Origin of the sequence: Nocardioides sp. T5 (assembly GCF_048161455.1) — a bacterium.
Taxonomy (GTDB): Bacteria; Actinomycetota; Actinomycetes; order Propionibacteriales; family Nocardioidaceae; genus Nocardioides.
The window spans coordinates 1,679,734-1,734,616 of record NZ_CP182415.1 but is presented as its reverse complement, the minus strand read 5'-3'; the positions used below and the strand labels follow the sequence as shown (position 1 = coordinate 1,734,616).

58 protein-coding genes, 1 other RNA gene and 1 pseudogene (2 of these 60 running past the window's edge) are annotated in these 54,883 nt (G+C 72.9%); 33 read left to right on the top strand and 27 right to left on the bottom strand.

From position 1 onward, the window contains the following. The 3 genes from ACNKF0_RS08500 to ACNKF0_RS08490 form a co-directional block, all read left to right on the top strand. A protein-coding gene (locus ACNKF0_RS08500; RefSeq protein WP_416957444.1) for a peptide chain release factor 3 crosses the window boundary here: on the top strand, window positions 1-787 show its 3' portion. Its footprint begins 779 nt before the window's first position; the window shows 787 of its 1,566 coding nt (coding positions 780-1,566); its start codon lies beyond the left edge, outside the window; the stop codon is at window positions 785-787. 37 nt (window positions 788-824) lie between these two features. Then, window positions 825-2,285 (top strand): protein adenylyltransferase SelO, encoded by a 1,461-nt coding sequence (locus ACNKF0_RS08495; protein WP_416957442.1) that lies wholly within the window; start codon window positions 825-827, stop codon window positions 2,283-2,285. 72 nt (window positions 2,286-2,357) lie between these two features. Beyond that, complete coding sequence (locus tag ACNKF0_RS08490) at window positions 2,358-2,660, top strand: helix-turn-helix domain-containing protein (protein WP_416957440.1); 303 nt, start codon at window positions 2,358-2,360, stop codon at window positions 2,658-2,660. A gap of 10 nt (window positions 2,661-2,670) precedes the next feature. Here the strand turns inward: ACNKF0_RS08490 and ACNKF0_RS08485 are convergent, their stop codons facing one another. Both ACNKF0_RS08485 and ACNKF0_RS08480 read right to left on the bottom strand, forming a co-directional pair. Continuing rightward, window positions 2,671-3,273 (bottom strand): ClpP family protease, encoded by a 603-nt coding sequence (locus tag ACNKF0_RS08485; protein WP_416958461.1) that lies wholly within the window; start codon window positions 3,271-3,273, stop codon window positions 2,671-2,673. Window positions 3,274-3,299: 26 nt separating this feature from the next. Next, window positions 3,300-3,914 carry a ClpP family protease gene (locus ACNKF0_RS08480; protein WP_416957438.1) on the bottom strand — a complete coding sequence of 205 codons (615 nt, stop codon included), beginning with the start codon at window positions 3,912-3,914 and terminating at the stop codon, window positions 3,300-3,302. 162 nt (window positions 3,915-4,076) lie between these two features. Between ACNKF0_RS08480 and ACNKF0_RS08475 the strand changes: the two genes are divergently transcribed. Next, entirely contained in the window at window positions 4,077-4,706 is a 630-nt protein-coding gene (locus ACNKF0_RS08475; RefSeq protein ID WP_416957436.1) for a hypothetical protein, read from the top strand. 15 nt (window positions 4,707-4,721) lie between these two features. On the opposite strand, the gene ACNKF0_RS08470 is transcribed toward ACNKF0_RS08475, so the two are convergent. Further along, window positions 4,722-5,090 carry a DUF3253 domain-containing protein gene (locus ACNKF0_RS08470; RefSeq protein WP_416957434.1) on the bottom strand — a complete coding sequence of 123 codons (369 nt, stop codon included), beginning with the start codon at window positions 5,088-5,090 and terminating at the stop codon, window positions 4,722-4,724. A gap of 149 nt (window positions 5,091-5,239) precedes the next feature. Between ACNKF0_RS08470 and ACNKF0_RS08465 the strand changes: the two genes are divergently transcribed. From ACNKF0_RS08465 to ACNKF0_RS08455, 3 genes are all read left to right on the top strand, one after another. Further along, window positions 5,240-6,217 carry a zinc-binding dehydrogenase gene (locus ACNKF0_RS08465; RefSeq protein ID WP_416957432.1) on the top strand — a complete coding sequence of 326 codons (978 nt, stop codon included), beginning with the start codon at window positions 5,240-5,242 and terminating at the stop codon, window positions 6,215-6,217. 83 nt (window positions 6,218-6,300) lie between these two features. Beyond that, on the top strand, window positions 6,301-6,978 hold the full coding sequence (locus ACNKF0_RS08460) for a hypothetical protein (RefSeq protein ID WP_416957430.1): 678 nt from the start codon (window positions 6,301-6,303) through the stop codon (window positions 6,976-6,978). Then, window positions 6,965-7,594, top strand: a complete 630-nt coding sequence (locus tag ACNKF0_RS08455) for a hypothetical protein (RefSeq protein ID WP_416957429.1) — start codon at window positions 6,965-6,967, stop codon at window positions 7,592-7,594. Before ACNKF0_RS08460 ends, ACNKF0_RS08455 begins: the two co-directional genes overlap by 14 nt. Before the next feature lie 273 nt (window positions 7,595-7,867). On the opposite strand, the gene ACNKF0_RS08450 is transcribed toward ACNKF0_RS08455, so the two are convergent. After that, the gene (locus ACNKF0_RS08450; protein ID WP_416957427.1) at window positions 7,868-9,328 is read right to left on the bottom strand and encodes a DUF222 domain-containing protein; all 1,461 of its coding nucleotides are present in this window, start codon (window positions 9,326-9,328) and stop codon (window positions 7,868-7,870) included. A gap of 348 nt (window positions 9,329-9,676) precedes the next feature. Between ACNKF0_RS08450 and ACNKF0_RS08445 the strand changes: the two genes are divergently transcribed. The 3 genes from ACNKF0_RS08445 to ACNKF0_RS08435 are packed head-to-tail and all read left to right on the top strand — an operon-like array spanning window position 9,677 to window position 12,782. Continuing rightward, window positions 9,677-10,765: an acyl-CoA dehydrogenase gene (locus tag ACNKF0_RS08445; RefSeq protein ID WP_416957425.1), complete on the top strand. Its 1,089-nt coding sequence runs from the start codon at window positions 9,677-9,679 to the stop codon at window positions 10,763-10,765. Continuing rightward, window positions 10,762-12,087, top strand: coding sequence for a PIG-L family deacetylase (locus tag ACNKF0_RS08440; protein WP_416957423.1), 1,326 nt, complete (start codon window positions 10,762-10,764; stop codon window positions 12,085-12,087). Before ACNKF0_RS08445 ends, ACNKF0_RS08440 begins: the two co-directional genes overlap by 4 nt. Continuing rightward, window positions 12,084-12,782 (top strand): glycosyltransferase, encoded by a 699-nt coding sequence (locus ACNKF0_RS08435; RefSeq protein WP_416957421.1) that lies wholly within the window; start codon window positions 12,084-12,086, stop codon window positions 12,780-12,782. The genes ACNKF0_RS08440 and ACNKF0_RS08435 overlap by 4 nt, the downstream gene beginning before the upstream one ends. Window positions 12,783-12,800: 18 nt before the next feature. Here the strand turns inward: ACNKF0_RS08435 and ACNKF0_RS08430 are convergent, their stop codons facing one another. Beyond that, a complete protein-coding gene (locus ACNKF0_RS08430; RefSeq protein WP_416957419.1) occupies window positions 12,801-13,124 on the bottom strand; it encodes a putative quinol monooxygenase in 324 nt (107 codons plus the stop codon). Between the two features lie 77 nt (window positions 13,125-13,201). Between ACNKF0_RS08430 and ACNKF0_RS08425 the strand changes: the two genes are divergently transcribed. Continuing rightward, on the top strand, window positions 13,202-14,194 hold the full coding sequence (locus ACNKF0_RS08425) for a 5'-3' exonuclease (RefSeq protein ID WP_416957417.1): 993 nt from the start codon (window positions 13,202-13,204) through the stop codon (window positions 14,192-14,194). Here ACNKF0_RS08425 and ACNKF0_RS08420 read toward each other — a convergent pair. Beyond that, the gene (locus tag ACNKF0_RS08420; protein ID WP_299931707.1) at window positions 14,186-14,473 is read right to left on the bottom strand and encodes a MerR family transcriptional regulator; all 288 of its coding nucleotides are present in this window, start codon (window positions 14,471-14,473) and stop codon (window positions 14,186-14,188) included. The two genes, ACNKF0_RS08425 and ACNKF0_RS08420, sit on opposite strands and share 9 nt — an antisense overlap. Before the next feature lie 142 nt (window positions 14,474-14,615). Here ACNKF0_RS08420 and ACNKF0_RS08415 point away from each other — a divergent pair, with 142 nt between their 5' ends. Next, a complete protein-coding gene (locus ACNKF0_RS08415; RefSeq protein ID WP_416957415.1) occupies window positions 14,616-15,050 on the top strand; it encodes an Hsp20/alpha crystallin family protein in 435 nt (144 codons plus the stop codon). Window positions 15,051-15,125: 75 nt separating this feature from the next. On the opposite strand, the gene ACNKF0_RS08410 is transcribed toward ACNKF0_RS08415, so the two are convergent. Beyond that, complete coding sequence (locus ACNKF0_RS08410) at window positions 15,126-15,788, bottom strand: GOLPH3/VPS74 family protein (protein ID WP_416957412.1); 663 nt, start codon at window positions 15,786-15,788, stop codon at window positions 15,126-15,128. A 9-nt stretch (window positions 15,789-15,797) separates the two neighbouring features. Continuing rightward, window positions 15,798-16,412 (bottom strand): hypothetical protein, encoded by a 615-nt coding sequence (locus ACNKF0_RS08405; RefSeq protein ID WP_416957410.1) that lies wholly within the window; start codon window positions 16,410-16,412, stop codon window positions 15,798-15,800. A 153-nt stretch (window positions 16,413-16,565) separates the two neighbouring features. Here ACNKF0_RS08405 and ACNKF0_RS08400 point away from each other — a divergent pair, with 153 nt between their 5' ends. The 9 genes from ACNKF0_RS08400 (at window position 16,566) to ACNKF0_RS08360 (ending at window position 24,905) form a co-directional block, all read left to right on the top strand. Continuing rightward, window positions 16,566-17,864: an endonuclease/exonuclease/phosphatase family protein gene (locus ACNKF0_RS08400; protein WP_416957408.1), complete on the top strand. Its 1,299-nt coding sequence runs from the start codon at window positions 16,566-16,568 to the stop codon at window positions 17,862-17,864. Window positions 17,865-17,993: 129 nt separating this feature from the next. Continuing rightward, window positions 17,994-20,054, top strand: coding sequence for a PhoX family protein (locus ACNKF0_RS08395; RefSeq protein WP_416957406.1), 2,061 nt, complete (start codon window positions 17,994-17,996; stop codon window positions 20,052-20,054). Window positions 20,055-20,072: 18 nt separating this feature from the next. Next, window positions 20,073-20,873, top strand: coding sequence for a ceramidase domain-containing protein (locus ACNKF0_RS08390; RefSeq protein WP_416957404.1), 801 nt, complete (start codon window positions 20,073-20,075; stop codon window positions 20,871-20,873). 159 nt (window positions 20,874-21,032) lie between these two features. Continuing rightward, window positions 21,033-21,923 (top strand): ferritin-like domain-containing protein, encoded by an 891-nt coding sequence (locus ACNKF0_RS08385; protein ID WP_299931721.1) that lies wholly within the window; start codon window positions 21,033-21,035, stop codon window positions 21,921-21,923. Then, window positions 21,920-22,096 (top strand): hypothetical protein, encoded by a 177-nt coding sequence (locus ACNKF0_RS08380; RefSeq protein ID WP_416957402.1) that lies wholly within the window; start codon window positions 21,920-21,922, stop codon window positions 22,094-22,096. Before ACNKF0_RS08385 ends, ACNKF0_RS08380 begins: the two co-directional genes overlap by 4 nt. Before the next feature lie 74 nt (window positions 22,097-22,170). Continuing rightward, window positions 22,171-22,509, top strand: a complete 339-nt coding sequence (locus tag ACNKF0_RS08375; protein ID WP_416957399.1) for a twin-arginine translocase TatA/TatE family subunit — start codon at window positions 22,171-22,173, stop codon at window positions 22,507-22,509. Then, window positions 22,506-22,802: a Sec-independent protein translocase subunit TatA gene (tatA, locus tag ACNKF0_RS08370; protein ID WP_299931726.1), complete on the top strand. Its 297-nt coding sequence runs from the start codon at window positions 22,506-22,508 to the stop codon at window positions 22,800-22,802. Before ACNKF0_RS08375 ends, tatA begins: the two co-directional genes overlap by 4 nt. A gap of 11 nt (window positions 22,803-22,813) precedes the next feature. Next, a complete protein-coding gene (tatC, locus tag ACNKF0_RS08365; protein ID WP_416957397.1) occupies window positions 22,814-23,638 on the top strand; it encodes a twin-arginine translocase subunit TatC in 825 nt (274 codons plus the stop codon). A 97-nt stretch (window positions 23,639-23,735) separates the two neighbouring features. Continuing rightward, complete coding sequence (locus tag ACNKF0_RS08360) at window positions 23,736-24,905, top strand: Nramp family divalent metal transporter (RefSeq protein ID WP_416958459.1); 1,170 nt, start codon at window positions 23,736-23,738, stop codon at window positions 24,903-24,905. Window positions 24,906-24,939: 34 nt separating this feature from the next. Here ACNKF0_RS08360 and ctlX read toward each other — a convergent pair whose 3' ends face one another. From ctlX to ACNKF0_RS08335, 5 genes are read right to left on the bottom strand one after another with little or no spacing between them, the layout of a single operon-like run. Beyond that, a complete protein-coding gene (gene ctlX / locus ACNKF0_RS08355) occupies window positions 24,940-25,971 on the bottom strand; it encodes a citrulline utilization hydrolase CtlX (protein ID WP_416957395.1) in 1,032 nt (343 codons plus the stop codon). 31 nt (window positions 25,972-26,002) lie between these two features. Next, complete coding sequence (locus ACNKF0_RS08350) at window positions 26,003-28,342, bottom strand: hypothetical protein (protein WP_416957393.1); 2,340 nt, start codon at window positions 28,340-28,342, stop codon at window positions 26,003-26,005. A gap of 29 nt (window positions 28,343-28,371) precedes the next feature. Next, complete coding sequence (locus ACNKF0_RS08345) at window positions 28,372-29,472, bottom strand: threonine aldolase family protein (RefSeq protein WP_416957390.1); 1,101 nt, start codon at window positions 29,470-29,472, stop codon at window positions 28,372-28,374. Between the two features lie 19 nt (window positions 29,473-29,491). Beyond that, window positions 29,492-29,695 (bottom strand): hypothetical protein, encoded by a 204-nt coding sequence (locus ACNKF0_RS08340; RefSeq protein ID WP_191196112.1) that lies wholly within the window; start codon window positions 29,693-29,695, stop codon window positions 29,492-29,494. Between the two features lie 21 nt (window positions 29,696-29,716). Beyond that, a complete protein-coding gene (locus ACNKF0_RS08335; protein WP_416957388.1) occupies window positions 29,717-30,253 on the bottom strand; it encodes a 2'-5' RNA ligase family protein in 537 nt (178 codons plus the stop codon). A gap of 54 nt (window positions 30,254-30,307) precedes the next feature. Between ACNKF0_RS08335 and cobT the strand changes: the two genes are divergently transcribed. The 3 genes from cobT to cobU are packed head-to-tail and all read left to right on the top strand — an operon-like array spanning window position 30,308 to window position 32,664. Further along, a complete protein-coding gene (gene cobT, locus ACNKF0_RS08330; protein WP_416957386.1) occupies window positions 30,308-31,348 on the top strand; it encodes a nicotinate-nucleotide--dimethylbenzimidazole phosphoribosyltransferase in 1,041 nt (346 codons plus the stop codon). Continuing rightward, window positions 31,345-32,109, top strand: coding sequence for an adenosylcobinamide-GDP ribazoletransferase (locus ACNKF0_RS08325; protein WP_416957384.1), 765 nt, complete (start codon window positions 31,345-31,347; stop codon window positions 32,107-32,109). The genes cobT and ACNKF0_RS08325 overlap by 4 nt, the downstream gene beginning before the upstream one ends. 27 nt (window positions 32,110-32,136) lie before the next feature. Continuing rightward, a complete protein-coding gene (cobU, locus tag ACNKF0_RS08320; protein ID WP_416957382.1) occupies window positions 32,137-32,664 on the top strand; it encodes a bifunctional adenosylcobinamide kinase/adenosylcobinamide-phosphate guanylyltransferase in 528 nt (175 codons plus the stop codon). A gap of 131 nt (window positions 32,665-32,795) precedes the next feature. Here the strand turns inward: cobU and ACNKF0_RS08315 are convergent, their stop codons facing one another. The 9 genes and pseudogenes from ACNKF0_RS08315 to ACNKF0_RS08275 form a co-directional block, all read right to left on the bottom strand. Continuing rightward, on the bottom strand, window positions 32,796-33,113 hold the full coding sequence (locus ACNKF0_RS08315; RefSeq protein WP_416957379.1) for a hypothetical protein: 318 nt from the start codon (window positions 33,111-33,113) through the stop codon (window positions 32,796-32,798). Between the two features lie 60 nt (window positions 33,114-33,173). Beyond that, a complete protein-coding gene (locus ACNKF0_RS08310) occupies window positions 33,174-34,202 on the bottom strand; it encodes a hypothetical protein (RefSeq protein ID WP_416957377.1) in 1,029 nt (342 codons plus the stop codon). A gap of 156 nt (window positions 34,203-34,358) precedes the next feature. Beyond that, complete coding sequence (locus tag ACNKF0_RS08305) at window positions 34,359-35,093, bottom strand: hypothetical protein (RefSeq protein WP_416957375.1); 735 nt, start codon at window positions 35,091-35,093, stop codon at window positions 34,359-34,361. Between the two features lie 13 nt (window positions 35,094-35,106). Next, a complete protein-coding gene (locus tag ACNKF0_RS08300; RefSeq protein ID WP_416957373.1) occupies window positions 35,107-35,754 on the bottom strand; it encodes a SatD family protein in 648 nt (215 codons plus the stop codon). Window positions 35,755-35,797: 43 nt separating this feature from the next. Beyond that, a pseudogene (locus tag ACNKF0_RS08295) lies at window positions 35,798-38,792 on the bottom strand (bifunctional [glutamine synthetase] adenylyltransferase/[glutamine synthetase]-adenylyl-L-tyrosine phosphorylase). Then, window positions 38,789-39,517, bottom strand: coding sequence for a type 1 glutamine amidotransferase (locus ACNKF0_RS08290; RefSeq protein ID WP_416957371.1), 729 nt, complete (start codon window positions 39,515-39,517; stop codon window positions 38,789-38,791). Before ACNKF0_RS08290 ends, ACNKF0_RS08295 begins: the two are co-directional and overlap by 4 nt. 19 nt (window positions 39,518-39,536) lie before the next feature. Next, window positions 39,537-40,883, bottom strand: coding sequence for a glutamine synthetase family protein (locus ACNKF0_RS08285; RefSeq protein ID WP_299931759.1), 1,347 nt, complete (start codon window positions 40,881-40,883; stop codon window positions 39,537-39,539). 79 nt (window positions 40,884-40,962) lie between these two features. Further along, window positions 40,963-41,595 (bottom strand): hypothetical protein, encoded by a 633-nt coding sequence (locus ACNKF0_RS08280; protein ID WP_416957369.1) that lies wholly within the window; start codon window positions 41,593-41,595, stop codon window positions 40,963-40,965. A 73-nt stretch (window positions 41,596-41,668) separates the two neighbouring features. After that, window positions 41,669-42,103: a hypothetical protein gene (locus ACNKF0_RS08275; protein WP_416957367.1), complete on the bottom strand. Its 435-nt coding sequence runs from the start codon at window positions 42,101-42,103 to the stop codon at window positions 41,669-41,671. Window positions 42,104-42,214: 111 nt separating this feature from the next. Here ACNKF0_RS08275 and ACNKF0_RS08270 point away from each other — a divergent pair, with 111 nt between their 5' ends. After that, window positions 42,215-42,916, top strand: a complete 702-nt coding sequence (locus ACNKF0_RS08270; RefSeq protein ID WP_416957365.1) for a response regulator transcription factor — start codon at window positions 42,215-42,217, stop codon at window positions 42,914-42,916. A gap of 1 nt (window position 42,917) precedes the next feature. Further along, window positions 42,918-44,216 (top strand): sensor histidine kinase, encoded by a 1,299-nt coding sequence (locus ACNKF0_RS08265; RefSeq protein ID WP_416957363.1) that lies wholly within the window; start codon window positions 42,918-42,920, stop codon window positions 44,214-44,216. Window positions 44,217-44,251: 35 nt separating this feature from the next. On the opposite strand, the gene ACNKF0_RS08260 is transcribed toward ACNKF0_RS08265, so the two are convergent. The 3 genes from ACNKF0_RS08260 to ACNKF0_RS08250 form a co-directional block, all read right to left on the bottom strand. Next, the gene (locus ACNKF0_RS08260; protein WP_416957361.1) at window positions 44,252-44,629 is read right to left on the bottom strand and encodes a hypothetical protein; all 378 of its coding nucleotides are present in this window, start codon (window positions 44,627-44,629) and stop codon (window positions 44,252-44,254) included. Window positions 44,630-44,670: 41 nt separating this feature from the next. Then, a complete protein-coding gene (locus ACNKF0_RS08255; RefSeq protein ID WP_416957359.1) occupies window positions 44,671-45,057 on the bottom strand; it encodes a hypothetical protein in 387 nt (128 codons plus the stop codon). A gap of 116 nt (window positions 45,058-45,173) precedes the next feature. After that, window positions 45,174-47,216 (bottom strand): NAD(+) synthase, encoded by a 2,043-nt coding sequence (locus ACNKF0_RS08250; protein ID WP_416957357.1) that lies wholly within the window; start codon window positions 47,214-47,216, stop codon window positions 45,174-45,176. Between the two features lie 58 nt (window positions 47,217-47,274). Between ACNKF0_RS08250 and ACNKF0_RS08245 the strand changes: the two genes are divergently transcribed. From ACNKF0_RS08245 to ACNKF0_RS08230, 4 genes are all read left to right on the top strand, one after another. Beyond that, on the top strand, window positions 47,275-48,159 hold the full coding sequence (locus tag ACNKF0_RS08245) for a GNAT family N-acetyltransferase (protein WP_416957355.1): 885 nt from the start codon (window positions 47,275-47,277) through the stop codon (window positions 48,157-48,159). Between the two features lie 48 nt (window positions 48,160-48,207). Then, complete coding sequence (locus ACNKF0_RS08240) at window positions 48,208-49,380, top strand: PQQ-dependent sugar dehydrogenase (protein WP_416957352.1); 1,173 nt, start codon at window positions 48,208-48,210, stop codon at window positions 49,378-49,380. A gap of 99 nt (window positions 49,381-49,479) precedes the next feature. Then, window positions 49,480-50,328, top strand: coding sequence for a 3-methyl-2-oxobutanoate hydroxymethyltransferase (gene panB / locus ACNKF0_RS08235; protein WP_416957350.1), 849 nt, complete (start codon window positions 49,480-49,482; stop codon window positions 50,326-50,328). 82 nt (window positions 50,329-50,410) lie between these two features. Further along, entirely contained in the window at window positions 50,411-50,992 is a 582-nt protein-coding gene (locus tag ACNKF0_RS08230; protein ID WP_416957348.1) for a hypothetical protein, read from the top strand. Here the strand turns inward: ACNKF0_RS08230 and ACNKF0_RS08225 are convergent, their stop codons facing one another. Beyond that, complete coding sequence (locus ACNKF0_RS08225; protein ID WP_299931786.1) at window positions 50,993-51,217, bottom strand: hypothetical protein; 225 nt, start codon at window positions 51,215-51,217, stop codon at window positions 50,993-50,995. Here ACNKF0_RS08225 and map point away from each other — a divergent pair. The 3 genes from map to ACNKF0_RS08210 all read left to right on the top strand — a co-directional run bounded on the left by map (window position 51,216) and on the right by ACNKF0_RS08210 (window position 53,517). Continuing rightward, window positions 51,216-52,088 (top strand): type I methionyl aminopeptidase, encoded by an 873-nt coding sequence (map, locus tag ACNKF0_RS08220; protein ID WP_416957346.1) that lies wholly within the window; start codon window positions 51,216-51,218, stop codon window positions 52,086-52,088. The genes ACNKF0_RS08225 and map overlap by 2 nt on opposite strands. Before the next feature lie 13 nt (window positions 52,089-52,101). Further along, window positions 52,102-52,470: RNase P RNA component class A (rnpB, locus tag ACNKF0_RS08215), an RNA gene on the top strand. A 144-nt stretch (window positions 52,471-52,614) separates the two neighbouring features. Continuing rightward, complete coding sequence (locus tag ACNKF0_RS08210) at window positions 52,615-53,517, top strand: DUF559 domain-containing protein (RefSeq protein WP_416957344.1); 903 nt, start codon at window positions 52,615-52,617, stop codon at window positions 53,515-53,517. Between the two features lie 33 nt (window positions 53,518-53,550). On the opposite strand, the gene ACNKF0_RS08205 is transcribed toward ACNKF0_RS08210, so the two are convergent. Continuing rightward, window positions 53,551-54,883: the 3' portion of an RNB domain-containing ribonuclease gene (locus ACNKF0_RS08205; RefSeq protein ID WP_299931810.1), read on the bottom strand. It continues 119 nt past the right edge of the window; 1,333 of the gene's 1,452 nt are visible here — the last part of the coding sequence; the start codon falls outside the window, past its right edge — the gene reads right to left on this strand; its stop codon occupies window positions 53,551-53,553.

Here is a 54,883-nt window from a genome sequence, read left to right as displayed (position 1 = left end):
CGACCTGCTGCTCGACATCGCCCCGGACCCCAGCGCGACCGAGGGCGTCGACGGCTCTGTGCGGGAGACGTCCGACGACTTCAGCGCGTTCGTCTTCAAGGTGCAGTCGGGGATGAACAACGCCCACCGCGACCGGCTCGCCTACGCCCGGGTCGTGTCGGGGACCTTCGAGCGCGGCATGGTCGTGACCCACGCCGGCAGCGGCCGGCCCTTCGCCACGAAGTTCGCGCAGTCGGTCTTCGGCCGGGACACCGCGGCCGTCGAGAGCGCCGAGCCCGGCGACATCATCGGCTTCGTCAACGCGCAGGCCCTGCGGGTCGGCGACACCGTCTACGTCGGTGACCCCATCGAGTACCCGCCGGTCCCGAGCTTCGCGCCGGAGCACTTCGTCACCGCCAGCGCCGGCGACATCTCCCGCTACAAGCAGTTCCGGCGCGGCATCGAGCAGCTCGACCAGGAGGGCGTGGTGCAGGTGCTGCGCTCCGACCTGCGCGGCGACCAGAACCCGGTCCTTGCCGCCGTCGGCCCGATGCAGTTCGAGGTCGTCGAGGACCGCATGACCAACGAGTTCAACGCGCCCATCCGCTTCTCGCGCCTCGACTACCAGGTCGCCCGCCGCACCGACGCCGACGGCGCAGCCGCGCTCGCCGGCAAGCGCGGTGTCGAGGTGCTCGAGCGCAGCGACGGCACCCGCCTGGCCCTCTTCGTCGACCAGTGGCGCGCCCAGGTCACCACGCGCGACAACCCCGACATCATGCTCGAGGCCCTCCCCGCCGGCGGCGGCTGAGCCGCTGCGTCCCCGACCGCCGCGTATCGTCGACGGAGTGACCTCGGCACCCACCCCGACCCTCACCCTCGGCGGCCGCTTCGCGCGCGAGCTCCCTGAGCTCGCCCTGCCGTGGCAGGCCGTCGACACCCCCGACCCCCGGGTGCTCGTGCTCAACGAGCCCCTGGCCGCCGAGCTCGGCCTCGACCCCGGCTGGCTGCGCGGCGACGGGATCGGGCTGCTCACCGGCACCCGCGTCCCCGACGGTGCGACGCCGGTCGCCCAGGCCTACGCCGGCCACCAGTTCGGCGGGTACTCCCCCCGGCTCGGAGACGGTCGCGCCCTGCTGCTCGGCGAGCTCGTCGACGACTCCGGCCGGGTGCGCGACCTGCACCTCAAGGGCTCGGGTCGTACGCCGTTCTCCCGAGGCGGCGACGGCCTCGCCGCCGTCGGCCCGATGCTCCGCGAGCACATCGTCAGCGAGGCGATGCACGCCCTCGGCATCCCCACCACCCGCAGCCTCGCCGTCGTCGCCACCGGTCGCCCGGTGCAGCGCGAGACGGTGCTGCCCGGCGCCGTGCTGGCGCGGGTGGCCAGCAGCCACCTCCGCGTCGGCACCTTCCAGTACGCCCGGGCCACCGACGACCTCGACCTGCTCCGCCGCCTCGCCGACCACGCGATCGCCCGCCACCACCCGGCCGCCGCCGACGCGCAGCACCCCCACCTCGCGCTGTTCGAGGCGGTCGTCGCCGCCCAGGCCTCGCTGGTCGCGCAGTGGATGCTCGTCGGCTTCGTCCACGGCGTGATGAACACCGACAACATGACCATCTCGGGCGAGACGATCGACTACGGCCCGTGCGCCTTCATGGACGCCTTCGACCCCGCGACGGTCTACAGCTCGATCGACACCGGTGGTCGCTACGCCTACGGCAACCAGCCCGTGGTCGCCGAGTGGAACCTGGCCCGCTTCGCCGAGGCGATCCTCCCTCTGCTGGGCGAGGACCAGGACGCGGCCGTGGCGATCGCGGTGGAGTCGCTCGGGGCCTTCCGCGGCCACTACTCCGCCGCCTGGTCGGCTGGGATGCGCGCCAAGCTCGGCCTCCCCGAGGGACTCGACGAGGAGGTCGCGTCGGCCGTCGTCACCGACCTCGTCGCGCTGGTGCAGGCCGACCACGTCGACCACACGTCGTTCTTCCGCAGCCTCGGTGCTGCCGCGCGCGGCGACGCCGAGCCCGCGCGGGGCATGTTCCTCGACCTGCCCGGCTTCGACGCGTGGACCGCCCGCTGGCTCGCGCTCGACCCCGACGCCGACGTCATGGACCGCGCCAACCCGGTCTACGTCCCCCGCAACCACCTCGTCGAGGAGGCGCTGGCCGCGGCCACCGACGGTGACCTCGCGCCGCTCGACCAGCTGCTCGACGCCGTCTCGGCGCCGTACGACGAGCGGGCGGGGCTGGAGCGCCACGCCGAGCCGGCGCCCGACTCGTTCGCGGGTTACCAGACCTTCTGCGGCACCTGAGCGGGCTCCCGGGTCGTTCTGCCCTGAGCGGAATCGCTCGGTCGCGCGCGGCGCCGGGTCTAGGTTCGACCCATGGGAGAGATCCTGCGGTTCCCCGGTCCTGATCGCCCCACCGCGCCGGCGCCCGAGCCCGAGCCCCTGTGGCGCGAGCTCGTCGGCCGCGAGCTGCACCGCGAGCGCCACCACCGCGGCGAGCGGCTCGTCGACGTGGCGCAGCGGGCGGGCGTCTCCGTGCAGTACCTCTCCGAGGTCGAGCGCGGCCTCAAGGACCCGTCGTCGGAGATGCTGCACGCCATCGCCGGGGCGCTCGACCTGAGCGTACGGCGGCTCGCGGTTCGCGCGGGCCGACCGGACGCCCTCGCCCTCGCCGCCTGACCCGGCTCGGTCAGACCAGCGCCGGTCCCTGCTCGCGCAGGACCGTGTCGACGAGCCCGTAGTCCACGGCGGCCTCGCCGGGCAGGACGAGCGTGCGGTCGGTGTCCTGCCGGATCTGCTCCGGCGTCCGTCCCGTGTGCTGGGCGAGCACCTCCTCGAGCAGCAGCCGCACCCGCGCCACCTCGTCGGCCTCGAGGATCAGGTCGGGGATGGTGCCGCGGCCCTGGGTCGCGGGCTGGTGCAGCACGACGCGTCCGTGCGGCAGGATCGCGCGCCGGCCCGGCGCTCCCCCGGCCAGCAGGACCGCTGCGGTCCACGCGGCCTGCCCAACGCACACGGTCTCGACCGGAGGCTTGACGAACTGCATCGCGTCGTAGACCGCCAGCATCGCGGTGATCGAGCCGCCGGGTGAGTTCAGGTAGAGGCTGATCGGGAGCTCGGGGTTCTCCGAGGCCAGGTGCAGCATCTGGGCGATGACGGCGTTCGCGACACCGTCGTCGATCTCGGTGCCGAGGTAGACGATCCGCTCGGACAGCAGGCGGGAGTAGAGGTCGAGGGTGCGCTCGCCACGCGGCGTCTGCTGGACGACGTACGGGATGGTGTAGCTGCTCATGTCGTAGGCACTCATCTCGTAGGTGCTCATCGGGCACCTGCCAGCCCGACGGGGCGCTGGTGCGCCGGAGTGACGTGGTCGACCGAGCTGATCAGCTGGTCGACGAAGCCGTACGCCAGCGCGTCCGTCGCGCTGAACCAGCGGTCGCGTCGCGAGTCGCGCTCGACGGTCTCGCGGTCCTGGCCGGTGTGCTCGGCGATGAGCCCGAGGACGGTGTCGCGGGTGTGACGGAGGTCGTCGGCCTGGATCTCGATGTCGACCGCGGTGCCGCCGATGCCCGCCGACCCCTGGTGGAGGAGGACCCGGGAGTGCGGGAGGGCGTACCTCTTGCCGGGCGTGCCCGCCGAGAGCAGGAACTGTCCGGCGCTCGCGGCCATGCCCATGGCGAGGGTGCTCACGTCGTTGGGGATCAGCCGCATGACGTCGTGGATGGCCAGCATCGACGACACCGAGCCTCCCGGGGAGTTGATCCAGAGGCTGATGTCGGCGCGCGGGTCCTCGGCGGAGAGCAGCAGCAGCTGGTGCATGAGCCGGTTGCCGTTGCGCTCGCCGAGCTCCTCGCCCAGGACGACGATGCGTTGGTGCATCAGCCGCCGGACGAGCTCGTCCTCGATGCGTTCGGAGGTGGTGTGGGTGGTCATGTCGCCAGCGTGACGCGGTCACGAGCGTGGCCACAGGGCGTTCTGCTGCTGGTGGATCCGCTGGGAGCGGAGCGGGGTCGCGGACCACCTCTTCGGGGGCCGGGGAGGCGTCTGCTGCAATACCTGCATGCACCCACGCTCTCCCTGTCACGGCCGCTCCTGATGGCGTCGGTCGACCACCGCGCGGGGCTCCTCGTCACCGCGGCCCCCGGCACCGGCAGCACCGCCCTCGGCGAGGCCCTGGTCGCGCAGCGGGGAGCGACCGAGGCCGTCGGGTCGGAGCGGGCCCGGGAGGTCGGCGTCGACGCGAAGCACGCGACCGTGCGCCAGCTCGTCGAGGCGGGGGTGGTGGACGCCGGGCACGGGATGCGCGTCGTGACGACGACCCGCAACCCGTTCGACTTCTACGTCGCGGAGCACACCCGCACCCGGACCCGGTGGGTCCACGAGCTGCGCCGTCCCGACTCCTGGGTCCACCGCGTGCCGGGTGCCGTCGACCGGATCGTCGACGCCGTGACCCTGGACTTCGACGAATGGCTCGCGCAGGCCATCGGCGATCCCGTGCGGCCACGACGGATCAACCGCGGCCACGTCACCGAGGCGGACGTCGTGCTGCGCATGGAGCACCTCGAGTCCGACGTGCGCGAGCTGCTCGACCTCGAGCTGGCCGTGCCGGCCACCAACGTCACCGATCGCGAGCGTGCCTACTGGCGCTCCTACTCGGTCGGGAGCCGCCGCCTCGTCGAGACGGCCCACGCCGAGGACCTCGAGCGCTTCGGCTACGCGTTCTGACCCGCCGTCCGGCGCTCAGCGGCGCCGGATCCGGATCGGCCCCTTGGCGGTCGACGGGTCGACGACGTGGCCGCCCTGGGTGATCTCGACCTCGCCGCGGTCCACCAGCCGTCGGGCTGCGCGCCGGGCCGGCTCCATCAGATCGCGCCACGAGTCGTCGTCGCCGACCGCCCGCGCGGCGTCGGAGGGGCAGATCGTCGACGTACGGGCCCGCTGGGCGAGCAGGTCGAGGATGGTGTCCTCCAACCGGCGGTCGACGTCCGACACGCCCCGCTTGCGGCAGGCGGTCGAGCAGTAGCGCACCTGGTCCCAGTCGCGCTCCCACTTCTTGCGCCACTCGATGGTGCGACCGCACGCCTGGCAGGTCTTCGGCTCCGGAGGCATGCGGCCCAGTGTGCCGCGCACCGCCAGCGCCGCCTCCTCACACCGGCCCTGTGACGTCGCCCTCAGGAGCACGGTCCGCGGCATAGGCGGACCGGGTCGTCGGTTGTGCCAGGCGTACGTCCCACGAAGTCACAGCGAAAGGCAGTCCCATGCGCGCACTCGTCCAGCCCAGGTTCGGCGACCCGGCCGAGGTCCTCTCGGTCCAGGAGGTGCCGGACCCGGAGCCCGGGCCGGGCCAGGCGCTCGTGCGGGTGCTGCTCTCGCCGATCCACAACCACGACCTCTGGACCGCCCGCGGCAGCTACGGCTTCAAGCCCGAGATGCCGGCCCGTGCCGGCACCGAGGCGGTCGGTGTGGTCGAGGCGCTCGGTGAGGGCGTCGAGGGCCTCGAGGTCGGCCAGCGGGTCGCCACCGGCGGCAGCTTCGGCGCCTGGGCCGAGCTGATCGTCGCCCCCGCCGCCGGGCTGGTCCCGGTGCCGGACACGATGAGCGACGAGGCTGCCTCCCAGCTCGTGTCGATGCCGTTCAGCGCCATCGCGCTGCTCGACTTCCTCGAGGTGTCCGAGGGCGACTGGATCGTGCAGAACGCCGCCAACGGCGCCGTCGGTCGCCTCGTGGCCCAGCTGGCCGAGGCCCGTGGCGTCCACGTGCTCGGGCTCGTCCGCCGCGCCGACGGCGTCGCCGAGCTGCGCGACCAGGGCATCGAGCGCGTCGTCGCGACCGACGACGACGGCTGGCGTGACCGTGTGCGCGAGATCGTGGGCGACGCCCCGATCGTCGCCGGTGTCGACTCCGTCGGGGGGTCCTCCGCAGGGGACGTCGTGTCGCTGCTCGCCGAGGACGGTGTGCTCGTGGTGTTCGGCGCCATGGCCTCGCCCACGATGGAGATCGGGTCGGGCGACGTGATCTTCAAGCAGGTCGTCATCAAGGGCTTCTGGGGCAGCAAGGTCTTCGCTGCGATGTCGCGCGAGAAGCGCGGTGCGCTGATGGGCGAGCTGGTCACCGGCCTCGGCTCCGGCGCGCTGACGCTCCCGGTCGAGAAGGTCTACTCCCTCGAGGAGATCGCCGACGCCGCGCGCGCCAACGGCGAGCCCGGTCGCCGCGGCAAGATCCTGCTGCGCCCGTGACGCTCCGACGCTGATGCCGGGCACCGGCGGTCGCGGCCCCTAGGCTGGGGCCGCCGGTCGACGGCACCTACGAGGGGGAACCGATGCGTCGAGCTCTGGGCGGGTCGCTCGCAGCCGCTGCACTGCTGATGACCGCCTGCGGGACCGACGCCTCCCCCACCTCGGCGAGCGACATGTCCACGTCCGCGTCGTCGCCCGAGCCCTCGGAGGCGCCCGCCGAGACCCCGTCCGAGTCGTCGTCCTGGTCCTCGTCGCCGTCCCCCTCCGAGGCCCCGTCCGAGTCCCCGTCCGCTGGGTCGGGTGATCCGTCGCTGCCCGCGCCCGAGGGACCGCCGTTCCCGGAGTCGACGGAGCCGCAGACGGCTGAGCCGTCGGGCGACTGGGACCTGCAGCTGGTCGACGTACGTGTCGGCGAGCACGAGGGGTTCGACCGCGTCGTGCTCGAGCTCAGCGGCACCGCGACCCCCGGCTGGGGCGTGTCGTGGGGCGACAAGGCCGTCGCCGAGGGCAGCGGCGAGGTCGTGCCGGTCGAGGGTGACCACGTGCTCACGATCAGCGCGTCCGGCACCGCGATGCCCGAGCCCGGGTCCTACGAGGTGCCACAGACCCTCGGACCCGCCGGCGACATCACCGCGGTCCGCGTCAACGGCTGGTTCGAGGGCTACACCCAGGTGTTCGCCGGCCTCGAGGGCGACGTACGACCGTTCCGGGTCTTCATCCTCACCGACCCGCCGCGCCTCGTCGTCGATGTCGCGGACTGACGGGCTCCTCCCGGCCGCCCTCGTGGCCGCTTTCGTGGCCCTCGCCGGGTGCTCGACGGACCCGCCGGAACGCACGGTCGTCACGCGGAGCTCCACCTCCGACGCGTCCGGTGACGTCCTGGTCGGCGGTCACAGCACGGACCCGGAAGCCGTCGCCCCGGCGCCCCGCAACGCGATCACCGACATCGTTCGCACGACGGTCGACCACGGCGCGGACGAGGTCACCGTCACGGCCGAGTTCCGCGACCTGCGCCCCCGTCAGTACCTCGACCTGACGGCCGACGTCACGACGGACCGCACCGGGTCGCGCCTGCCGACCCAGGCGACTGCTCTCGCCTACCGCGGCGAGACCGCCGTCGACGTCTACGACGCTGGCGGCTCGCGCTGCGCCGGGGCCGCGGTCGACGTGGACTTCGACACGAACACGCTGACCATGACCCTGCCCCGCAGCTGTCTCGGCGATCCGCAGTGGATCGAGGCCGAGGTGGACGCGGCGACCATGCGCTACGACGCCGCGCCCGACGACCCGTTCGGTGACGCCGTGTGGGAGGACCACGCCTACGGGACCGGTCGCGCCGGCTGGGACGCCACCGTCCCGCGGCTCCACCACCCGTAGGCGCTGCCCGGTCTGGTCGGGGACGTCGGTCATAACCTGCGGAGAAGCTGCCGGCAGTACGTCAGTGCCGCCCTTGGCGCTTTCGGAGCCGCGCTTGGAGCCGCCCTCGGAGTCGTCCTAGGCGCGCTCAGCACTGAACATCTCCCTCGGCGTTGGACTGCGCCGGACCGCGCGAGACCACTGACCCTTCCCAGGGGGACGCAGCCGTCGATCCGCTTGTTCGGACGCGCCTGTGGCCCCGCTACCTGGTGGGTGGCGGGGTGTGGGGCGGGGTCATGGTCGGCGGGGTTCCGGGATGCGCACGACGTCCGGCCGTTCTGGTGGTCGGGCGTCGTCGATCGCCGTCGTGCCGTCACGGTCGCGGCGATAGCGGTATCCGTGCGGGGAGGTCCACTCGTAGATGCCAGGTGCGACCATCTCGTAGCGCCAGGCGGAGTGGGTCTTCAAGCGGTGGTGGGACCGGCACAGGGCGGCGAGGTTGTCGGTCTGTGTCGGCCCGGGCTGGGGTCTGCCCTCGGCTTCGGCGTCGGGGTCGTGGGGGATGACGTGGTCGACATCGCAGCGTCGGGCCGGGCGGGTGCACCAAGGGAACACGCAGGTCTTGTCTCTCAGGACGACCTGCTCGCGGATCCGGTCGGGGATCTCGTAGGCGTCAGTCTTCAGCTGGGTGTTGAGGTCGATGATCGGCTTGATGGTCACCTTGGTGCGGGAATCGGCACACCAGGCCTTGACCTGGTCGAGCAGGACGAGGCGTTGACGCTCCTCGAGGCGTCCGGTGGGCCCGAACACGGTCTGCTCGCCGACCGTTGAGTCGTCGAACGGGACGTCGAAGTGGGCATCGAAGTGGACGTGGAGGACGACCTCGCGTGCGACAGGCAGGCCGTCCTCTGTCTTCGCGACGGTGCCTGCGCCTGTGGTGTGGAGGTCGAGCGCGGTCTGCGTTCTGGCGAGATCACCCAGCGCCTTCGCGCGGCGCACGTTGAGCGACTCGGTCGACCCGAGCGCGGCCTGGGTGGCGGCACCCTGGGCCACGGCGCGGTCGAGGTCGATCGCGTCGGCCATGTCGATCTCGGCCTCGACGCGCATGGTGCCGGCGAAGTGGACCTCTTGGGTGTCGATGGTGACGTGGCGCGGGTCGACGTGCAGGTAGCCGTCCTCGGGATCCGCAGCCGGGTCAGGCTCGGCGAGGTCGAAGCGCTTGATCGCCTCCGCCACCAGCCGGTCCAGCTGCGCGGGGCCGACCTTCCCGGCCACCGCAGCGACCTGGCTGTCGACGAACGCGGCTGCTTCGCGAGTCAACGCGGGTGAGCAGTGGATGGTCGTCTCCGCGACCGAGCGGGCCTTCCACGCCGGGACCCGGCCGGCGTGGACCAGGGCCCACAACCGCGGCAGCCGGTGCCGCAGCTCCAGGGACTGGCCGACGAGCTTCTTCGCCGCGACCGTCGACACACCCAGCACACCACCGAGCTCCGCGACACAGAACTCCGCCACCAGCGGGCACCCCTCACCGGCGATAGGCTCCTCGTGCTCCTGACCGGCAGACGGCACCGAGAACGTGGCGGCGTCGTGGATCGACTCCGGCGGGTGCAGGTCCGCCCACTGCGCAGCCAGCACGAGCTGGTCAGCCGCGGCCTGGTTCTCGACCTCGCGCGCCGAGCGGATCGAAGCGAGCAGGCCGGAGGCGGTGAGGTCCTCGACCCCACCTGCCAGTCGGTCCGCCAGCGCTTCGCTCATGTGTTCGATTGTATCCGTCGGGTCCGACATCGGCCACGGCTGTGGACGGTTCCTGGCCAGCCTTTCTCGTCGAGTTTCGGGGCAACCATCGGGGGTGAGCCGGCAACGGCTGGGGCGGTCTCGTGACGCTCGCTGGCGACCTCCTCGACCAACGGAGCTGGCGGGTTTCGTGACGCAACTTCGTCGCTCCTCAACCAGCAGAACCCAGTCTCGTGACGGGACTCCATCCCTCCCCGACGAGCGCGCCGCCACACAGCACCAGCCCTTGGGAGGTCCCGCCCGAGGCACGGTCGCTCCTAACGTCCGGGTGGGTGCGGCCGCGCCCGGCGCCGCGAACCGAGGGGACCCATGACGAAGGACCACCTGAGCGACCCCCGGGCGGCCGAGGTGCGGCCCGTCGAGGTGGGACGGACCTCCAGCGACCAGCGGCGCGAGCTCCTCGAGCTGGGCCAGCACGCGCACGCGGCAGCCGGCGACGTACGAGCTGCGCTCGCCCTCGCCCGGGACCACGGTGCGCGGCTCCCCCGGCCCGGCGACGGCGGCACGGCGCTGTTGTGGTCCGCCCTGGCCACCGTCGCGGCGGTCGACCTCACAGTGGCGCGGGTGCTGGAGCCGCACCTGGACGCCCACGCCATCCTCGCCCAGGCCGAAGAACAGGCCGAGGAACAAGCCGGAGCACAGGCCGGTGACGGGACGTGGGGCGTGTTCGCCGCCGAAGGACCGGGCGAGCCGTTGCGGGCGACGCCGCGCGGCGAGTCGTACGTCCTCGACGGGCGCAAGCACTGGTGCTCGCTGGGCGGCGTCCTCGACCACGCCCTCATCAGCGCCCGGGTGGGTGACGAACGGCAGCTCTTCGCCGTCGACCTCGACCACCCCGGCGTCACGCCCGTGGCCGGGACCTGGGTGGCGCGCGGGCTCACCGCCGTCGACTCGGGCCCCCTCGACCTCGACGGGGTGGAGGCCCGCCCGGTCGGAGCGCCGGGGTGGTACCTCGACCGGCCCGGCTTCGCCTGGGGCGCGATCGGCGTGGCCGCCGTGTGGTTCGGCGGCGCGGTGGGTGTCGCTCGCCGGATGGCGCGGGTGTCCGGTTCGCGTGAGCCCGACCAGGTCGCGCTGATGCACCTCGGCGCCGTCGACGCCCGGTTGCACGGCGCCCGGGCCGCGCTCGAGCAGGCAGCCGGCGCACTCGATGCCGGCGACCTGACCGGACCGGACGGCTGGCGGGCCGCCCTGCGGGTGCGCGAGGTCGTCGCCACCGCGAGCGAGGACGTCCTGCGGCGGGCCGCGCACGGGCTGGGCCCAGGCCCCCTGGCCACCGAGGAGACGCACGCACGCCGGGTCGCCGACCTCGAGCTCTACCTGCGCCAGTGGCACGCCGAGCGCGACCAGGCCTCCCTCGGCCGGCTGCTCCTGGACGACCCGGCGTCGAGCTGGTGACGACCCCCGACTTCCGGCACGACCGCGCGGGTACGCCGGCCACTGAGTGGTCGTCGACGCTGGCCGGCCTGCCGACCGTCGAGCTGCCTGCATCCCGCAGCCGGCTCGTCGTCGTGGGGGCGCACCCCGACGACGAGACCCTGGGCGCGGGCGGCCTCCTCCACACCGCAGCCCGGTCGGGCCGACAGGTCGAGGTCGTGACGGCGACGGCGGGCGAGGGCTCGCACCCGCACTCGCCCACCCACTCCCCCGCCCGGCTCGCGGAGGTGCGTCGGGCCGAGCTGCAGCGGGCGACCTCGCTCCTCGCCCCGGACGCACGCGTCCGGTGCCTCGACCTGCCGGACGGCTCCGTGGCCGAGCACGAGGAGGAGCTGGTCGCGGCGCTCGTCGAGACGATCGGCACCGGCGGCCGCGACGTCCTGCTCTGCGCGCCGTGGCGGCACGACGGCCACCCCGACCACGAGGCCGTCGGGCGGGCAGCCGCGGTCGCCGCACATCGCACCGACGCGCTGCTCTGGGAGTACCCCGTCTGGCTGTGGCACTGGGGTCGCCCGGGCGACCTCCCCGAGGACCACGCAGCGCGCCTGGGCCTGGGCGCAGAGGTCGTGGCGGCCAAGCGTGCCGCCGTGGACGCGCACGCGAGCCAGGTCCGGCCCCTCTCGGCCGCGCCCGGTGACGAGGTGCTCCTCGGCCCCGACCTGCTGGCGCACTTCGACCGCGATCTCGAGGTCGTCCTGGTCGGCGGACCCGAGGCCGACGACGAGTCCCTCGACCGGGTCCACCTGGAGCGGCCCGACCCCTGGGACGTGGACTCCTTCTACGAACGCCGCAAGCGCGCCGTCACGCTGGCCAGCCTCCCGCGTGAGCACTACCGGGCCGCACTGGAGGTGGGCTGCTCGGTCGGGGCACTCGCCGTCGACCTCGCGACCCGCTGCGACCGCCTGCTCGCGATCGACAGCAGCCCCGCGGCCCTCGACCTCGCCCGACGGCGTACGACGGACACCGCAGGCCTCGAGCTCCGGCTCGCGCGCGTGCCGGGCGAGTGGCCGCACGACCGCTACGACCTCGTGTCGGTGTCCGAGGTCGGCTACTTCCTCAGCCCGGCGCGCCTCGCCGAGCTCGTCCGGCTCTGCCTCGACTCCCTGGCCGACGACGGGCACCTGCTCCTGTGCCACTGGCGCCACCAGCCGGTCGGGTGGCCGCTGGCAGGGCCGGCGGTCCACGACGTCTTCGTCGACGCCTTCCTCGCCGCCGGGGGTCGCGTCCTGGTCGACCACCAGGAGCCGGACTTCCTGCTCCACGTGCTGGGACGGTCGTCGTGACGCGCCCCGACGCCGTGGCTGTCGTCGTGCCCGCCCGGGACGAGGAGGACCTCCTGCCCGGCTGCCTCGACGCGGTCGCGGCCGCCGTCGACGCCCTGCGGGCCACCCACCCCCTCGTCCACACGCAGGTCCTGGTGGTGCTCGACGCCTGTCGCGACGGCTCGGCGCAGGTCGTGCACGACCGCGACGACGTCGTTGCGCTGACCACCCTCGCCGGGTGTGTGGGCGTGGCCCGGTCCGAGGGCGTCGAGGCCGCCGCGGCGTGGGCGGCGGACGTCGGCGCCCGGTCGGTGTGGGTGGCGAGCACCGACGCCGACAGCGTCGTCCCGGCACACTGGCTCACCGCGCACCTCAGCTGGGCGGCCGACGGCTTGGGCCTCGTGGTCGGCACCGTCGAGCCCCGACCCGGCGACCTGTCCCCGGCTGCCCTGTCAGCCTGGCACCAGCGCCACACGACCGCGGACGGCCACGACCACGTGCACGGCGCCAACCTCGGCTTCACCCTGGCCGCCTACCGGTCGGCCGGCGGGTTCCCCCGCCTGCCGACGCACGAGGACGTGGGCCTCGTGACCGCGATGCGGCAGGCCGGGGTGCCGTCCCTCGCGACCGGCTCCGTGCCCGTGGTGACGTCGGGGCGTCGGGCCGGCCGCGCCCCGGGCGGCTTCGCCGACTACCTCGACGGCCTCGGGGCCTGACGCCGGAACGCCGACCGGTCAGCCGACCTTCATCTCCCCGAGCTCGTTCCAGCCGTCCTGGTCGACCTCGGTGCTGACGATGTCGGGGGTGCGGGCGAGGTACTGCGGGAGCTCGGCCTGCGCCGCGCGGAAGTGGTCGGACGAGACGTGGGCCCCACCGGCCTCGCCGTCGCGGAACGCCTCGACGAGGACGTACACCTGGGGGTCGTCCAGGCTCCGCGACCACTCGAACCACAGGCAGCCCGCCTCCGCGCGGGTGGCCTCGGTGAAGGCGCGCGAGAGCTGCGGCCAGTCCTCGGCGTGCTCGGGCAGGACGTGGAACTTGGCGGTGATGAAGATCAAGACGTCTCCTCGACTCGTGCGGACTCGGCTCACTGCGCTCGACCCTACGAGCCTCCCCTAGGCTGTCGGCGATCGCCATGACCCCCACCACCCGCGCCCGCCGGCTGCTGCTCGTCGTCGACGCGCCGTCGCTGCTGCACCGCAACCACCACGCGCGGTCGCACACCGGGCTCCGCGACCGGCAGGGGCGCCCGATCTGGGCGCTGCACGGGATGCTGCGCCAGATCCTGGAGTCCATCGACTCCTTCGCCCCCGACGCGATCGTCTTCGGGCTCGACGACCGGACCGGGTCGGTGCGGCGCGACCTCTACCCCGACTACAAGGCCGGGCGGGCGGAGAAGGACCCCGACCTCGTCGACCAGCTCGACCGGGCCGGCGCACTGCTCGAGGCGCTCGGACTGGCGACCCTCACGCCCCCGGGACTGGAGGCCGACGACGTCAACGCCTCGGGGGCGACGTGGGCCGAGGCCCACGACTGGAACTGCGTGATCATCACCTCCGACCGCGACGCCTTCGCCCACATCAGCCACCACACGCAGGTGCTCCGGCTCATCGACGGCGGCATCCACGGCTCGCCCATGCTCAACCCGGCCCGCCTGTTCAACATGTACGGCGTCCGGCCCGCCAACTACCTGGCCTTCGCGGCGCTCCGCGGCGACAGCAGCGACAACCTGCCCGGCGTGCAGGGCATCGGCGAGAAGACCGCGGCGATCCTCCTCGACGTCGCGGGCTCGATGGAGGCCGCGTGGGCCGACATCGACCACGAGGAGGGGCGCAACCTCCTCGCCGCCCTCGACGACTGGTCGGCCGAGACCGGTGGGCGTCGCGTCGGCGCCACCGTCGTACGACGCCTCGCGGCACCGGGCGCGCGCGAGCGCTACGAGTTCAACGTGCAGATGATGTCCGGGAAGGACGACCTCGACCTCGGCCTGACCCCCGACGTGCCCGGCTCGCGCGGGCTCCTGCCGCTCGACCTCGACCGCGTCACCCAGGTGGTCGGCTTCCTCGACAACGACTTCACCACCGACTTCGCCGTGCGGGTGCTCACCAGCAGGCCGGCGTCAGGCTGAGGCGCCGTCTCCCTCACCGAGCCGCGCACGCAGCTCGTCCACCTCGGCCTCGAGCTCGAGGACGCGGGCGATGCCGACCAGGTTGAGCCCGTCGGCCAGCAGGTCACGGATGCGCTCGAGCCGGACGACGTCGTCGTTGCTGTAGAGCCGGGTGCCGCCTGCGGTCCGGTCGGGCGTCAGGAGCCCGCGACGCTCGTAGACCCGGAGGTTCTGGATCTCCATGGACACCATCGAGGCCGCCACGGAGATCGCGTAGACGCCGTCGTCGCTGTCCGTCACGGGCACCTCCTGGGTCTCACGAAATTCACGCCGGGACGACTTGATCCTGCCTGACTGGATGAGTATAAAAAACCTGTAACCATCAATACAGGTCGTGGACCTCACGGTTCGGAGGTCCACCCGGCAGATCCAGGAGGAGACGATGTTGCTTCGAACCACCGACCCGTTCCGTGACCTCGACCGGATCGCCCAGCAGCTCATGGGCACGACCAACCGTCCCGCGGTCATGCCGATGGACGCGTGGCGCGAGGGTGACCGCTTCGTGATCGAGTTCGACCTGCCCGGCGTCAACACCGACAGCATCGACCTCGACGTCGAGCGCAACGTCCTCACCGTGCGCGCCGAGCGGGTGGCCCGCAACGGCGACTGGGAGCCGCTCGCCTCCGAGCGCCCGCGCGGGGCCTTCAGCCGCCAGCTCGTGCTCGGCGACAACCTCGACCTCGACCGCATCGAGGCGGCGTACGCCGACGGGGTGCTGCGGCTCGTCGTCCCGGTCGCGGAGAAGGCCAAGCCCCGCAAGATCGAGATCTCGCAGTCGGGTTCGGGCCGCGGCGAGCGCGCCGAGCTGACTGCCTGATCCCTGCCTGATCCCCCCGGTCGGCGCCGGCCGCAGCCCTTGCGCAGTGTGCCGCGGCCGCGCCGACCTGCGGGGTCAGTTGCTGCCCGACACCACGATCGGGACGATCACCGCGGTCATCATGGCCGTGTTCATCGCGGCGACCGCCTTCGCCACCGCGTCGCCGGTCTCGGCGTCCGCCGAGACCTCCTCGATGCGCTGCTTCAGCTCCTTCTTGCCGAGGGTGCCCTTCTCCTCCTCGAGCACCTTCGGTGCGATCTCGAGTCCCTGGAGGATGGCGAGCAGGCTGGCGTCTGCGGACGTCGGCGTACCGCCGAGCAGGACCGTCCGCAGCCGCTCGCGGACGCGTCGCTCCGGCTCGGGGTCGACGACGGGATAGCGCTCGGGCACCAGGCCCAGAGCACGCTTCTCCTCGACCCGGATGACGCCGGCCGCGGCGAGCGCCTCGGCAACCTCCTTCTCGCGACTGACCTTGCCGTCGGTCACCAGCGACGACAGCTTCTTGCCGTCGCGCTGCTCGAGCCGCGCCATCGCGGCGTCGAGGGCCGGGTGCCCGACCGGACCCGGCACGAGCACGGTCATGCGGGGGTCCTTGTCGTCGCTGAGGGTGATGCGTTCGGCGACGACGAGGTCGGTGATGACCGCGGCGGCGAGGCCGTAGCCCCGCTGGGCCATGGCGCTCTCGGGCTTGCCGTCGTCGCGGCGGAGCAGCAGGAACAGCTCTTCGGAGATCAGCATGCCCTCAGGCTAGGTCGGGCTGACCCGCTGCGGATCCCTCTCCTGGTGGAGGTCCAGCGACATCAGGCGCGCGGCGAGGTCCACCGCAGGACCGAGGAGCAGGATCACCGCGAGGGTGCCGACGCCCACGGTCGCGCCCAGCAGCCAGCCGCCGAGCGCTCCCCCGCCCTGGACCACGCTGTAGCTCCACCGGAACGGCACCGGCGGGTCCCACGCGAGCGCCGCCGCCTCGGCCGGCCCGGCGCCGGTGTGGCTGCCGAGGTAGAGCGCGATGCCCACGGCCAGCACGGGGAACGCCGCCACCAGCAGGGCGACCTGCCACCCCAGCGCGTCCGGCGTGTCGAGGACGTCGAGCACCACGGACACCGTCACGCCGACGAGGACGACCTGCACCACCGTGCCGATGCCCGGATAGACCTTCCGCAGCGCCGCCAGGGCCACCAGCACGACGCCGACGACGAGGTTGACGACCCAGAAGTCGACCCCGGTCGTGAGGGTCAGGCCGTTGACGAACGTCGAGTAGCCGTCCGAGCCGAGGTCGGCCGCCAGCAGCAGTGCGACGCCGGTGCCCAGGACGAGGCATCCGACGAGGAGCATGGCCGTACGCCGGGGGCTGGGGATCACGGCGACAGCATCTCAGGCGCCCCTGCCCGCCTCCTCGGCGTCCGTCCCGGTGAACACCCGGCGACCGCCCGCCGAACCCGTCCGGACCGGCCTTCCACACCGGGCGGACACCGTCGTACGTTGGCGATCCCCCCACGTCGGAAGGCAGCACCCATGCGCTCTCGTCCCACCCGCCTCGCCCTCGCCACCGTCGCGACCCTCGCCGTCGCCGGCCTCGGCGCGCCCGCCCTGACCTCCCCCGCAGCCGCGGGAGCCGGCCATGCCCACCCGGGCAAGACCGGCAAGCCCAGCGAGGTCCGCTTCGCCACCTTCAACGCCTCCCTCAACCGCGGGGCGGAGGGTCAGCTCGTGGCGGACCTCTCCACTCCCGGCAACGCCCAGGCCGCCGGTGCCGCGGAGACGATCCAGCGCGCCGACGCTGACGTCGTCCTGGTCAACGAGTTCGACTACGCCGAGGACGGCGAGGCAGCCGAGCTGTTCCGCGACAACTACCTCGCCGTCGGGCAGAACGGCGCCGCACCGGTCGACTACCCCTACTACTACGTCGCCCCGTCCAACACCGGCGTGCCGAGCGGGTTCGACCTCAACAACAACGGCGTCGTCGGCGAGCCCGGCACCCAGGCCGGCGGCGACGACTCCCTCGGGTTCGGCCTCTTCCCGGGCCAGTACGGCATGGTCGTCTACTCGAAGTACCCCATCGCGACCGACGACGTCCGCACCTTCCAGGAGTTCCTCTGGAAGGACATGCCGGGCGCCGTGCTGCCCGACGACCCGGCCACACCCGCGCCGGCCGACTGGTACTCCGCCGAGGAGCTCGACGTCTTCCGCCTGTCCTCGAAGTCGCACTGGGACGTGCCGATCAAGCTGCCGGGTCGCAAGCCGGTCCACTTCCTCGTCTCCCACCCGACACCGCCCAGCTTCGACGGCACCGAGGACCGCAACGGCCGGCGCAACCACGACGAGATCCGCTTCTGGGCCGACTACGTCACCGGCGGGCGCACCGCGTCCTACATCTACGACGACCAGGGCGGCACCGGCGGCCTCGGGCGCGGGCAGGACTTCGTGATCGCCGGCGACCAGAACGCCGACCCGTTCGACGGTGACTCGTACGACGACGCGATCCTGCAGCTGCTCGACCACCCGCGGGTGCAGGACCCGACGCCGACCTCGGCCGGCGCGGTCGAGGCGACCCAACGCGACCAGCGCATCAACCTCACCCACGAGGGCCCGGCCGAGCAGGACACCGCCGACTTCGCCGACGGCGCGCCGGGCAACCTCCGCGTCGACTACGTCCTGCCCAGCGAGCGGCTGGCGGTCCGCGACACCGGCGTCTACTGGCTGGAGTCCACCGACCCGCTGTTCGCCCGCCTGATCGGGACGTTCCCCTTCCCTGTCACCGACCACCGCCTGGTGTGGCTCGACCTGGGCACCGGGCGACCGCACGGTCGCTGAGCCCGCAGCCGCTTCGCCGAGGGGCCGGCGGACGTTCACCTGACGTCCATCCGCCGGCCCCTCGGGGGGCCACCCGGGTGACGAGAGTCGGTGTGTCCGCCCGACCTCAGATCTCCGGAGACTCCCCCCATGCCGCACAGCCCCTCGACGAGCACCAGCCCCTCCCCGAGCCCGACCCGCACGCTGCTGCCGATGGCCGGTCAGACCCACGGCAGCCGCAGCGCCGTCACCTGCCACCTGCGCTGCGGCGACGCCTGCTTCCAGGCCGTGCCCAACACCACTGAGACGTCCTACTTCCGCGACGTCGCCGCCACCGTGCTGAGTCGCCGCTCCGTCGTCGGCACCGGCCTCTCCGTCGCCGCGCTCACCGCCGTCCCGATGGCCCGCGCCGCTGCCGCGCCGGCCCCGGGGCCGAAGCCCGGCAAGGGCGGTCACGGCAAGCCCGGCACCCTGCCCTTCACGCCGATCGCGCCCGCCGCCACCACCGTCGACGACGTCACCGTGCCCGTCGGCTACCGCTGGGACCCGATCCTGCGCTGGGGCGACCCGATCCTCCCCGGCGCCCCCGCGTTCGACCCCAACGCGCAGACGCCCGAGGCGCAGGCCGGCCAGTTCGGCTACAACAACGACTACCTCGACATCATCGAGACCAACCGCTCCGGCACCGAGGCGCTGCTCGTGTGCAACCACGAGTACACCAACGAGGGCATCATGTTCCCGCCCGGCACCGACCCGGCGACGATCATCCGCACCGCGTGGGCCGCGCACGGCATGTCGGTGGTGCAGCTGAAGCGGCGCCGGCGCGGCGACGTGTGGTCGTACGTCCCGGCTGCGCGTCTCAACCGGCGCATCACCCTCGACACCCCGTTCGCCATGGACGGCCCCGCTGCCGGGTCCGACCTGCTCAAGACGGCCGCCGACCCGACGGGTCGCACCGTCCGCGGCACGATGAACAACTGTGCCGGCGGTACGACGCCGTGGGGCACGGTGCTGTCGGGCGAGGAGAACTTCAACCAGTACTTCCGCGCCACCGGCACCGACCCGAAGGAGACCCGCTACGGCCTCTCCGCCACCCAGGACTCGCGCAACTGGCGCTCGCTCGACCCGCGTTGGGACGCCACCACCACCGACTACGGCAACGAGCCCAACCGCTTCGGCTGGGTCGTCGAGCTCGATCCGAGCGACCCGAGCTCGACGCCGGTCAAGCACACCGCGATGGGCCGCTTCAAGCACGAGGGCGCCAACGTGATCGTCAACCGCGACGGGCACGTGGTGGCCTACATGGGCGACGACGAGCGCTTCGACTACGTCTACCGGTTCGTCTCCCGCGACACGATGCGTCCCGGCAACAGCCCGAAGGCCCGGCGCCACAACCTGACGCTCCTGAGCGAGGGCGACCTGTCGGTCGCGCGGTTCACCGGCGACGGCCTCGGGGACGGCGTCAGCGACGGCGCCGGCGAGTGGATCCCGCTCACCCGCGGCGGCCAGTCGATGGTGCCCGGCTTCACGCTCGAGGAGGTCCTGGTCTACACGCGCCTGGCCGCCGACGCGGTGCAGCCGACGAAGATGGACCGCCCCGAGGACGTCGAGCCCAACCTCCACAACGGCCGCATCTACGTCGCCTGCACCAACAACACCGATCGGGGCAAGGTCGGCAAGGAGGGCCCCACCGAGCCCAACCCGCGCCCGGCCAACAAGGACGGCCACGTCGTGGAGATGATCCCGACCGGGGGCGACCACACGGCCGACACCTTTGGCTGGAACCTGTTCCTCATCTGCGGCGACGAGGCCTCCGCGGGACGCTACTTCGGCGGCTGGACCGGCCCGGTCTCGCCGATCGCCTGTCCCGACAACGTCGCCTTCGACAGCCGCGGCAACCTGTGGGTCTCGACCGACGGGCAGCCCAGCGCGATCAAGGTCAACGACGGCCTGTTCAAGGTGCCGGTCGAGGGTCCCGAGCGGGGCCACGTGCAGCAGTTCCTGGCCGTGCCGTCCGGCGCCGAGACCTGCGGGCCGGTCATCCGCGACCGCGAGGACTCGGTGTTCGTCGCCGTGCAGCACCCGGGCGAGGACGGCTCCTGGGCCGCCCCGCAGTCGCGCTTCCCCGACTACGTGCCCGTCGGCGCCACGGCGCCCGCCGGCCACCTCGCCGGCCCCCGGCCGACCGTGGTCCAGGTGACCCGCAGGTAGCGCGCCTACGATCGACCCGTGCCGCGGCCCCTCACCACCACCGTCGCGGTCGCGGCCGGGTCGACGGCGCTGCTGGTCCTGGCCATCACGGAGGGATGGCTCGGCCCGGACGTCGGTCGCGGTGCGAACTTCTGCGAGAGGGCGTACGACGGCGCGGTCGCGCAACCGGCCAACACGCTGTCCAACCTCGGCTTCGTCGTCGCCGGCCTCCTGGTCGCCAGGCACGCCCAGCAGCGCCAGGAGGACCCCGCGCACGACCGGGACGTCATGTCGACGGCGGTCGCCACCTTCTTCGCGTGCGTCGTGGTGCTGCTCGGCCCCGGGTCCGCCGCGATGCACGCCACCCAGAGCGCGTGGGGCGGCCACCTCGACATGCTGAGCATGTACCTCGTCGCGGGCTTCGCCGCGGCCTGGGCCTGGGTCCGGTGGACCCGGCGTGGCACCGCCTGGTTCGTGACGGCGTACGTCGTCTGCGTCGCGGCGTGCGAGCTGGTGGGGCTGTGGCCCGACCCGGTCCCCGTCGTCCACTACTCCGGCAACCTCGCCTTCGCGCTGCTGCTGGCCGGGGCCGTCGTGCTGGAGACGGCGTTGTGGCGGCGTGGTGAGACCAGCCGCGTCTTCCGGCACGGCGTCGTCGCGCTGGCCTCGATGCTGGTCGCCTTCACCATCTGGCTGCTGAGCAACGCCGGCTGGTGCGACCCCGACTCGCTCCTGCAGGGCCACGCGGCGTGGCACCTGCTGTGCGCGGTCGCGGCCTACTGGCTCTACCGGCTCTACGCCTCCGAACGACGTGCGGTCCGCTCACCCGCGGGGGTGTGATCGGCCGTTCCACCCATCCGACCCCGTCGGCCGCCCCGAATGAGCTGAGTCACACCAGCCGGGCCTCAGTCCCGGCGGGCCGTCGGAGGCGCGGCGTCCTCGAACGCACAGCGACACCTGGATGGAGCACGCATGTTCGGCAAGGCAGTAGTCACAGACATGATCAACCGGAGCGCGGAGAACGAGACCGACCGCCGGCTGTTCCTCAAGTCGGCCGGCGTCGCCGGTCTCGGAGTGGTCGGTGCGGGTGCGCTCGGCGCGACCACCGCCGCACCGGCGGGGGCCGCGGGCATCAGCGACGGCGCGGTGCTCAACTTCGCCCTCAACCTGGAGTACCTCGAGGCCGAGTTCTACTCCTACGCCTTCTACGGCCACGGCATCAGCGACAAGCTGACGTCCGGCAAGGGCAAGAAGGGCGGCGTCATCGGCGGCAAGAAGGTCGACTTCAAGACGCCGGCGATCTACAACTACGCCAAGGAGATCGCCTGGGACGAGCTTCACCACGTGCAGTTCCTCCGCAAGGCGCTCGGCGGCGCCAAGGTCGCCCGGCCGCAGATCGACCTGCAGAACAGCTTCACCGCCGCGGCGACGGCGGCCGGCCTGATCCAGCCCGGCCAGACCTTCGACCCGTTCGCCAACGAGAACAACTTCCTGCTGGCCGCCTACCTCTTCGAGGACGTCGGCGTCACGGCCTACAAGGGCGCTGCGCCGCTGATCTCCAACAAGACCTACCTGGAGGCGGCCGCCGGCATCCTCGCGGTCGAGGCCTACCACGCCGGGCTGGTCCGCTCGGCGCTCTACTCCAAGGACCTGCAGGACGCCGCGCGCGCCATCTCCAACGCTCGCGACAGCCTCGACGGCAAGGGCAACCGCGACCAGCCGATCGGCACGGCGAAGTCGGCCAACATCACGCCGACCGACGGCAGCGGCATCGCGTTCAGCCGCTCGGCGGGTGAGGTGCTCAACGTGGTCTACCTCAACCCGAAGTCGGTCACCAAGGGCGGCTTCTTCCCCAAGGGCGTCAACGGCACGATCAACAAGAGCGCGTGATCGTCGTGCCGGGGATCGAGCTGCTGGGTGTGCTCCTGCTCGGCCTCGTGGTGCTCCGCGCCGCGTGGCTGGCCACGCACCCAGCCGTGCACCACGCCGCGATGCGGCCCGCCCACTGGTCCGCCGAGGTCGACCGCGTGCTGAGCCGCGGCACGGCGAAGCACCGGGCCTGAGCGTTTCCCCTTCCCGGACGGCCCGGGCGCCACATGGCGTCCGGGCCGCCCCGGGACGGCTGAGAGGACACCACATGTTCGGCATCGGACTTCCTGAGCTCGCCGTCATCGCCTTCTTCGGCGTGGTGCTGCTCGGGCCCGACAAGCTCCCCGTGCTGGCCAAGCAGCTGGCCCACGGGATCAAGACCGCCAAGCGGATGGGTGACTCCGTCCGTGACGACCTGCGCTCCTCGCTCGGAGACGACTACGCCGACCTCGAGCTGCGCGACCTCAACCCCCGCGAGCTCATCCGCCGCCAGGTCGAGGAAGCGCTCGCCGAGCGCGACGAGGAGGACGTCGACGACGAGACCGTCGAGGAGATCGTCGACGAGGTCCTCACCCCCGCAACACCCGATGAAAGGAAGACCGCATGACTTCCACCACGACGCCCCTCCTGATCGGAGGGCTGGGCGGCATGGAGCTGCTCATCATCCTGGCCGTCCTGCTCCTGCTCTTCGGAGCCTCCAAGCTCCCCGAGCTGGCCCGCGGCTCCGGCCAGGCCCTGCGCATCTTCAAGTCCGAGACCAAGGGGCTGATGGACGACGGGAAGGACACCAAGGACACGTCGGACGAGGCCGAGCCGAAGCACGTGGCCGCTCCGGCTGACGTGGCCGTGGACCCGATCGTCGTCGAGACGCCCCGCGGCCAGGACGCCTCGCGCGGCTGAGAGGACCAGCAATGTCGATCGCCAGTGTCACCGACATGCTCCGTGTCGCACCCAGCCATCCCGGCTCGACCGCCGGGTCGATGTCGTTGGCCGGCCACCTCCGCGAGCTGCGGGCGAGGCTGATCCGGTCCGCGCTCGTCCTCGTGGTGGCGTTCGGCGTCTCGCTGCTCTTCTTCGACCCGCTCCTCGCGCTCGTCCTCGGCCCCTACAACCAGGCTCGCGACCTGGTGGGAGCGGACACCACGACCTCGGCGTACGTCGCCGGGGCCACGGGTCCGCTCATGCTCCACATCAAGCTCTGCGGCGTCGCCGCCCTCATGGCCGCCAGTCCCTACTGGCTGTGGCAGGCCTGGGCGTTCGTCGTCCCCGGGCTGCTGGAGCGCGAACGGCGGTGGTCGCGCGTCTTCGCGCTGGTCGCCGGTCCCCTCTTCATCGGGGGCGTCGCCCTCGGCTACTACGTGCTCCCCAAGGGCCTCGGCGTGCTGATCGGGTTCACCCCCGACGGGCTCGAGAACCTGGTCGAGTTCGGCGACTACTTCTCCTTCTTCACCCGGATGCTGCTGGTCTTCGGCCTCGCCGTCGAGCTGCCCTTCTTCCTGGTGCTGCTCAACCTCGCCGGCGTCGTGACCGGCGCGCAGCTCGGGCGGCACCGGTCGATCATCATGATGGCCACGGTGGTCTTCGCGGCGATCGCGACGCCGTCGACCGACCCGTTCTCGATGCTCATGCTGGCCGTCCCGATGATGGTGCTCTTCCTCGTCGCGGAGGTCATCACCCGCGCCGTCGACCGACGCCGCGCCGCCCGCGCGCTCGCCCAGGTGCGGATCGGGGACTGACGTGTTCCAGACCACGAGGTACGCCGCTCCCCCGACGCGTCGCCGGAGCGCCGATGCCGAGGTGACGTCCGCACGTCCCGGACGCATCTGGCCGCTGCTGGGCCCGGCGTTCGTGACGGCCGTGGCCTACGTCGACCCGGGCAACTTCGCGACCAACATCGCGGCCGGCTCGGGCTACGGCTACCTGCTGGTGTGGGTCGTCGTGGTCAGCAACGTCATGGCGATGCTCATCCAGTACCTCTCCGCGAAGGCCGGCGTCGCCACCGGCCTCAGCCTCCCGGCGCTGTGCCGCGAGCACCTCCCCCGCCCGGTCGTGAAGGGACTCTGGGGGCAGGCCGAGCTGGTCGCGATCGCGACCGACCTGGCCGAGGTCGTGGGCGGCGCGCTGGCGCTCAAGCTGCTCTTCGACCTGCCGCTCCTGGTCGGCGGCACCATCACGGCCGTCGTCGCGTTCGCCCTGCTGGCGGTCAAGGGCGCCGGGCACCGGCACTTCGAGACCGTGATCATCGGCCTGCTCGGCGTGATCCTCGTCGGTTTCGTGTACGACATCGCCATCAGCGGCGTCGACGCGATGGCGGTGCTCGACGGCACCCTCCCGCGCTTCGACGGGATCGACAGCGTCGTGCTCGCCGCCGGCATGCTCGGCGCGACCGTGATGCCCCACGCGATCTACCTCCACAGCGCCCTCACCAGCGAACGGCTGCACGCCCGCACGGACGCGGCCCGGCGCGCGGTCATGCGCGGTCAGCGGGTGGACGTCGTGACGGCGATGACGATCGCCGGGCTGATGAACCTCTCGCTGCTGCTGGTCGCCGCGTCGGCGCTGTCGGGGCGCGGCATCGAGACCATCGAGGGGGCGTACGCCGGTCTCGGCGAGACCCTGGGCACCGGTGCCGCCCTGCTCTTCGCGCTCGGGCTGCTTGCGTCGGGGTTCGCCTCCAGCAGCGTCGGGACGCTGTCGGGCCAGGTCGTGATGGAGGGGTTCCTGCGACGCCGCATCCCGCTGGCGGTGCGGCGCCTGGTCACGCTGCTGCCGGCGGTCGTCGTCCTCGCCCTCGGCGTGGACCCCACGGCCGCGCTGGTCGCCTCGCAGGTCGTCCTGTCGTTCGGCATCCCGTTCGCACTGGTGCCGCTCGTGTGGTTCACCGCACGCCGCGACGTGATGGGCTCGCTGGTCAACCGGCGCGTCACGACGGTCGCGGGCGTCGCCGCCGCGGGGGCGATCATCGTCCTCAACGTGGTGCTGCTCGTGCAGCTCGCTGCGTGACCCGGGGCCGGTCGGCTCAGGCGTCGCCGTCGGCTCAGGCGTTGCCGTCGACGTAGCGGCCGTCGGGGGTGACCGGGTTGTCCTCGTTGATGGCCTCGACGGCCTCGGTGAGCTCGGCCTGGGCCAGCGGCGGACGGCGGTCGAGATGGATGCCGGCGATCATGCAGCGCACGGACCCGCCGGCGAGCTCGATCGTCGGGATGTCGACGGCGACGATCTCGCAGGACTCCTCGATCGCGGCGACCTGCTCCGGACGCAGTGAGCGCTTCGCCCGGGCGGACATGGCCATCACGTAGCGGCGGCGGCCGTCCGGCGTACGACCGCACAGCTCGACCGCGTTGCCGGCGAACTCGCGGATCTGCTCCTCGGTCAGCTCGACGATGGTGCGGCCGGTGACCGCGAGGCGCTCGCGCACCTGCTCGCGCCGGTGCTCGTCGGGGATCATTCCCAGCGCGATCATCGCGACGTCGGTGCCGATGCAGGCGATGACGTTGGTGTGGTAGACCGGCACGCCGTGGGAGTCGACGGCGTCGAAGGCCATCGGCTCGTAGGTGAAGTCGGTGCAGAAGCGCTCCAGCACCGCGGCGTCGGCCCGGTGGCTGCGGGCGGTGTAGGCCACGCGGGAGACGTGGTCGAGCACCATCGCGCCGGTGCCCTCGAGGAAGACGCCGTCGGGCTCGAGGCCGGAGTAGTCGACGATCGTCTGCACGCGGTACTCCGACTTGAGCATCTCCAGCACGTCGGCGCGACGCTCGTGGCGACGGTTGGAGGCGTACATCGGGTAGACCGCGACCGCGCCGCCGGCGTGCGTCGAGACCCAGTTGTTGGGGAACACGCTGTCGGGGCGGGTGTGGTCGTCGTCGTCGAAGACGTGGACCCGTACGCCGACCGCGCGCAGCGCCTCGGCGAGCGCATCCATCTCGGCCATCGCCCGGGCCGACGTCGACTCCTGCGACTGCCCCGCCGGGGCGTCGGCCTGGAAGGCGTTGTCGGCCGCCGTCGCCGGGTTGGGGACGAAGCTGGTCGCGCGGACGAGGATCACTGCAGAGGGGGCCTGGGCACTCACGGGAGGAATGTAGGGCACCCGCGGGCGGTGGTCAGAACCCGCGCGAGCCTCCACCGCCGCCGCCGCGCGAGCCGCCGCCCCCGCCGAAGTTGCGCGACCCACCCCCGCCACCGCCGCGGGACCCGCCTCCCGAACCGCCGCCGAACCCGCCGCCGAACCCGCCACCGGAGCCTGCGCCGGCTCGCGGCCGCGGCCCGGCGCGCGGCCTCGCCGCTGCTCGCTCGGCGTCGCGGCGGTCCTGCCGGGCGCGGGCGCCGGCACGGTGGGCGGCGTCCTTGGCGTCGTTCGCCCCCGAGGTGATGGCCGCGAGCGACCCGGTCTCGGCCTCCGCTCGGGCGAGCATCGCGGCGGCGTCCTCGAGCAGGTCGCGGGCAACGCGCGAGACGTCGCTGTGCCGCACCTCGCCGCGGGCAGCGGCGATGGCCGACGCGGCGTCCTCGAGCGCTCGCTGCGACGCCTCGTGGTCGGCGATCGCCCGGTCGACCTCGGCGCGGGCGCGCACGAGGCCCGCGTCGACGTCGGCGAGCTGGTCGTCGAGGCGCAGGTAGGGCGGGCGGGGCGTGGTCAGGTCTTCACCGACCGAGACGGCCCCGGCGCGCAGCGTCGCGACGTCGGGCACCTCGGCGAGGAACGTCATCGCCGCCGGGTGCGTGGTCACCTGACCCTGCACGGCGTCGGCCTCGACGACGGCCCGCTGCACCCGCAGTGGCAGGTCGACCGACAGCGCCCTGAGCTGCTCGACCCGCTGCGCCGGCAGGGCCGCGTCCGCGGCGATCGCGTCCGCGGACTGCTGGGCCGCGGTCAGCTCCTCGCGGGCCCGGGCGAACTGCTGGTCGGACATCGAGGTGTGCCCCTCGACGGTGCGGAGCGCGCCGTCCAGGGCCTTCCGCGCGGCGGACGCCCGGTCGACGGCGACGCGCACGCCCTCCACGCAGCTGGGGTCCTGGTCGCGCTCGAGCCCCTCGGTGATGACGTACGCGTCGGCGATCGCGCGGTCCAGCCCGACAGCGCGCGTCCGGAGCTCGGCGGTGTCCTTCTCCAGCGCGGCCCGGAAGGCGGCCAGGCCGGTGAGCCACGACTCGTGCGCAGCGAGGTCGGTGTCGGCCCGTTCGACCGCGACGCCGGCGTCGCCGAAGCGCTGGTCGCCGGCCAGCGCCTCGACCTGCCGGGCCGCGTCCTCGGCGGCCTGCGGGGCCGGGTCGTTGTCGGTGGTGCGGTAGCCCTCGCCCTGCCGGTCCGCGATCAGGCCGGACACGACCGTCGCCCGGGCGCGCAGGGCGGCGATGCGCGTCGGCAGCCCGGCGCGCAGTGCGTCGTAGGCGGAGAGGCGCTCCTCGACGGCTGCCATCGCGGCCTGCGCGTCGCGCAGGTCCCCGGTCGCCGCCTCGACGTCGTGGGTCGCTCGGCGCGCCTCGTCGGTGTCCGACTCCGCGATGGCTGCGTCGGTGTGCTGCTCGGAGAGCTGCAGGTAGGTCGCGGTGGCTGCGTCGCGGGTGGTGACGGCCTGCGCCTGCTCGGCGCGGATCCGGTCGGCGACCGAGTCGCTGACCGGCGGCAGCGCCGCCACGCGCGCGTCGATGAGCTCGTTGCTCTCGTCGAGCTCGAACCACGCCTGCGCCATCGCGCTCGTCGCCGCCCCGAGAGCGGCCCGCGCGGCCGCGCGCTCCTTCAGACGACGACGTACGCGCGTCGCACCCCAGCCGGCGCCGCCGAGGGCCGCGAGCCCGACGGGCACCCCGAGCGCCCAGCCCGGGACGTCCACGCCGTCGCTCGCGCCAGCGTCGTCGAGCTCGTCGTTGGAGAGGCCTCCCGGGAAGTCGTCCGGCCAGTCGCCGGGGTCGTAGGAGGACTCCTGCGAGTCGTAGGCGTCGGCGTAGCCGCCGAGGCCGGCGACCATGCCGTCGGTCCAGGCACCGTTGCCGAAGGCCGGTCCCATCCCGTCGAGCTCGACGCCGTCGCGGGCCGCCTCGAACCGCTCGAACGCCCGTCCGTCGTAGTGGCTGCCGAGCTCGCGCCCGTCGACCGAGACCCCGAGGACGAGCAGCGACCGCTGACCGCCGCCCGCGAAGCCCCAGCCGCCGCACTGGCGGCGGGCGTCGACGAGGGCGTCGTAGAGGTCGCCCGCGCCGGGCGTGTCGCGCCAGGCGATGACCTTGACCGTCACCCGGCCGTCGTCGAAGGCGGCACGCGCCGCCCGGGCCACCACCCGGTCGTCGAGGACGTCGGCCCCGTCGAAGACCACGCCCGGGTCGCACAGGTCGCCCGCGGCGTGGGCCGGCGCGGCCAGCCCCCAGGAGGCTCCGGCGGCGACGATGGCCGCCACCGTTGCTCCGTGCTGGATCCGACGTCGTACGCGTCCGCCCACCGTCATTGCCACTCCCCCGTGTCCCCCGTGCTCTGCTACGTGCCGGGTGGACTCTCCCCGACGGCCGCGGCCATCAAACCAGCCACGTCGGCCGGGTCGTGGCGGATCGCCGGTTCGTAGCAGGTCAGCTCGGTCTCGACCCAGCCCGGCACGTCGGAGTCGCGCCACAGTCCGCACGCGACGACGCCCCGCTGCTCGACGAAGTCGACGACCCGCTCGTTGACCTCGTCGGCCGTGCCGGGCGCACAGGCCAGGAAGGTGCCGATGTGCGGCTCCTCGGGGAAGGTCCGGAACCCCTGCTCGCGCAGGGCCGCCGCGAGCTCGACGGCCCACGCGCGGTAGTCGCCGAAGCGGCCGAGGTGCTCCCGCAGCCCGATCAGCCCGCCGACGGCCGAGGCGGTCATCGAGAAGAGCGTGCCGCCCATCCGCTGGCGCCACGTCCGCAGCTCCCCTGCGAGGTCCTCGGGGCAGACCACGAGCGCGCCGCTCGAGCCCCCGAGCCCCTTGTAGAGCGAGACGTACATCGAGTCGAAGAGCGCGGCCACGTCGCCCAGGCTGCGGTCCCAGTAGGGCACCGACTCCCAGATCCGGGCGCCGTCGGCGTGCAGGCTGACACCCCGCTCGCGAGCGGCTCCGGACAGCGCGACCAGGTCCTCCCACGGCGGCAGCAGGCAGCCGGCGTCGCGCAGCGGGAGCTCGACCATCGCCGCGCCGAGCCGACCGCCGACGCCGGCGAGGTCGTCGGCGGTGGCCGTGCGCCGGCCCGTGGTGAGCCACTCGAGCTCGAGGCCCAGCACCCGCCGCGGACCGTCCTGCTCGTGGTGCACGAGGTGCGAGAGGTCGGGCAGCGCGACCCGGCGGGAGCCGGCGCGGTCGCACCACGCACGCAGGGTCGCCTGCTGCGCCATCACGCCGCTGGGGAACATGACGGCGGACGGCTTGCCGAGCAGCTCGGCGACCTCGGCCTCGAGCTGCGCGACCGCGCCGCGCTCGCCGTAGCGGTCCCACGCGAGGTCGTGCTCCTCGGCGAAGTCGGCGAGCTCGCGGAGCATGGCCGCCGGCGTCGACGGCGGGCGGTGCAAGATCCAGTCGGCCGACGCCGCGGCGGCCCGGAAGCGGTCGGGGAGCTCGCTCACGTCAGGACTGGGTGGCCGGTCAGGCGTGACGCTTGAACCAGTAGGTCGTCTCCACGCCGGGGATGACCTGCACCAGCTCCCAGCCGTTCACGCCGAGGGTGGAGAGGAGGTCCTCCCACGACTCGGTGCCCTCCACGAGCGCCTCGGGGTCGGCGTTGTAGCCACCGACCTCCACGTTGCCCTGGTCGTCGACGGTGATCTCGAGGTGCGCCCATGAAGCCATGCGGCGATCCTGCCACCCCCGTCAACACGACGGTCGTCGACCCAGCACCCACTCCGCCACCACGTGGCAGCGGTCGGTCTCCCACCAGGCGAGCTGCAGGCGGTCGAGCACCACGTCGACCGGTACGACGTCGGCGAGCAGCACCGCCGTCGAGGCGATGTCGACGTGATCGGAGACCGCGTCGACCGTGACGTGCGGCTGCACGTCGCTGCCGAACTCACCGCCGTACGGCGGCCACGCGGGGAAGGCGGCCACCAGGCGTGCGGTGAGGTCCCGCAGTGCGTCGTCCGGGTCCGGCACGAGGTGGATGATCCCGTTGGGGAACTGGCCGAGGTCGGCCAGCCGCACCTCGATCGGCGGGGTGTCCGCGGCCAGGTCCGCGACGGTCTCGAGGTCGGCCGCCGACGGCGTCGGGGCGAACGGCCCGAGCGCCGTGATGTGCGCGTGCCCGAAGCGCGGGTCGGCCGACACGAACCCGGCGTCGTAGTGAGCGGTGCGCTCGCGCACCCACGCCTCCAGTGCCGGCACCGGCAGCTGGAGGACGGAGTGGCCGGTCACGCGGGCAAGACTGGCAGGCCGCCCCGGCCCGGCCGTCACTAGGCTGCTGCCGCCATGAACGAAGCGTCCCGCATCGCCCCGCCCTCCCCCGAGATCACCGCCCTCGCGCGGGAACGCCTCGACGGCCTGGCCACGCCCCCGGGGGCGCTCGGACGCATCGGCGAGCTCGGCGTCTGGCTCTCGGCGGCGCAGGGCGTGGTGCCGCCGCGCCCGCTGACCGACGTACGCCTCGTGGTGCTGGCCGGCGACCACGGCGTGGCCGCGCACGGCGTCTCGGCCTACCCCCCAGCGATCACCGAGGCGATGGTGCGCACCCTCGTCGCCGGCCGGGCGGGCGTCAGCGCGCTGGCACGGGAGCACGGCGTCGCCGTGACCGTGCGCGACGTCTCCGTCGACGCCGACCTCGACGACCTGCCGGCCGAGGTCACCGCACGCAAGGTGCGACGTGGCTCCGGCGCCATCCACCTGACCGACGCCCTGACCCGGGAGGAGGCCGAGCGCTCCCTCACCCTCGGCGCCGACCTGGCCGGCGAGCTGGCCGACGACGGCGCCCAGCTGCTGATGACCGGTGACCTCGGCATCGGCAACACCACCGTCGCGGCCGCGTTCGTCGCTGCGATTCTGGGCCTGCCGGCCGACGAGGTGACCGGTCGCGGCACCGGCATCGACGACGACGGGTGGACCCGGAAGCGCGGCGTGGTGGCGCAAGCGCTCGCCCGGGCCGAGGGCCGCACGTCCGACCCGGTCGAGGTGCTCACGGCCCTCGGCAGCGCCGACCTCGCCGCCACCGTCGGCTTCCTGGTCGAGGCGTCCACCCGCGGCGTACCCGTGCTCCTCGACGGCCTCATGTCCCTCGCCTGTGCGGTCGTGGCCGAGGCCCACGCGCCCGGCGCTGCCGCCTGGTGGCTCGCCGGCCACCGCTCGACCGAGCCGGCGCAGGCGCACGCGTTGAAGTCCCTCGGCCTCGAGCCGGTGCTCGACCTCGGCATGCGCCTCGGTGAGGGCTCGGGTGCCGTGGCGGCCCTGCCGGTGCTGCGCTCCGCCGTCGCCGTGATGCGCGACGTTGCCCTGCTCGCGGAGATCCTGCCTTCGTGACCGTCCGCGACGCGTGGCTGCTGGCCACCGGCACGCTCACGGCCGTCCGCTTCCCGCCGCCCGGCCGGGTGGACCGTCAGGTCGCCGGCCTCGCGATGGTCCTCGCCCCGCTGGCGGTGCTGCCGCTCGGGTTCGCGGCTGCGGCCGTCGTCCTGGTCGGGGGCTGGATCGGGCTGCCGCCCCTCGCGACGGCGTACGTCGTGCTGGTGGCGCTCGCGCTCGGCACCCGCGCCTTCCACTGGGACGGCCTCGCCGACACCGCCGACGGCCTGACCGCGTCCTACTCCCCCGCCCGGTCCCTCGAGGTGATGCGCACCGGGCCGGTGGGACCGGCGGGTGTCGTCGCCGTCGTCCTCGTCGCCGGGCTCCAGGCGGCCGGGCTGGCAGCGGTCGTGCGCCACGACCACGGCTGGTGGGTCGTGGGACTGCTGGTGTGCGTCTCCCGGCTCTCGCTGGCGCTCGCCTGCGTGCGCGGCGTGCCGGCGGCCCGCGCCGACGGGCTCGGGGTCAACCACGCCGGCTCGGTGCCGGTCGCCGCCGCGGTCGCCTCGCTGCTGGTGTGCGGCGTGGCCGTGGGGCTCGCCGGCCACGGGCTCGGCTCCGTGTGGACGCTGCTCGCGGGTCTGGTGGTGGTGGTCGGGGTCGTGCTGGCGCTGCTGCTGCGGTGCGTACGACGACTCGGCGGGATCACCGGCGACGTGCTGGGCGCGGCGGTGGAGGTCTCCTTCGCCGTGCTGGTGCTGGCCGCCGCGAGCGCCTGACCCGACGGCTCTGACAGGATGCGCGCCATGCGGATCCTGGTCACCGGCGGCGTGCGCTCGGGCAAGTCCACCCACGCCGAGGACCTGATCGGCGGCGCCCCCGCGACGTACGTCGCCACCGGCACGCCGCCCGACCGCGAGCAGGACCCCGACTGGGCCGCCCGGATCGACGCCCACCGCGACCGACGTCCCGCCTCTTGGGGCACGGTCGAGACGCAGGACCTCGCCGGCGTCCTCGCCGAGGCCCGCGACCCCCTGCTCGTCGACTGCCTCGGCACCTGGCTGACCGCGATCATCGACGCCGAGGACGCCTGGGATCACGACTCCGACGCCGTCCACGACCTCGTCCTCGCCCGCACCGACGAGGTCGTCGCCGCCCTGGTGCGGTGCGAGCAGGACGTCGTGCTGGTGACGAACGAGGTCGGTCTCGGCGTCGTGCCCGAGCACCGCTCCGGCCGGCTCTTCCGCGACCTGCTCGGTGTGGTCAACCAGCGCGTCGCCGCCGCCTGCGACGAGGTGCACCTCGTGGTCGCCGGCCGCGTGCTGCGGCTCTGACGGGCATCGGTGGCTGAAGGCCCTGTAGCGCTCGCCCGGCGTGGGTCGGGCCGTTGGGGAACCGGACGCAGGCAGATCGGGCCAATGGGCCTGCAGGTCGTTCCCCAGCGCTGAGCGGCGGGGCGCGCTCGTCAGTCCCGGGCGTCGCGTCGTTCCTGGAGACGGGCGCGGGCCTCGGGCAGGTAGGCCAGGCACGGAGCCTCGGCGTCAGGGTGCCTGGACGTGAGGTGGAGGATCCAGCGATCCATCGCCGCCATGTAGCCGTTGTCCTCGCCCGCCCGACGTGTGCTCCAGGCGCGGGTGCCGGTGCCGGGGCGCGGGACCTCGCACTGCGTGCAGGAGATCTTGTAGGCGAACGAGTCGTCGGGGCTGACGTCGATGCGGACGACGGCCAGCGCTCCTGCCTCGGCGCCGGCCTTCCTCTGTCGGGCGGAACGGCTGGCGGGCACAGGGACCTCGGTTCGTGCTCGGGGATGGCTGTCCCAGCCTAGGCACCTTGTGCCTCGGGATCAGAACCCCTCGACCCGCAGCACCGTGCCGGTGTAGGTGACGACGTACGCCACGTCGCCGACGAGCTCCATCGACGTGGGCTGGTCGAGCTTGCGCGCCACCGTCCGGAAGGTCCCGTCAGCGCGTACGACGACGATCTCGCCGGTGTCGTGGGCGGCTGGGAACCCCTCGTTCTCGAAGGTCGGCTCCAGGTCCCAGTAGCCCTGCAGGAGCCCGTACATCGGTCCGTCACCGTCCTCCTCGACGTCGACGATCAGCCCACGGTTGCCCCGGTAGCCGGGTCCCCACCGGCCGACCACCTTCGTCGTGCCGTTGCGGCGCACCTCGCGGATCTTGGACGCAGACGGCAGGTGCGGGATCGGGCCCGCCGCGGTCAGGAAGACCGTGCCGCCCACCACCTCGAGGCCCAGGGGCACCGAGTCGGTGCTGCCGAACCCGACCAGCTCGCTGATCCGTCCGTTCCGGTTCACCCTGATCACTCGGCCGAGGTGGGCGTCGGTGACGAGGAGCCCGCCGCGCCACACGTCCATGGAGTACTGGACGCCCTGCCCGACGAACCAGTCAGGATCCGTGGGTGGGTGCTTCCGCGACCACGTGCCCAGGTCGGCGACGACGGCGAACGTGCCGTTCTTCCTGAGCCGGTAGATGCCCATGAGCTCGTCGGGACCGCCGACGTCGGCGCCCGCGACGCTGACCATGACGTACGCGACGTCGCCGATGAACGAGACGTCCATCGGGCCGCCGACCCCGAACCCGGGCACCTGCTTCGGCAGGCCCCGGCCGACGACGGTGGCGGCACCGCTGGCGGTGTCGATCCGCACCAGCTTCCCGCCGAGGCTGTGGGTGACGTAGAGGGCGCCGTCGGGCCCGATGGCGCTGCCCGAGCCCAACCCTCCGAGGGCCTTGGCGCTGAGGACCGAGACGTCAGGGCCCGGGGGTGCCTGCTGTCGCGCCTGCGCGCCGGAGACCGGCAGCGCACAGCACATGGCGAGGGCCAGCGTGATCAGGGTGGGGCGCCAACGCGTCATGATCCTTCTCCGCACTCGAGGTTGGGAGTCGGGCCGCCGACCGTGGGCCGCGTCGCTGTCGCCGTCCTGGTCAGGTCGTCGACTTGACCGCTCCCTCGAGCGTGCGCGCACCCACGCCGCAAGTCAACGTGCTCCAGACCGGACTGCCACCCGCCCTCACACCACGAGCACGAACGAACCCAGCGCGACCAGCCATGAGGCGAACGACCCGAGCAGGAAGTACTCCGTCATCTCGTGGACGGTCTGCTGCTCGTGACGCGAGGAGAGCTCGGGGAAGCGGAGCAGGCCCTTGGCTGCGACGACGACGCTGGCCGCGGTGACCTGGCCACCGAGCGCGAGGGCGAGGATGAAGACCCGCTCGAGCGGTCCGAGGAGCCGGCCGCCCTTGAGCTGGGTGGGCGGCATCGCGCCGTCAGCCCGCGGGTTGATGGTGCCGGTGGCCTTCAGCACGAGGCGGACGAGCACGTTGCCGGTGGAGAGCTGGATGGCGAAGGCGCCGAGCAGCATCAGGAACCGGTCGGCCGACACGTCGCCCAGGTCGGCCACGGTCAGCGACTCCAGCCACCGCGCGAGCGGCCCGCCGGCCTCCGGCGCGAGGCCGGAGCACGCGATCGCGCCGACGAGCGAGGCGAGGAAGACGCCGAGGGGCAGCCAGGCCGCCTTCGGCCCAGGGTGGCCGAAGCCCCACGTGACGGTGAGGCCCCACACCAGCACGACGGCGGCGATGACGAGCAGCGCCGCGACGTCGCGCCCCGACGTGAGCCCTGCCAGCAGCCCCACGCAGAGCGCCACCAGCGCCCCGACGCACTCGGGCAGGTATCGCGTGCGGCGCACCGAGTGGGTCAGGTCGGTCACCGCGAACCCGATCAGCAGGATCCCGAGCCAGCTCATCCGTCCACTCCTCTCACAGGTCGCGCAGCATCTCGTCGGTCGCGAGCACCACGCCGATGCCGTCGGCCCGGATCCGCTGCGACACCGCCGACGGGCTGATGCCGAGGTCGGCGGCGATCTCCTGCTGCTGCCTCCCCCTCAGCAGACCACGCAGCACCGACATCGACCGCTCCGACAGGCCGGAGACCACCTGGTCGCGCGTCATCAGGGCGGCATTGACCAGTCCCTGGTCCGGTCCCTGGTCCGCCTCGGCCGCGACGTACGCCGTGCGGACCGCACGCAGCGCTGCCTTGCGCTCGTACCCCTCCACCTCCTCGATCGCTGAGCGCGCGGCCCACCAACCAGGGCCGTCCTCGACCCGCGGCTCCTCGGCCAGCACGACCACGCGCCCGCTCCCGATCCCCTGCCGCACGTCGTCGCGGGGCAGGAGGGCCATCCGTAGTCGCAACGTCGCCGCGATGGCGTCACCGAGCGAGGCGAAGATCCCCTGGAACTCGTCGCCGACCCCGATGCGCAGCGGGACCGGTGGTGCGTACGCCCTGTTGACGTCGGCGACCGCCCGCGCGAACCGCTCGTGCATGGCGGCGCGATCCTCGCTGCGCCGCGAGCCGACCAGATCGCCGATCACGGTGACTGAAGACTCCATCTTCATTTCGGACATATGAAGATCATACCTTCTTCTGCGACAGATGAAGTCTAGATCTTCATTCCCAGAACACCCGCTCCACCACGGCGTGCGCCCGCCGGGTGGTCCGCAGGTAGTCGTTGACCATCTGGTCCGACGCGCCCTGGGGGTAGCCCAGCACCTGCGCGACCGCGGCCCGCTCGCGCGCGTCGCGGGGCAGCTGGTCCGAGGGCCGACCGCGGACCAGGGTCACGGCGTTGCGCACGCGGCTCACCAGCCCGCCACGCCTCGGCCAGGGTCGCGGCGTCGTCCTCGGAGATCAGGCCGGCGTCGGCCGCCGCCTGCAGAGCCGGCAGCGTCTGCGGCGTGCGCAGGGCCTCGACCCGGCCCGCGTGCCGCATCTGCAGCAGCTGCACGGTCCACTCGACGTCGGCGAGGCCCCCGCGACCGAGCTTGAGGTGCGTGTGGCGGTCGGCGCCGCGCGGCAGCCGCTCGTCGTCGACGCGCGCCTTGATCCGGCGTACCTCCACCACGGCCGACTCGGAGATCCCCTCGACCGGGAAGCGCAGCGGGTCGATGAGCTCGGTGAAGCGGGCGCGCAGCGCCTCGTCGCCGACGACCGCGTCGGCGCGCAGCAGCGCCTGGAACTCCCACACGCTCGACCACTTGGCGTAGTAGGCGGCGTAGGAGTCGACGGTGCGGACCATGGGCCCGTTCTTCCCCTCCGGCCGCAGGTCGGCGTCGACCTCGAGCGGCGGGTCACTGGCCGGCAGGGACAGCAGGCGCCGCACCTCCGTCACCACCGCAGTGGCGTACGACGACGCAGCCTGCGCCTCGACCCCGTCGGCCGGCTCGTGCACGAACATCACGTCGGCGTCGCTGCCGTAGGACAGCTCGAACCCGCCGTAGCGTCCCATCGCGATGACCGCGATCCGGCTGGCGGGCGCGTCCAGCCCGCGTTGCCGGCGCACCGACTCGGTCGCGATGTCGAGCGTGGCCTGCAGCGTCGCGTCGGTGAGGCGGCTCAGGCCCTGCCCGACCACCGCCACGTCGGTGCCGGCGACGAGGTCGCCGCACGCGATCCGCAGCAGCTCACGGCGACGTACGGCGCGCACGGCCGCGACCGCGGCCTCGGGCGTCTCGGCACGCTCGACCAGCGACTGCATCTCCACCAGCGCGGCCTCGGCGCTGAGCGGGACGAGCGACTCCCCCAGCATCTTCACGCCCTGCGGCTCGCGCTCGAGGAGGTCGGTGGCGTAGCGCGAGGTGCCGAGGACGACGGCCAGGCGCTGCGCGACCTCGCCCTCGTCGCGCAGCATCGTGAGGTACCAGGGGCTGCGCCCCAGGCTCTCGCTGATCCGGCGGAACCCGAACAGGCCGGCGTCGGGGTCGGGCGAGTCGGCGAACCACTCCAGCAGCACCGGCAGCAGGGTCCGCTGGATGTCGGAGGTGCGCGAGACCCCGCTCGTCAGCGCCTCGAGGTGGCGCAGCGCGGCCCGGGGGTCGGCGTACCCGAGCGCGGACAGCCGGGCCTCCGCGGCCTCCAGCGACAGCCGGGCCTCGGGGCCCGGGAGCTTGGCGACGGCGCCGAGCAACGGTCGGTAGAAGAGCTTCTCGTGGAGCCGGCGCACCTCGCGCCGGTGGTGGCGCCACTGCCGCTCGAGCTGGGCGGCCGGCTCGGAGAAGATGCCGATCGAGCGACCGAGCCGCCGCAGGGACGCCTCGTCGTCCGGCAGGACGTGCGTACGTCGCAGCTGGTAGAGCTGGATCCGGTGCTCGAGGGTGCGGAGGAAGGCGTAGGCCTCGTGGAGCTTCTCGCCGTCCTGGCGCCCGACGTAGCCGCCCTCGGTGAGGCGGGTCAGCGCGCTCAGCGTCGCGCCCTCGCGCAGGGACGGGTCGGACCGCCCGTGCACGAGCTGGAGGAGCTGCACGGCGAACTCGACGTCGCGCAGGCCGCCGGCGCCGAGCTTGATCTGGCGCTCCGCCTCGTGCGCCGGGATGTGGTCGACGACCCGGCGCCGCATCGCCTGCACGTCGGACACGAAGCCGTCGCGACCCGCTGCGCTCCACACCATCGGGGCGACCATCTCCCAGTAGCGACGCCCCAGGGCGGCGTCACCGGCCACCGGCCGCGCCTTGAGCAGCGCCTGGAACTCCCAGGTCTTGGCCCACTTCTCGTAGTAGCCCTGGTGGCTGGCGAGCGTGCGCACCAGCGGCCCCTGGCTGCCCTCGGGCCGCAAGTTGGCGTCGACCGGCCAGATCGTGCCCTCGCGGGTGTGGTCGGAGCAGACCCGCATCAGCTGCGAGGCCAGCTGGGTGGCCGCCCGCAGGGCGACGCCGTCGTCGGCCTGCTCCCCCGGCTCCGGCTCGGCCGCCTCGTAGACGAAGACCACGTCGACGTCGGAGATGTAGTTGAGCTCGTGGCCGCCGCACTTGCCCATCGCGATGATCGCGAGGCGCGCCGCGTGGGCCGTCTCGCCGACCCGGACCCGCGCCACGGCGAGCGCGGCGTCGAGGGTCGCGGCAGCGAGGTCGGAGATCTCGGCGGCCGCGTCGTCGAGCCCGACGTGGTGGGCCAGGTCGCGCGACGCCAGCCGCAGCAGGTGACGGCGGTACTCCACGCGCAACGCGTCGACGGCCTCCTTGTCCGGCAGCCCGGACACCGGCTCGGCCGCGTGCGGGTCGGCGCCCACCGCGGTCAGCATCGCCTCGCGCAGGGCGTACGCCGCGGGACGCGTGCTGCCCAGCGTCGGGTCGGTCAGCTCGTGCCACTGCTCGGGGTGACGCACGAGGTGGTGGGCCAGCGCGGGGCTCGCGCCGAGCACGCTGCACAGCCGCATCGCGGTGCCCTCGTCGTCGGCGAGCTCGGCGAGCATCTGCTGGCCGGCTCCGGCCGCCTGCTCGTCGAGCGCGTCCACCAGCCGCAGCAGCCCGTCGAGGGCGGCGTCGGGATCGGCGGACGCGGCGAGCTCGTCGGTCAGCGGCAGGCCCGCGTCGCCGAGGCGCTCGATCCCGCGCGCGGCGGCCGCGCCGTCGACGAAGCCCTTGCGCACGTAGGTCCCTGCGGACGTCATCGCAGCGCCTCCGCGCCGGCTGCGATCGCGGCGAAGCGCTGGACCATCGGACGCCAGTGGCCGGCCAGTGCCGGCCGGGCCGACTCGATCGCGGCGAGCACCTCGTCCTGGTCGAGGCCGAGCGCGACGTGGTCCTCGCGGTCCGACTCCGCCCAGCGGCGTACGACGTCGGAGTCGGCCTCGGGGTGCGCCTGGATGCCCCAGGCCCGCGGGCCGAAGCGCGCCGCCTGCACCTCTCCCCCGGGGCTCCGCGCCAGGACGACCGACTCGGGGGGCATCTCGACCACGACGTCGTTGTTCCAGTGGATGACGGTCTCGGTCGCGGTGCGCGCGCTCGCCCACACGTCGTCGGCGGCAGCCGCCGTCCACCCGACCGGCTGCAGACCGACGATCTGGCCGCGCGCGTTGCGCTCGACCCGCCCGCCGAGCGCCGCCGCGACGACCTGGTGACCGAGGCAGATCCCCAGCAGCGGGGTGCCGCCGGCGACCGCGTCACGGATCCCGGACTTGAGCGGCGCCAGCCACGGGACGGTGTCGTCGTCGTTGGCGCTCATCTCGCCGCCCAGCACCACCGCGGCGTCGTACGACACCAGGGTGGGGAGGTCGTCACCGGCGTAGGGGCGGCACACCGCGAGGGTGCAGCCGGCCTCCTCGAGCCAGTCGCCGACGAGCCGGGGCGGGCAGGACTCCTGGTGCTCGACGACGAGCACGCGCGGGCTGCCCATCTCCGTCAGGTCCGTCGCCTCAGAGGACCGGCAGCATCCGGTCGCGCTCGTAGGCGGAGACCTGGGTGCGGTACTCCTCCCACTCGGCGCGCTTGTTGCGCAGGAAGAAGTCGAAGACGTGCTCGCCGAGCGTCTCGGCCAGCAGCTCGGAGTCCTCGGCGATGCCGATGGCGTCCCAGAGGCTGCGCGGGAGCGGCGCGATGCCCAGCGCCTTGCGCTCGCGCTCGGTGAGCGACCACACGTCGTCCTCGGCCTCGCGCGGCAGCTCGTAGCCCTCCTCGATGCCCTTCATTCCCGCGGCCAGCACGACGGCGAAGGCGAGGTAGGGGTTGCAGGCGGCGTCGATGGTGCGCAGCTCGACGCGCGTCGACTGGCCCTTGTTGGGCTTGTACATCGGCACGCGGACCATCGCGGAGCGGTTGTTGTGGCCCCAGCAGACGCCGGAGGGGGCCTCGCCGCCGCCGAGCAGGCGCTTGTAGGAGTTGACCCACTGGTTGGTGACGACGCTGATCTCGCTGGCGTGGCGCAGGATCCCGGCGATGAACTGCCGGCCCGTCCTGGACAGCTGGTACTCGGCGCCGGCCTCGAAGAAGGCGTTCCGGTCGCCCTCGAAGAGCGACACGTGCGTGTGCATGCCCGAGCCCGGGTGGGTCGTGTAGGGCTTCGGCATGAAGGAGGCCCAGATGCCGTGGCCCAGCGCGACCTCGCGGACGATGGTCCGGAAGGACATGATGTTGTCGGCGGTCGTCAGCGCGTCGGCGTAGCGCAGGTCGATCTCCTGCTGGCCCGGGCCGCCCTCGTGGTGGCTGAACTCGACCGAGATGCCCATCGCCTCGAGCATGGTGATGGCCTCGCGGCGGAAGTCCGCGCCGCGCGACTGGGCGGTGTGGTCGAAGAAGCCGCTGCGGTCGACCGGCTGCGGCTCATCGCCCTTCCCGGGCACGTCCTTGAACAGGTAGAACTCGATCTCGGGGTGCGTGTAGAAGGTGAACCCCTTGTCGGCGGCCGCGCTCAGCGTGCGCTTGAGGACGTGGCGGGGATCGGCGTAGGACGGGCTGCCGTCGGGCATCCGGATGTCGCAGAACATCCGGGCGGTGGCGGGCCACTCGTCGTCGCCGGTGCGCCAGGGCAGGATCTGGAACGTCGACGCGTCGGGGTGGGCGAGCATGTCGGACTCGTAGACGCGGGCGAAGCCCTCGATCGCCGAGCCGTCGAAGCCGATGCCCTCGTCGAAGGCGTTCTCGAGCTCGGCCGGGGCCACGCTCACGCTCTTGAGGAAGCCCAGCACGTCGGTGAACCACAGCCGCACGAACCGGACGTCACGCTCTTCCAGCGCCCGGAGCACGAAGTCCTCTTGCTTGCCCATGGCACCACCCTAGGGGTCACCGTGCCGTGCACGACGCCCCCCGCCGCAGGGTGGGCACCCGAGCTCGGAGGCGCGCTGCTCAACGGCAGATGTTGACGTCCTGCGAGCCCAGCACGCCGTCCGGGGCCGGTCGCATCGGCGCGAGCCAGCTCTGCGTCGTCGGCACGAACGCGATGCTGCCGTCGACCTCCCGGCGCACGCCGTCCACCCGCACCTTCTCGACGACGAGCGGCACGGTGACCGCGCGGCTGCGCACGCCCTCCCAGCAGGCCGACGCCTTCTTCTTGGTCACGGCCTTCTCGAGGGTGACCGGGTCGCCGACGCCCTCGCCGTTGTAGCGCCAGGCGACGGTGGTGACGTAGCCGGTGTGTCCCTCCCACGGCGCGCGGACCGTGGCCGACATGCCCCACGTGCGGCGGGTCGGGATCCGGAAGGCGACCTCCCCGTCGCGCACCTCCTTGGTCCGCGACTCCCAGACGTGGACGACGTCGGCGTCCAGCGTGCTGCGCGCGTTGACGAGCTGGACCTCGCAGCCCTCGCAGTCCTCGACGGTGAAGGTCAGCGTCGTGCGGGCGGCCGCGCTGTCCTCGACCTGCGCATGGGCCGACGGTGTCGTCGCGGCCAGCGTTCCCGCGAGCAGCGCGGCGCCGGAGAGCCCGGAGCGGAAGGTGAGGCCGTACGGCCGGTGGGTGCGGGTGGTGCGGTGGGTCATCTCGTCTCCCCGTGAAGTGGTGTGTCGCTGTCTGGACGCACCTGCGGCCGGGGAGGTTGCATCCGGCGGCAGCTCAGTCGTCCTCACCGAGGGTGTTGCGCTCCAGCTCGGCGAGCGTCGGTCGGCCGCGGTTGCAGAACACCTCGAGGTCGACGGAGTTGCGGCCGTCGCTGAAGACCGCGTCGACGTCGTCGTCGGGACCCTTCTCCCAGCTCACGATGCGCCACCCCGCGTCCTTGTCGGGTCGTACGCCGACGCCGTACGCCCACGTGTCGCGGCACTCGACGAGGAAGGCTCCCCACTCCCCGGAGATCTCCTCCGACACGGCCGGGCCCTCGGGGTCGGGGACCGACGAGGACGGCACCGAGACGTCGCGCGCGACCTCGTCGCCGACCGGCCCGCGGTCGCGGATGGTGGCGCCGACCGTCGACACCGCGAAGACGCCCACGAGCACGGCGACGACCGTGGTGGCGGCCCACAGGCCGACGAGCAGCATCCGACGTCTCACGTGCCCATCGTGCCCGCCCCCACGTCAGCGCGAGGTGAGGCGGTGGTTAAGGCAGTGCTAAGGCTCGCCCGCCGCACGGATCGTGGCACCTGCGGACGGTACGGTCGCGGCGTGGCCGAGGTGCTGATCATCGAGGACGACGACCGGATCCGGCCGTTGCTGGTGCGCGGCCTGCGCGAGTGCGGGCACACCGTGACCTCCGCGCCCACCGGGATGGGCGGCCTGCAGCTCGCCGTCGACTCCTCCCCCGACCTGGTCGTGCTCGACCTGGGCCTGCCCGACGTCGACGGCACCCAGGTGCTGTCGATGCTGCGCGCGGTCAGCCAGGTGCCGGTGATCATCGCCAGCGCCCGCGCCGACGACCCGTCCCTGGTCGGGGCGCTCGACGCGGGCGCCGACGACTACGTCGTCAAGCCCTTCACCAGCACCCAGCTCGACGCCCGCATCCGCGCCGTGCTGCGCCGGGTCGACGCCGGCCGGCAGCGGCCCTCGACCATCACGGTCGGCGGCCTCGCCGTCGACCTCGCCGGTCGGCGCGTCCACCTCGACGGCACCGAGGTCGACCTCACGCCGCGTGAGTTCGACCTGCTCGCCCACCTCGCGGAGCGACCGGGCGAGGTGGTGACCAAGCGCGACCTGCTCGTCGAGGTGTGGCGCCAGCCCTGGGGCGGCTCCGACAAGACCGTCGACGTGCACCTGTCGTGGTTGCGCCGCAAGCTCGGCGAGACCGCCGCCGCCCCGCGCTACCTGACCACGGTCCGCGGCGTCGGCGTACGCCTCGCAGCCCCGCAGCCCGCCGACGGGGACGGCTGAGGTGCGCCGCAGCCTCCTGCTGACCGCGGCCGCGGCCGTCTCGATGGTGCTGCTGGCGATGCTCGTGCCGATGGCGATCCTGGTGCGCAGCTATGCGCTGGAGGACAGGTTGGCCCGGGCGGCGCTGGAGGTGCAGGCCGTGGAGACGGTCGTGTCCGGGCAGGACGCCGGCGCGGTCGGGCAGTACGTCGACCGGCTCAACGATGCGGAACGCCACACCCAGGTCACGGTGCTCTACCCCGACGGCCTCGAGATCGGCCCCGACCGCGGGCAGGACGAGCTGGTCCTCGACGCCCGCAACACGGGCCGCGCCCGCGTCGACGACGTACCGGGCGGGTCGCAGATCCTCGTGCCGGTCTCCCGTGGCGGCAACTCCGCCCTCCCGTCGCAGACGCCGGTGATCCGGGTGGTCGTCGACGAGCCGGGCCTCGACTCGGTCGTCGGCGTGGCCTGGGGACTGCTGGCCCTGCTGGCCCTGGCGCTGCTCGCGGGATCCCTCGTGGTCGTCGACCGCCTCGGGCGGTCGTTCGTGCTGCCGATCCGGCGCCTCGCCGAGCACACCCAGACGCTCGGCCGACCCGGCGCGGTCACCCCCGTCGCGAACCTCGAGGGGCCGCCGGAGGTGCAGGAGCTGGCCGGCGCCGTCGACCGCCTCGTCGGCCGCATCCAGCTGCTCCTCGCCCGCGAGCGGGAGAGCGTCGCCGACCTCTCCCACCGCCTGCGCACGCCGGTCACGGCGCTGCGGCTCCGCGTCGAGACCGTCGACGACCCCGCCCTGCGCGACCGCCTGGCCGGGGACCTCGACGCGCTGCAGGCCACCGTCGACGAGATCGTCCGCGAAGCACGACGGTCCGAGCGCGAGGGTCTCGACCCCCGCACCGACGCCGTCGCGGTGATCGCCGAGCGCGTGCGCCACTGGGAGGCGCTGGCGGAGGACCAGGGCCGCGCCTACGACCTGCGGCTGGCCACCTCCGGCCCGCTGCTGCGCGCCAGCCGCACCGACCTGGAGGCGATGGTCGACGTGCTGCTCGACAACGTCTTCTCCCACACCCCCGACGACGCCGCCGTCCGCATCACGCTGGACGCCGACGACGACGCGGTCGAGCTGGTCGTCGAGGACGCGGGCCCCGGCCTGCCCGCGGACCTCGACGCGACGGGACGTGGCGAGAGCGGATCGGGCTCGACCGGCCTGGGCCTCTCGATCGCAGCGCGCACCGCCGAGGACTCCGGCGGGGTGATCACCACGGGCGCCTCGGACATGGGCGGAGCCCGGGTCGCCGTCACGTTGCGGACGGCCTGACCCGGGCTCCACCTCGCTGGGCGCCCTGCGCCGGTTCAGCGCAGGGTGACCTTCAGCGAGCACGACGCCCCGCCGGCGGGGGTCACTGTCAGCTTGAAGGTGTCCGTGCCGGCCGTGTTGCGGCGGAACGTGTCGAGGTCGAGCTCGCCCTCACGGTCCGCCCGCAGGACCCGCGACGTGGCGAGCCTGCCGTCGTGACGGACGGCCACTCGCCACTCGCTGCCCGGGCGGGCGTCGTCGATGTCAGCGTCGACCTCGAAGCCGCCGCGCTCGCGGTCGACGTTGAGCTCGTACGTCGCACCGGCGCAGGTGCCGCGGCGCTCGACGTCGGCGCTGGCCGGACCGGCGACGAGGATCGTGCTGCCGGCCGCGGCGGTCGCGACGAGGGTGGTGGCGATGAGCGTCTTCTTCATGGGTGTCTCCTCAGGAGTGGTCGGGCGTGGGAGTCGGGTCGTCAGGAGCCGAGCGTGGCCGTGCAGGGCTCGCCGTCGGCGGGGGTCAGGGTGACGGCGTACGTCGCGTCGCCGGGGTTGCCGTCGCTGAAGGCGTCGACGTCGATCTCGCCGTCCTCGTCGGTGGTGCGGGAGCCGGAGAGCAGCGACGTGTCGTCGCGGGTCAGCTCGACCTGCCACTCCTCGCCCGGGCCGGCGGACTGCAGCTCGGCGCTCACCTCGGTGCCGCCGTCCTCCGCCTCGGCGCTCAGCTCCCACGTCGCACCACCACAGGTGCCGCGCTCGCTGGTCTGGGCCTCGACCGCGTTGCCGACGGCCCACCAGGACCCGAGCCCGACCACGACCGCCGCGGCTGCGACTCCCCCGATGACTGCCTTCTTCTTCTGCACGATTCCTCCTCGTCGTCCGACGCCGGGTGCGGCATCGTGCAAGGAGGTTCGCGTGAGCGCGGCTAACCGCGCTCCAGCCCGCCGTTAAGGGCAGGCAAAGGGTCTCGTCCGTCGGGTCAGGAGACCGGGACGTCCCGGTCGATCTCCGCCAGCCAGGCAGTGCCCTTGGCGTCGCTGGGCATCCGCCAGTCGCCGCGCGGGCTCATCGTGCCGCTGGGGCTGACCTTGGGACCGTTGGGCAGCGCAGAGCGCTTGAACTGGTTGGCGAAGAACCGCTTGACGAAGACCTGCAGCCAGGTGCGGACCTCCTCCAGCGAGTACGCCACCCGCGCGTCCTCGGGGAACCCCGGCGGCCACTCCCCCGCCTCGAGGTCCTTCCAGGCGTGCCAGGCGAGGAAGGCGATCTTGCGCGGCCGGAAGCCGTGGCGCACCACGAGCGCGAGCGTGAAGTCCTGCAGGTTGTAGGGCCCGACGGTGTCCTGCGTGGCCTGCGGCTTCTTGCCCTCCTCGACGGGGATCAGCTCGGGAGTGATCTCGAGCTCGAGGATCTCGCCCAGCAGCTGTCCCACGGCCTCGTCGAACTCCCCGTGGCTGATGACCCAGCGGATGAGGTGTTGCACGAGCGTCTTCGGGACGCCGGCGTTCACGGTGTAGTGCGACATCTGGTCGCCGACGCCGTAGGTGCACCACCCGAGCGCGAGCTCGGAGAGGTCACCGGTGCCGACGACGATGCCGCCGCGCTGGTTGGCCAGGCGGAAGAGGTAGTCGTAGCGCAGGCCGGCCTGGACGTTCTCGAAGGTGACGTCGTAGACCTTCTCGCCGCGGCCGTAGGGATGGCCGAGGTCCCTGAGCATCTGCTCGGCCGCGGGCCGGATGTCGAGCTCCTCGAAGGTCACCCCGAGCGCCTGCGAGAGCCGGGTGGCGTACGACTTGGTGGTCTCCCCCGTCGCGAAGCCGGGCATCGTGAAGGCCAGGACGTCGCTGCGCGGGCGGCCGAGCCGGTCCATCGCCTTGCAGGCGACGATCAGCGCGTGCGTGGAGTCGAGGCCGCCGCTCACGCCGATCACGGCCTTGGGCGTGCCGATGGCGTTGAGTCGCTGCTCGAGGCCCGAGACCTGGATGTTGTAGGCCTCGTAGCAGTCGAGCGCGAGCCGCTCGGGGTCGTCGGGGACGAACGGGTAGCGGTCGACCTTGCGGAGCAGGCCGATGTCGCCGGTGGGCGGCTCGAGCTCCCACTCGACGGTGCGGAAGCGGTTGACCCGCTCGTGGTGCGTACGCCGGTTGTCGTCGAAGGTGACCTGACGCATCCGCTCCTGGCGCACCAGGTCGAGGTCGACGTCGACGACGGTGCGCCGCGGCCCGTCGGGGAAGCGCTCGCTCTCGCCCAGCAGCGACCCGCACTCGTAGACCATCGTCTGGCCGTCCCAGCTCAGGTCGGTCGTCGACTCGCCCTGTCCGGCCGCGGCATAGACGTACGCCGCCGCGCACCGCGAGCTGGCGCTGCGCGCGAGCAGCTTCCGGTCCTCGGCGCGCGCGATGGTGATCGGGGAGCCGCTGAGGTTGGCGAGCACGGTGGCGCCCGCGAGCGCGGCCTCGGCGCTCGGCGGCACCGGCACCCACATGTCCTCGCACACCTCGACGTGGAGGTCGAGGCCGGGGACGTCGAGGCAGCGGAAGATCAGGTCGGGCCCGAAGCGGACGTCCTGCCCGGCGACGGAGATCCACTCCAGCTCGCGGTCGTCGCCCGGGGCGAACCACCGGCGCTCGTAGAACTCGCGGTAGTTGGGCAGGTAGGACTTCGGCGCGACGCCGAGGACCGAGCCGCGGTGGACGACGACGGCCGCGTTGAAGACCCGGTTGCCGTGCACGACCGGCGCGCCGATGACCAGCATCGTCATCAGGTCAGCGCTCGCCGCCACGATCTCGGCGAGGGCCTCCTCGACCGTCGCGAGCAGCGTGTCCTGCAGGAAGAGGTCGTCCACCGAGTAGCCGGTCAGGCACAGCTCCGGGAACACCGCGACCGCGACCGAGTCGTCGTGACAGGCCTGCGCCTGCTCGAGCACGGCGGCTGCGTTGGCGAGGGGATCGGCGAGGTGCACCGGCAGGGTGACGGCGGCGATCCGGGCGAAGCCCTGGGCGTAGGCCGAGTAGAAGTCCACGCGGTCACTCTAGGGAACTCGGTGGACCACCCCGAGCCCGACGCGACAGGCTCCCCCCATGGCCCTCGACATCAGCCCCTGCGTCACCGACGACGACTACGAGGAGTGGCGGCGCGTCCGGATCGCCGTCGTGCCCTACGAGCGGACCCAGTCGCTCGCCGAGCTGCGGGAGGGCGACAAGCCCGCACGTCTCATGCTCCTGGCGCGCGTGGACGGAGAGGTCGTCGGGCACGGCCTGGCCCAGCCATCCGACACGAGCGGCGGCGGTTCGGTGATCCCGCGGGTGCTGGAGGGCCATCGCCGCCGAGGTGTCGGTACGGCGCTGCTCGAGCGTCTCGTCGCACACGTCGCCGACCTCGGTCTGCCGACGCTGCGCGCCGGTGCCGACGACGACGGAGCCCTGGCCTTCGCCCACCGGTTCGGCTTCGAGGAGGTCAACCGCGAGGTCGAGCAGACCTATCGCCTGACCGGACCCGTCGAACCACCCCCGGCCCCCGACGGCGTCGAGGTCGTCACCGCCCAGGAACGGCCGGGCCTGTGGGAAGCCGCGTACGAGCGCTTCGGCCTCGAGGCGCTCGCCGACTTCGCCGTCGACACCCCGCTCGACGTCAGCCCTGAGCGGTGGGCGCGTGACTGGCTGGTCGACCCGATGTTCCTCGCCCTCCACGACGGTGAGGTCGTCGGGTGCGCCGGGCTCGGTCGCGACGCCGACGAGCCGACCCGCGCCGAGAACGGGCTGACGGCCGTACGCCGTGACTGGCGCGGCCGCGGCCTCGCGGTCCACCTCAAGCTGGTCACCCTGGCCTGGGCCGCCGAGCACGGCATCGACGAGGTCTACACCTGGACCCAGGACGGCAACGCCGCGATGCGCACGCTCAACACCCGGCTCGGCTACGAGACCACCCGCGTCGGGATCCAGCTCGCGCGGCCGCTGGACCGCTGACGCGAGAGACCTTTACCCAGCATCGCCGCCGGCCCTAGCGTCGACGTCGTGCGCCTCACCGTCCGCAGCACCCGCGCGTCCGTGTCCCTCGTCGCCCTCCTCGTCACCGGCACCCTCACCGGCGGTCTGCCGACCGGTCCACCGCCGTCGGTCGCGGCCGCCGACACGGTGAGCGCCCAGAAGGCGCGCGCCCCGCAGCTCCGGGTCCGCACGGTGGCGCGCGGCCTCCAGCACCCGTGGGACGTCCAGCAGGCCACGGGCGGCCGGCTCGTCGTCTCCGAGCGCGACCGCGCCCGCATCAGCGTCGTACGCAAGGGCAAGCGACGGACCCTGGCCGACCTGTCGCGGCTGGTGTGGGTCTCCGGCGAGACCGGGCTGATGTCCCTCGCCGTCGACCCCGCCGCGCGCACACTGTGGGCGTGCCACGGCAGCGCGAGGGGCGGCACCCACGTGCAGGTGAGCCGCTGGCGCGTCGACAGGAGGTGGACCCGTCTCAGCAGCCGTCGCACCCTTCTCACCGGCCTGCCCTCGACGTCGGGCCGCCACGGCGGCTGTCGGCTGCTGCTCGACCGCGACAGCGACGCCCTCCTCGTCGGCACCGGTGACGCCGCGGTCGGCACCAACCCGCGCGACCTCGACTCGCTCGGCGGCAAGGTCCTGCGGGTGCACCGCCGCACCGGCGCACCGATGCCCGGCAACCCCTTCGTCGGTGCGAGCAGCGCGCGACGGTTCGTGTGGACCTACGGCCACCGCAACGTGCAGGGACTGGCCCAGCGCGACGACGGCTCGGTGTGGTCGGTCGAGCACGGCAGCTATCGCGACGACGAGGTCAACCGGCTCGTCGCCGGCGGCGACTACGGCTGGAACCCGGTCCCGGGCTACGACGAGACGGTCCCGATGACCGACCAGTCGCTGCCCGGCGAGCAACAGGACGCCGCCTGGTCCTCCGGCACCCCGACGATCGCCACCTCGGGGGCCGCGTGGGTGCGTGGTTCGCAGTGGGGCGCGCTCGAGGGGACCCTCGCCGTCGCCGCGCTGAAGGGCTCCGAGGTGCTGTTCATGCGGTTCGACGCAGCCGGCGCCCTCACCGCGGTGACGCGCCCGCCCCGGCTTCAGCGGCTCGGCCGGCTGCGGTCGATCACGTCGGCGCGCGACGGCGACCTCCTCGTCACCACCGACAACGGCGCGCGCGACCGCGTCGTACGCGTGTCCCCGCGCTGAGCGTGACCGTCGCCACAGCGCCCTACCCGCCGGTCGCGACTAGCCTGAGGAACGGTCCGTGGACTCCATCAGGGAGCCGCGAGATGACGAGGAGTGAGCATGCCTGAAGAGACTGCCCCCTACGGCTCAGGCCCGACCGCCCCGGCTGCGCCGGTCAAGCGGGTCCGCACCCATCACCTGCGGGAGATGAAGGAGCGGGGCGACAAGATAACCATGCTGACGGCGTACGACATGTACACCGCTGCGACCTTCGACGAGGCCGGCATCGACCTGCTGCTCGTCGGCGACTCCGCCAGCAACAACGTCTTCGGCAACGAGACCTCCCTCCCCGTCACGGTCGACGAGCTCCTCCCCCTGACTCGCGCCGTGGCACGGTCGGTGAAGCGCGCGATGGTCGTCGGCGACCTGCCGTTCGGCAGCTACCAGGCCTCGCCCGAGCAGGGCTACCTCACCGCGGTCCGCTTCATGAAGGAGGCCGGCGCCCACTGCGTCAAGCTCGAGGGTGGCGCCGAGATGGCCCCCGTCATCGAGAAGTGCACGCAGGGCGGCATCCCCGTCATGGCCCACATCGGCTTCACCCCGCAGTCCGAGCACACCCTCGGCGGCTACCGCGTCCAGGGTCGCGGCGACGCGAGCGACCGGGTCATCGCCGACGCCCGTGCCGTGCAGGAAGCGGGGGCGTTCGCCGTCGTGATGGAGATGGTCCCCGGCGACGTCGCGGAGCGGATCAGCAAGGAGCTGACCATCCCGACCATCGGCATCGGCGCGGGCGCCGGCTGCGATGGCCAGGTCCTCGTCTGGCAGGACGCCTTCGGCCTGCGCACCGGCCGGATGGCGCGCTTCGTCAAGCAGTACGCCGACGTGCACGGGGTGCTGCTCGAGGCGGCCCGGGCGTACGCCGACGACGTCCGCGGCGGCACCTTCCCGGGCGCCGAGCACACGTTCTGACGCTCGCGCCGACACGCGGGTCGGTGACAACCCGCGTCCGGCGCGGCAGGATCGGGCTTCCCGACGACGCGAGGAGCCCTCCGTGAGCGAGACCCCGGCCGAGAAGACGGCAGCCACCACGTCCACCGCCAAGACGACTCCAGCCAAGAAGACTCCAGCGAAGAAGACGACGGCCAAGAAGACGACGCCCGCGAAGAAGACCGCGGCCAAGAAGACGACTACCAGGAAGACAACGGCGAAGAAGGCGCCCGCCACGAAGAAGACCGCGGCGAAGTCCACCGCCACGAAGTCGACCGCCAGGAAGACCCCAGCCAAGAAGACCACGACCGCGAAGAGCACGACCAAGAAGACGACCGCCACGAAGCCGTCCACCAAGCCCGTGGCGACCTCGGCACGGCGCTCCCCTGCCGGGCGGGCCGCCGACGCCGGCAGCCAGGCGATCAGCACCGCCGCGATGGTCCAGAAGGTCGCGCAGGACACCGCCGAGCGGGTCGCGGCCGAGACGGCGGCCCGGGTGAGCAAGCAGTACGAGGCGGCGATCGCCGAGCTGACCAAGACCCTCGACAAGAACACCAAGCGCGCCCTGAAGAGCGTCCGTGCCGCCGCCGACGTGGCTCAGGCGGCGAACCCCGTCAAGGGCAAGAAGAGCAAGAAGAAGAAGTGATCAGTTGTCCGGGGTGCCGTCGGTGAGGCCGTCGCCGGAGCCCGGGCCGTCGTCGTTCCACTTCGGGTCGTTGTCCCACTCCTCGTTGCGCTCCTCGACCTTCTCGAGCGCACGCGAGGCCTCCGCGGACGAGGCGTAGGGCCCGAGGCGGTCGGCGTTCTTGCAGCCGTCCCTGCCCTCGACCGTGTGGTGGGTCAGGCAGAACCAGTATTCGTTCTCGCTCATGCGCCGAAACTACACTCGCGCCGTGCCTGTCGTATCCCCCGCAGAGGTATCTGCGCGTCGTGCCGTGCCCGCCCACATCGTCCGTCCGGAGTACGTCGACCTGCCGAAACCGCAGCGGTTCGAAGGCGAGGAGGTCAAGGACGACGAGACCATCGAGCGCATGCGGATCGCCGGCCGCCTGGCCGCCCAGGCGCGCGACCTCGTCGGCTCCCACGTCGTACCCGGTGTCACCACCGACGAGCTCGACCGCATCGGCCACGAGTTCCTCTGCGACCACGGCGCCTACCCCTCGACGCTCGGCTACCGCGGCTTCCCGAAGTCGCTGTGCTCCAGCGTCAACGAGGTGATCTGCCACGGCATCCCCGACGCGCGGGTCGTCGAGGACGGCGACATCGTCAACATCGACATCACCGCCTACATCGGCGGCGTCCACGGCGACACCAACGCCACCTTCCTCGCCGGCGACGTCGACGAGGAGTCCCGGCTGCTCGTCGAGCGCACGAAGGAGGCGCTCGACCGGGCGATCAAGGCGGTCAAGCCCGGCCGCCGGGTCAACATCATCGGCCGCGTCATCGAGGCGTACGCCAAGCGCTTCGGCTACGGCGTCGTGCGCGACTTCACCGGCCACGGCATCGGCACCGCGTTCCACTCCGGGCTGATCATCCCGCACTACGACGACGAGCGCTTCGACGACGAGATCCGCGTCGGGATGACCTTCACCATCGAGCCCATGCTCAACCTCGGCACGCCCGACTACGACATGTGGGACGACGGCTGGACCGTCGTGACCAAGGACCGCCGCCGCTCCGCGCAGTTCGAGCACACCCTCCTCGTCACCGAGGATGGCGCCGAGGTGCTGACGCACCCCTAGACTCGCCCTTGAGTGGGTCGGCCGGGCGGCCGCGGCACCGCACCTTCGGTGAGGCGTCGAGGAAGGTCCGGGCTCCACAGGGCAGGGTGGTGGCCAACAGCCACCCGGGGAAACCCGCGGGATCAGTGCCACAGAGAACAGACCGCCTCCCGGCGTGCCGGGCGGTAAGGGTGAAACGGTGGTGCAAGAGACCACCAGTGCGCCGGGCGACCGGCGCAGCTAGGCAAACCCCACCCGGAGCAAGATCAGACAGGATGCGTTCGAGGGCGGCCCGCCCGAGCATCCGGGTAGATCGCACCAGGCGGCCGGCAACGGTCGTCGCAGATGGATGGTCGCCCCCGCGTGAGCGGGACAGAACCCGGCCTACAGGCCGACCCACTCCCCCGCCCGGCGCGTCGAACGACCCGAAGTCGCACGCCTACCGCTGCCTGAGCGTGTCAGGGGGCGGCCGTACGACGTTGTGGTCGTCTGACGCGCCTGTGGATGACGCGAGCGGAGCGGGACCTCCTCGCGGCAGGCTGACCGGATGGACGCCGCTCCAGCACTCGAACGTCTCGGCGGGATCGCCGGCGCTCGCGACCTGCTGCGGCTGACGACCCGTCGGCGGCTCCGCCGGGGCCTCGCCCGCGGCCGGGTCGTGCGGCTCAGCCGGGGCCACTACGCGCTGCCGACGGCCGACGACGCCCGTCAGGTGGCGTCCCGGCTCACCGCGATCGTGTGCCTGCGGAGCGCGGCAGCCCATCACGGATGGGCGCTCAAGGCGCAACCGCACGTCCCGGAGCTGATGGTCAGGCGCGGCCGCAAGCTCTCACCGGAGCAGCGCGCGGGGGTCTCGATCCACTGGGCGAACGTCGCCGACGACCAGGTCGTCGACGGTGTGACGACGCCGCTACGCACGGTGGTCGACTGTGCTCGGATCCTGCCGTTCGACGAGGCACTCGCCATCGCCGACTCCGCCCTGCGGTCCGGGCTGGTGACGCGTGCCGACCTCGACGCGATCGACGTACGCGGTGCGGGCGCCGACGCCGTACGGCTCGTGCTGCGCCACGCCGATCGCCGTGCGGCCAACCCCTTCGAGTCGGTCCTCCGCGCCCTCTGCGTCGAGGCCGGGATCGTCGTGGAGCCCCAGGCTGCCGTCGACCTCGGCACCGGCACCATCCACCCGGACCTGGTGTGTCACGCGCTCCGTCTGGCGTTCGAGGCCGACTCGTGGTCCTTCCACGCCTCGCGCAAGGCCCACCGACGCGACTGCGCGCGCTACAACCTGCTGGTGATCAACGGCTGGCGGGTGCTGCGGTTCACCTGGGAGCAGGTGATGCACGACCAGGCCTACGTGCGCTGGGTGCTGGCCCAGGTCGCCCGGAGCGTCGGACGACCAGAAGTCGCGGCCGTCATCGTCAGCCCCGCTCAGGCGGCTGCTGCCGGCTGAGTTGTGGTCGTCCGACGCGCCGCCGTACGTGGCTCACGCCAGCCGGAACTCCACCTTGCGCATCTTCGGGTCGGCGGTCGCCAGCTCGACGGTGACCTCCTCGCCGAGGGGCAGGTCGCCCGAGCCGGTCACCCGCGCCTCGATGGCGGGGTCCTGGATGGTGATGTCGCCCTTCTGCTTGCTCTTCTCGTCGAGGTCGACGATCACAGCGGTGAAACGCTCGCCGACCCGGTCGTGGAGCAGCTCGGCCTCGCAGAGGTCGACGATGGCGTTCTCGTAGCGATTGGCGCGGCGCCCCGACTCGGTCATCGTGTCGGGCAGCTCGTGCATGGCCTCGATCACCCACGCCGGCACGTCGGTGCCGGCGCACAGCGCCACGCAGACCTCGCCGGCGTAGCGGTCGGCGAGGCGGCGGAGCGGCGCGGTGACGTGGGCGTACTCCGAGGCGAGCGCGGAGTGCTGCGCCAGCTCGGGCAGCTCGCCGTTGAAGGACACGTAGCCGGCACCGCGCAGCAGGCGCGTGCACGCCACGATCATCGCGGCGTGGGTCGGCTTCGACGGGTCCAGGGTGCGGACGAAGTCGGGGTAGAGCTGCTCGGCCGGCCACGAGATGCCGAGGGCGCGGGCGGTGCGGTGCAGGCGCTGTACGTCGTGGGGATCCGCCGGCGGCAGGGTGCGGAGGATGCCGACGCGGGCGTAGACCATCAGCGAGGCGGCCGCCATCCCGGTGAGGAGGGAGATCTGGGCGTTCCAGGTCTCGACCGGGGTCAGCCGTCGGAACTCCAGCTCCCAGTGCCCGTCGCCGTTCTCGACCAGCTCCTGCTCGGGCAGGGGCAGCGACACCCCGCCGCGAGCTGCCTCCCGGGCCAGGCGCAGCTCCCCGACCTCCTTGAGCAGGCCGATGAGCTCGTCGGCCCTCCCGGCGTCGAGGTCGGCCTGCACGCCCTCGTAGGACAGCTTGGCGCGCGAGCGCACCAGCGCACGCTCGACCTCGACGTCGGTGCCCTCGCCGGTCTCGTCGACCTTGATGGTCCACAGCAGCGCCGGGCGCACCTCGTCGGGCAGCAGCGACGCGGCTCCCTCGCTGAGCACGGTGGGGTGGAGCGGGATCTTGGAGTTGGCGCCGTAGAGCGTCTCGCCCCGGCGGTTGGCCTCCACGTCGACGGGGTCACCAGCGGTGACGAAGGCGGCGACGTCGGCGATCGCGTAGTGCACGACGTAGCCGGACCCGTCCCGCTCGATGTGCATCGCCTGGTCGAGGTCACGCGCCGACTCGGGGTCGATGGTGATGAACGGGATGTCAGTGCGGTCGAGCTCGGGCAGGCGGGGCGCTGCGGCTGCCTCGGCGGCAGCCCGCTCGACAGCG

Excerpts from the sequence above, each read along its gene's own strand:
- ACNKF0_RS08310 (WP_416957377.1), bottom strand. The coding sequence starts at position 34,202 with ATGACGCGTTGGCGCCCCACCCTGATCACGCTGGCCCTCGCCATGTGC.
- ACNKF0_RS08290 (WP_416957371.1), bottom strand. The coding sequence starts at position 39,517 with ATGGGCAGCCCGCGCGTGCTCGTCGTCGAGCACCAGGAGTCCTGCCCG.
- map (WP_416957346.1), top strand. The coding sequence starts at position 51,216 with ATGCGCCGAAACTACACTCGCGCCGTGCCTGTCGTATCCCCCGCAGAG.
- ACNKF0_RS08490 (WP_416957440.1), top strand. The coding sequence starts at position 2,358 with ATGGGAGAGATCCTGCGGTTCCCCGGTCCTGATCGCCCCACCGCGCCG.
- ACNKF0_RS08300 (WP_416957373.1), bottom strand. The coding sequence starts at position 35,754 with ATGTCCGAAATGAAGATGGAGTCTTCAGTCACCGTGATCGGCGATCTG.
- ACNKF0_RS08480 (WP_416957438.1), bottom strand. The coding sequence starts at position 3,914 with ATGACCACCCACACCACCTCCGAACGCATCGAGGACGAGCTCGTCCGG.
- ACNKF0_RS08450 (WP_416957427.1), bottom strand. The coding sequence starts at position 9,328 with ATGAGCGAAGCGCTGGCGGACCGACTGGCAGGTGGGGTCGAGGACCTC.
- ACNKF0_RS08210 (WP_416957344.1), top strand. The coding sequence starts at position 52,615 with ATGGACGCCGCTCCAGCACTCGAACGTCTCGGCGGGATCGCCGGCGCT.
- ACNKF0_RS08395 (WP_416957406.1), top strand. The coding sequence starts at position 17,994 with ATGCCGCACAGCCCCTCGACGAGCACCAGCCCCTCCCCGAGCCCGACC.
- ACNKF0_RS08460 (WP_416957430.1), top strand. The coding sequence starts at position 6,301 with ATGCGTCGAGCTCTGGGCGGGTCGCTCGCAGCCGCTGCACTGCTGATG.
- ACNKF0_RS08410 (WP_416957412.1), bottom strand. The coding sequence starts at position 15,788 with ATGCTGATCTCCGAAGAGCTGTTCCTGCTGCTCCGCCGCGACGACGGC.
- ACNKF0_RS08400 (WP_416957408.1), top strand. The coding sequence starts at position 16,566 with ATGCGCTCTCGTCCCACCCGCCTCGCCCTCGCCACCGTCGCGACCCTC.
- ACNKF0_RS08475 (WP_416957436.1), top strand. The coding sequence starts at position 4,077 with ATGGCGTCGGTCGACCACCGCGCGGGGCTCCTCGTCACCGCGGCCCCC.
- panB (WP_416957350.1), top strand. The coding sequence starts at position 49,480 with ATGCCTGAAGAGACTGCCCCCTACGGCTCAGGCCCGACCGCCCCGGCT.
- ACNKF0_RS08285 (WP_299931759.1), bottom strand. The coding sequence starts at position 40,883 with ATGGGCAAGCAAGAGGACTTCGTGCTCCGGGCGCTGGAAGAGCGTGAC.
- ACNKF0_RS08340 (WP_191196112.1), bottom strand. The coding sequence starts at position 29,695 with ATGGCTTCATGGGCGCACCTCGAGATCACCGTCGACGACCAGGGCAAC.
- ACNKF0_RS08425 (WP_416957417.1), top strand. The coding sequence starts at position 13,202 with ATGACCCCCACCACCCGCGCCCGCCGGCTGCTGCTCGTCGTCGACGCG.
- ACNKF0_RS08485 (WP_416958461.1), bottom strand. The coding sequence starts at position 3,273 with ATGAGCAGCTACACCATCCCGTACGTCGTCCAGCAGACGCCGCGTGGC.
- ACNKF0_RS08445 (WP_416957425.1), top strand. The coding sequence starts at position 9,677 with ATGACGAAGGACCACCTGAGCGACCCCCGGGCGGCCGAGGTGCGGCCC.
- tatA (WP_299931726.1), top strand. The coding sequence starts at position 22,506 with ATGACTTCCACCACGACGCCCCTCCTGATCGGAGGGCTGGGCGGCATG.
- ACNKF0_RS08225 (WP_299931786.1), bottom strand. The coding sequence starts at position 51,217 with ATGAGCGAGAACGAATACTGGTTCTGCCTGACCCACCACACGGTCGAG.
- ACNKF0_RS08385 (WP_299931721.1), top strand. The coding sequence starts at position 21,033 with ATGATCAACCGGAGCGCGGAGAACGAGACCGACCGCCGGCTGTTCCTC.
- ACNKF0_RS08280 (WP_416957369.1), bottom strand. The coding sequence starts at position 41,595 with ATGACCCACCGCACCACCCGCACCCACCGGCCGTACGGCCTCACCTTC.
- ACNKF0_RS08305 (WP_416957375.1), bottom strand. The coding sequence starts at position 35,093 with ATGAGCTGGCTCGGGATCCTGCTGATCGGGTTCGCGGTGACCGACCTG.
- ACNKF0_RS08470 (WP_416957434.1), bottom strand. The coding sequence starts at position 5,090 with ATGCCTCCGGAGCCGAAGACCTGCCAGGCGTGCGGTCGCACCATCGAG.
- cobT (WP_416957386.1), top strand. The coding sequence starts at position 30,308 with ATGAACGAAGCGTCCCGCATCGCCCCGCCCTCCCCCGAGATCACCGCC.
- ACNKF0_RS08455 (WP_416957429.1), top strand. The coding sequence starts at position 6,965 with ATGTCGCGGACTGACGGGCTCCTCCCGGCCGCCCTCGTGGCCGCTTTC.
- tatC (WP_416957397.1), top strand. The coding sequence starts at position 22,814 with ATGTCGATCGCCAGTGTCACCGACATGCTCCGTGTCGCACCCAGCCAT.
- ACNKF0_RS08375 (WP_416957399.1), top strand. The coding sequence starts at position 22,171 with ATGTTCGGCATCGGACTTCCTGAGCTCGCCGTCATCGCCTTCTTCGGC.
- ACNKF0_RS08350 (WP_416957393.1), bottom strand. The coding sequence starts at position 28,342 with ATGACGGTGGGCGGACGCGTACGACGTCGGATCCAGCACGGAGCAACG.
- ACNKF0_RS08415 (WP_416957415.1), top strand. The coding sequence starts at position 14,616 with ATGTTGCTTCGAACCACCGACCCGTTCCGTGACCTCGACCGGATCGCC.
- cobU (WP_416957382.1), top strand. The coding sequence starts at position 32,137 with ATGCGGATCCTGGTCACCGGCGGCGTGCGCTCGGGCAAGTCCACCCAC.
- ACNKF0_RS08465 (WP_416957432.1), top strand. The coding sequence starts at position 5,240 with ATGCGCGCACTCGTCCAGCCCAGGTTCGGCGACCCGGCCGAGGTCCTC.
- ACNKF0_RS08245 (WP_416957355.1), top strand. The coding sequence starts at position 47,275 with ATGGCCCTCGACATCAGCCCCTGCGTCACCGACGACGACTACGAGGAG.
- ACNKF0_RS08260 (WP_416957361.1), bottom strand. The coding sequence starts at position 44,629 with ATGAAGAAGACGCTCATCGCCACCACCCTCGTCGCGACCGCCGCGGCC.